51 protein-coding genes and 3 pseudogenes (2 of these 54 only partly in view) are annotated in these 57,271 nt (G+C 59.5%); 37 read left to right on the top strand and 17 right to left on the bottom strand.

The genetic code is table 11. From position 1 onward, the window contains the following. The 3 genes from ACW9IR_RS00510 to ACW9IR_RS00500 form a co-directional block, all read left to right on the top strand. On the top strand, nucleotides 1-1,159 hold the 3' portion of the coding sequence (locus ACW9IR_RS00510) for an MmgE/PrpD family protein (protein WP_457461105.1). The gene continues 203 nt to the left of window position 1, outside the view; 1,159 of the gene's 1,362 nt are visible here — the last part of the coding sequence; the start codon falls outside the window, past its left edge; its stop codon occupies nucleotides 1,157-1,159. 94 nt (nucleotides 1,160-1,253) lie between these two features. Continuing rightward, complete coding sequence (locus tag ACW9IR_RS00505) at nucleotides 1,254-2,489, top strand: aromatic ring-hydroxylating oxygenase subunit alpha (protein ID WP_110718344.1); 1,236 nt, start codon at nucleotides 1,254-1,256, stop codon at nucleotides 2,487-2,489. Nucleotides 2,490-2,628: 139 nt separating this feature from the next. Further along, entirely contained in the window at nucleotides 2,629-3,780 is a 1,152-nt protein-coding gene (locus ACW9IR_RS00500; protein ID WP_457461103.1) for an MFS transporter, read from the top strand. Between the two features lie 8 nt (nucleotides 3,781-3,788). Here the strand turns inward: ACW9IR_RS00500 and ACW9IR_RS00495 are convergent, their stop codons facing one another. The 3 genes from ACW9IR_RS00495 to yddG all read right to left on the bottom strand — a co-directional run bounded on the left by ACW9IR_RS00495 (nucleotide 3,789) and on the right by yddG (nucleotide 6,333). Then, nucleotides 3,789-4,352 (bottom strand): hypothetical protein, encoded by a 564-nt coding sequence (locus ACW9IR_RS00495; protein WP_110718342.1) that lies wholly within the window; start codon nucleotides 4,350-4,352, stop codon nucleotides 3,789-3,791. An 18-nt stretch (nucleotides 4,353-4,370) separates the two neighbouring features. Then, complete coding sequence (locus ACW9IR_RS00490) at nucleotides 4,371-5,303, bottom strand: hypothetical protein (protein WP_457461101.1); 933 nt, start codon at nucleotides 5,301-5,303, stop codon at nucleotides 4,371-4,373. A gap of 91 nt (nucleotides 5,304-5,394) precedes the next feature. Then, a complete protein-coding gene (gene yddG / locus ACW9IR_RS00485) occupies nucleotides 5,395-6,333 on the bottom strand; it encodes an aromatic amino acid DMT transporter YddG (RefSeq protein ID WP_457461099.1) in 939 nt (312 codons plus the stop codon). A gap of 279 nt (nucleotides 6,334-6,612) precedes the next feature. Between yddG and ACW9IR_RS00480 the strand changes: the two genes are divergently transcribed. After that, nucleotides 6,613-7,956 carry an MFS transporter gene (locus ACW9IR_RS00480; protein ID WP_457461097.1) on the top strand — a complete coding sequence of 448 codons (1,344 nt, stop codon included), beginning with the start codon at nucleotides 6,613-6,615 and terminating at the stop codon, nucleotides 7,954-7,956. Between the two features lie 42 nt (nucleotides 7,957-7,998). Here the strand turns inward: ACW9IR_RS00480 and ACW9IR_RS00475 are convergent, their stop codons facing one another. Next, nucleotides 7,999-9,114: an aromatic ring-hydroxylating dioxygenase subunit alpha gene (locus ACW9IR_RS00475; RefSeq protein WP_457461095.1), complete on the bottom strand. Its 1,116-nt coding sequence runs from the start codon at nucleotides 9,112-9,114 to the stop codon at nucleotides 7,999-8,001. Between the two features lie 85 nt (nucleotides 9,115-9,199). Further along, nucleotides 9,200-9,811, bottom strand: coding sequence for a dTMP kinase (locus tag ACW9IR_RS00470; RefSeq protein ID WP_457461093.1), 612 nt, complete (start codon nucleotides 9,809-9,811; stop codon nucleotides 9,200-9,202). A 126-nt stretch (nucleotides 9,812-9,937) separates the two neighbouring features. Here ACW9IR_RS00470 and ACW9IR_RS00465 point away from each other — a divergent pair, with 126 nt between their 5' ends. Then, nucleotides 9,938-11,071, top strand: a complete 1,134-nt coding sequence (locus ACW9IR_RS00465; protein WP_457461091.1) for an alanine--glyoxylate aminotransferase family protein — start codon at nucleotides 9,938-9,940, stop codon at nucleotides 11,069-11,071. Between the two features lie 165 nt (nucleotides 11,072-11,236). After that, entirely contained in the window at nucleotides 11,237-12,358 is a 1,122-nt protein-coding gene (locus ACW9IR_RS00460) for an SMP-30/gluconolactonase/LRE family protein (protein ID WP_457461089.1), read from the top strand. A 114-nt stretch (nucleotides 12,359-12,472) separates the two neighbouring features. Here the strand turns inward: ACW9IR_RS00460 and ACW9IR_RS00455 are convergent, their stop codons facing one another. Both ACW9IR_RS00455 and ACW9IR_RS00450 read right to left on the bottom strand, forming a co-directional pair. Further along, nucleotides 12,473-12,982: a nucleoside deaminase gene (locus ACW9IR_RS00455; RefSeq protein ID WP_122598305.1), complete on the bottom strand. Its 510-nt coding sequence runs from the start codon at nucleotides 12,980-12,982 to the stop codon at nucleotides 12,473-12,475. A 30-nt stretch (nucleotides 12,983-13,012) separates the two neighbouring features. Continuing rightward, entirely contained in the window at nucleotides 13,013-14,344 is a 1,332-nt protein-coding gene (locus ACW9IR_RS00450; protein WP_457461087.1) for a nucleobase:cation symporter-2 family protein, read from the bottom strand. 215 nt (nucleotides 14,345-14,559) lie between these two features. Between ACW9IR_RS00450 and ACW9IR_RS00445 the strand changes: the two genes are divergently transcribed. Continuing rightward, a complete protein-coding gene (locus tag ACW9IR_RS00445; RefSeq protein WP_457461085.1) occupies nucleotides 14,560-15,474 on the top strand; it encodes a LysR family transcriptional regulator in 915 nt (304 codons plus the stop codon). A gap of 103 nt (nucleotides 15,475-15,577) precedes the next feature. On the opposite strand, the gene ACW9IR_RS00440 is transcribed toward ACW9IR_RS00445, so the two are convergent. Beyond that, nucleotides 15,578-16,744: an MFS transporter gene (locus ACW9IR_RS00440; protein WP_110718331.1), complete on the bottom strand. Its 1,167-nt coding sequence runs from the start codon at nucleotides 16,742-16,744 to the stop codon at nucleotides 15,578-15,580. Nucleotides 16,745-16,838: 94 nt separating this feature from the next. On the opposite strand from ACW9IR_RS00440, the gene ACW9IR_RS00435 reads away from it, so the two are divergent. The 6 genes and pseudogenes from ACW9IR_RS00435 (at nucleotide 16,839) to ACW9IR_RS00410 (ending at nucleotide 19,937) form a co-directional block, all read left to right on the top strand. Then, nucleotides 16,839-17,744, top strand: coding sequence for a LysR family transcriptional regulator (locus tag ACW9IR_RS00435; protein ID WP_457461082.1), 906 nt, complete (start codon nucleotides 16,839-16,841; stop codon nucleotides 17,742-17,744). A 147-nt stretch (nucleotides 17,745-17,891) separates the two neighbouring features. After that, a pseudogene (locus ACW9IR_RS00430) lies at nucleotides 17,892-18,134 on the top strand (AraC family ligand binding domain-containing protein); the annotation flags it as partial. A 35-nt stretch (nucleotides 18,135-18,169) separates the two neighbouring features. After that, a complete protein-coding gene (locus tag ACW9IR_RS00425; RefSeq protein WP_102899749.1) occupies nucleotides 18,170-18,391 on the top strand; it encodes a hypothetical protein in 222 nt (73 codons plus the stop codon). A 96-nt stretch (nucleotides 18,392-18,487) separates the two neighbouring features. Next, on the top strand, nucleotides 18,488-19,006 hold the full coding sequence (locus ACW9IR_RS00420) for a GNAT family N-acetyltransferase (protein ID WP_110718329.1): 519 nt from the start codon (nucleotides 18,488-18,490) through the stop codon (nucleotides 19,004-19,006). Further along, nucleotides 19,006-19,509, top strand: a complete 504-nt coding sequence (locus ACW9IR_RS00415) for a cupin domain-containing protein (RefSeq protein WP_110718328.1) — start codon at nucleotides 19,006-19,008, stop codon at nucleotides 19,507-19,509. The genes ACW9IR_RS00420 and ACW9IR_RS00415 overlap by 1 nt, the downstream gene beginning before the upstream one ends. A 158-nt stretch (nucleotides 19,510-19,667) precedes the next feature. Next, nucleotides 19,668-19,937, top strand: coding sequence for a hypothetical protein (locus ACW9IR_RS00410; protein WP_457461079.1), 270 nt, complete (start codon nucleotides 19,668-19,670; stop codon nucleotides 19,935-19,937). Between the two features lie 173 nt (nucleotides 19,938-20,110). Here ACW9IR_RS00410 and ACW9IR_RS00405 read toward each other — a convergent pair whose 3' ends face one another. From ACW9IR_RS00405 to galB, 3 genes are read right to left on the bottom strand one after another with little or no spacing between them, the layout of a single operon-like run. Beyond that, the gene (locus ACW9IR_RS00405) at nucleotides 20,111-21,238 is read right to left on the bottom strand and encodes a 4-oxalomesaconate tautomerase (protein ID WP_457461077.1); all 1,128 of its coding nucleotides are present in this window, start codon (nucleotides 21,236-21,238) and stop codon (nucleotides 20,111-20,113) included. A gap of 2 nt (nucleotides 21,239-21,240) precedes the next feature. Continuing rightward, on the bottom strand, nucleotides 21,241-21,957 hold the full coding sequence (locus ACW9IR_RS00400) for a 4-carboxy-4-hydroxy-2-oxoadipate aldolase/oxaloacetate decarboxylase (RefSeq protein WP_102899744.1): 717 nt from the start codon (nucleotides 21,955-21,957) through the stop codon (nucleotides 21,241-21,243). Continuing rightward, nucleotides 21,954-22,688, bottom strand: a complete 735-nt coding sequence (galB, locus tag ACW9IR_RS00395; protein WP_102899743.1) for a 4-oxalmesaconate hydratase — start codon at nucleotides 22,686-22,688, stop codon at nucleotides 21,954-21,956. The genes ACW9IR_RS00400 and galB overlap by 4 nt, the downstream gene beginning before the upstream one ends. A 156-nt stretch (nucleotides 22,689-22,844) precedes the next feature. On the opposite strand from galB, the gene ACW9IR_RS00390 reads away from it, so the two are divergent. Continuing rightward, nucleotides 22,845-24,080 (top strand): LysR family transcriptional regulator, encoded by a 1,236-nt coding sequence (locus ACW9IR_RS00390; RefSeq protein WP_102899742.1) that lies wholly within the window; start codon nucleotides 22,845-22,847, stop codon nucleotides 24,078-24,080. Here the strand turns inward: ACW9IR_RS00390 and ACW9IR_RS00385 are convergent. The 4 genes and pseudogenes from ACW9IR_RS00385 to ACW9IR_RS00370 all read right to left on the bottom strand — a co-directional run. Beyond that, nucleotides 24,055-24,198, bottom strand: a pseudogene (locus ACW9IR_RS00385) (OprD family outer membrane porin); the annotation flags it as partial. The gene ACW9IR_RS00390 and the pseudogene ACW9IR_RS00385 sit on opposite strands and share 26 nt — an antisense overlap. Before the next feature lie 38 nt (nucleotides 24,199-24,236). Further along, nucleotides 24,237-24,323: pseudogene (locus ACW9IR_RS00380) on the bottom strand (OprD family outer membrane porin); the annotation flags it as partial. A gap of 85 nt (nucleotides 24,324-24,408) precedes the next feature. Then, complete coding sequence (locus tag ACW9IR_RS00375) at nucleotides 24,409-25,671, bottom strand: gallate dioxygenase (protein WP_102899740.1); 1,263 nt, start codon at nucleotides 25,669-25,671, stop codon at nucleotides 24,409-24,411. A 24-nt stretch (nucleotides 25,672-25,695) separates the two neighbouring features. Next, the gene (locus ACW9IR_RS00370; protein ID WP_102899739.1) at nucleotides 25,696-27,033 is read right to left on the bottom strand and encodes an MFS transporter; all 1,338 of its coding nucleotides are present in this window, start codon (nucleotides 27,031-27,033) and stop codon (nucleotides 25,696-25,698) included. Between the two features lie 328 nt (nucleotides 27,034-27,361). Here ACW9IR_RS00370 and ACW9IR_RS00365 point away from each other — a divergent pair, with 328 nt between their 5' ends. From ACW9IR_RS00365 to ACW9IR_RS00350, 4 genes are all read left to right on the top strand, one after another. Further along, complete coding sequence (locus ACW9IR_RS00365) at nucleotides 27,362-27,823, top strand: hypothetical protein (RefSeq protein WP_102899738.1); 462 nt, start codon at nucleotides 27,362-27,364, stop codon at nucleotides 27,821-27,823. Nucleotides 27,824-28,033: 210 nt separating this feature from the next. After that, entirely contained in the window at nucleotides 28,034-28,549 is a 516-nt protein-coding gene (locus tag ACW9IR_RS00360) for a sigma-70 family RNA polymerase sigma factor (RefSeq protein WP_102899737.1), read from the top strand. Then, the gene (locus ACW9IR_RS00355) at nucleotides 28,536-29,516 is read left to right on the top strand and encodes a FecR domain-containing protein (protein WP_457461073.1); all 981 of its coding nucleotides are present in this window, start codon (nucleotides 28,536-28,538) and stop codon (nucleotides 29,514-29,516) included. Before ACW9IR_RS00360 ends, ACW9IR_RS00355 begins: the two co-directional genes overlap by 14 nt. A 118-nt stretch (nucleotides 29,517-29,634) precedes the next feature. Continuing rightward, the gene (locus tag ACW9IR_RS00350; protein WP_102899735.1) at nucleotides 29,635-32,025 is read left to right on the top strand and encodes a TonB-dependent siderophore receptor; all 2,391 of its coding nucleotides are present in this window, start codon (nucleotides 29,635-29,637) and stop codon (nucleotides 32,023-32,025) included. A gap of 171 nt (nucleotides 32,026-32,196) precedes the next feature. Here the strand turns inward: ACW9IR_RS00350 and ACW9IR_RS00345 are convergent, their stop codons facing one another. Then, complete coding sequence (locus tag ACW9IR_RS00345) at nucleotides 32,197-33,411, bottom strand: MFS transporter (RefSeq protein ID WP_457461071.1); 1,215 nt, start codon at nucleotides 33,409-33,411, stop codon at nucleotides 32,197-32,199. A 229-nt stretch (nucleotides 33,412-33,640) separates the two neighbouring features. Here ACW9IR_RS00345 and ACW9IR_RS00340 point away from each other — a divergent pair, with 229 nt between their 5' ends. From ACW9IR_RS00340 to ACW9IR_RS00315, 6 genes are all read left to right on the top strand, one after another. Further along, a complete protein-coding gene (locus ACW9IR_RS00340) occupies nucleotides 33,641-34,573 on the top strand; it encodes an AraC family transcriptional regulator (protein WP_134175519.1) in 933 nt (310 codons plus the stop codon). Between the two features lie 77 nt (nucleotides 34,574-34,650). After that, complete coding sequence (locus ACW9IR_RS00335; RefSeq protein ID WP_038361490.1) at nucleotides 34,651-35,106, top strand: (2Fe-2S)-binding protein; 456 nt, start codon at nucleotides 34,651-34,653, stop codon at nucleotides 35,104-35,106. After that, entirely contained in the window at nucleotides 35,106-37,358 is a 2,253-nt protein-coding gene (locus ACW9IR_RS00330; RefSeq protein WP_457461068.1) for a molybdopterin cofactor-binding domain-containing protein, read from the top strand. The genes ACW9IR_RS00335 and ACW9IR_RS00330 overlap by 1 nt, the downstream gene beginning before the upstream one ends. A 17-nt stretch (nucleotides 37,359-37,375) precedes the next feature. Further along, on the top strand, nucleotides 37,376-38,728 hold the full coding sequence (locus tag ACW9IR_RS00325; RefSeq protein WP_457461066.1) for a c-type cytochrome: 1,353 nt from the start codon (nucleotides 37,376-37,378) through the stop codon (nucleotides 38,726-38,728). Nucleotides 38,729-38,740: 12 nt separating this feature from the next. Beyond that, a complete protein-coding gene (locus ACW9IR_RS00320) occupies nucleotides 38,741-39,745 on the top strand; it encodes an XdhC family protein (protein WP_457461064.1) in 1,005 nt (334 codons plus the stop codon). Nucleotides 39,746-39,912: 167 nt separating this feature from the next. Further along, nucleotides 39,913-40,725, top strand: coding sequence for a DUF1206 domain-containing protein (locus ACW9IR_RS00315; protein ID WP_102899729.1), 813 nt, complete (start codon nucleotides 39,913-39,915; stop codon nucleotides 40,723-40,725). 59 nt (nucleotides 40,726-40,784) lie between these two features. On the opposite strand, the gene ACW9IR_RS00310 is transcribed toward ACW9IR_RS00315, so the two are convergent. Beyond that, the gene (locus ACW9IR_RS00310) at nucleotides 40,785-41,762 is read right to left on the bottom strand and encodes an NAD-dependent epimerase (RefSeq protein WP_457461248.1); all 978 of its coding nucleotides are present in this window, start codon (nucleotides 41,760-41,762) and stop codon (nucleotides 40,785-40,787) included. Nucleotides 41,763-42,365: 603 nt separating this feature from the next. Here ACW9IR_RS00310 and rfaH point away from each other — a divergent pair. The 13 genes from rfaH to galE form a co-directional block, all read left to right on the top strand. Beyond that, on the top strand, nucleotides 42,366-42,902 hold the full coding sequence (gene rfaH / locus ACW9IR_RS00305; RefSeq protein ID WP_457461062.1) for a transcription/translation regulatory transformer protein RfaH: 537 nt from the start codon (nucleotides 42,366-42,368) through the stop codon (nucleotides 42,900-42,902). A gap of 37 nt (nucleotides 42,903-42,939) precedes the next feature. After that, nucleotides 42,940-44,100: an outer membrane beta-barrel protein gene (locus ACW9IR_RS00300; RefSeq protein ID WP_457461060.1), complete on the top strand. Its 1,161-nt coding sequence runs from the start codon at nucleotides 42,940-42,942 to the stop codon at nucleotides 44,098-44,100. A 12-nt stretch (nucleotides 44,101-44,112) separates the two neighbouring features. After that, nucleotides 44,113-44,646: a polysaccharide biosynthesis/export family protein gene (locus ACW9IR_RS00295; RefSeq protein ID WP_095118956.1), complete on the top strand. Its 534-nt coding sequence runs from the start codon at nucleotides 44,113-44,115 to the stop codon at nucleotides 44,644-44,646. Nucleotides 44,647-44,648: 2 nt separating this feature from the next. After that, nucleotides 44,649-46,964, top strand: coding sequence for a GumC family protein (locus tag ACW9IR_RS00290; RefSeq protein ID WP_457461057.1), 2,316 nt, complete (start codon nucleotides 44,649-44,651; stop codon nucleotides 46,962-46,964). Between the two features lie 149 nt (nucleotides 46,965-47,113). After that, nucleotides 47,114-48,505, top strand: a complete 1,392-nt coding sequence (locus ACW9IR_RS00285; RefSeq protein WP_457461055.1) for an undecaprenyl-phosphate glucose phosphotransferase — start codon at nucleotides 47,114-47,116, stop codon at nucleotides 48,503-48,505. Nucleotides 48,506-48,576: 71 nt separating this feature from the next. After that, nucleotides 48,577-49,917, top strand: a complete 1,341-nt coding sequence (locus ACW9IR_RS00280) for a UDP-glucose dehydrogenase family protein (protein WP_457461053.1) — start codon at nucleotides 48,577-48,579, stop codon at nucleotides 49,915-49,917. 12 nt (nucleotides 49,918-49,929) lie between these two features. Beyond that, a complete protein-coding gene (locus tag ACW9IR_RS00275) occupies nucleotides 49,930-50,634 on the top strand; it encodes a WecB/TagA/CpsF family glycosyltransferase (RefSeq protein ID WP_457461051.1) in 705 nt (234 codons plus the stop codon). Between the two features lie 2 nt (nucleotides 50,635-50,636). After that, the gene (locus tag ACW9IR_RS00270) at nucleotides 50,637-51,716 is read left to right on the top strand and encodes a glycosyltransferase (RefSeq protein WP_457461049.1); all 1,080 of its coding nucleotides are present in this window, start codon (nucleotides 50,637-50,639) and stop codon (nucleotides 51,714-51,716) included. Beyond that, the gene (locus ACW9IR_RS00265) at nucleotides 51,713-52,825 is read left to right on the top strand and encodes a glycosyltransferase (protein WP_457461048.1); all 1,113 of its coding nucleotides are present in this window, start codon (nucleotides 51,713-51,715) and stop codon (nucleotides 52,823-52,825) included. Before ACW9IR_RS00270 ends, ACW9IR_RS00265 begins: the two co-directional genes overlap by 4 nt. Beyond that, entirely contained in the window at nucleotides 52,822-54,135 is a 1,314-nt protein-coding gene (locus tag ACW9IR_RS00260; RefSeq protein ID WP_457461046.1) for an O-antigen ligase family protein, read from the top strand. The genes ACW9IR_RS00265 and ACW9IR_RS00260 overlap by 4 nt, the downstream gene beginning before the upstream one ends. Before the next feature lie 17 nt (nucleotides 54,136-54,152). After that, a complete protein-coding gene (locus tag ACW9IR_RS00255; RefSeq protein WP_457461044.1) occupies nucleotides 54,153-55,106 on the top strand; it encodes a glycosyltransferase family 2 protein in 954 nt (317 codons plus the stop codon). Between the two features lie 13 nt (nucleotides 55,107-55,119). Continuing rightward, nucleotides 55,120-56,538, top strand: a complete 1,419-nt coding sequence (locus tag ACW9IR_RS00250; protein ID WP_457461042.1) for an oligosaccharide flippase family protein — start codon at nucleotides 55,120-55,122, stop codon at nucleotides 56,536-56,538. Nucleotides 56,539-56,567: 29 nt separating this feature from the next. Next, nucleotides 56,568-57,271 carry the 5' portion of a UDP-glucose 4-epimerase GalE gene (galE, locus tag ACW9IR_RS00245; RefSeq protein ID WP_457461040.1) on the top strand. It continues 352 nt past the right edge of the window, so 704 of the gene's 1,056 nt are visible here — the first part of the coding sequence; the start codon lies at nucleotides 56,568-56,570; its stop codon lies off the right edge, out of view.

Here is a 57,271-nt window from a genome sequence, read left to right as displayed (position 1 = left end):
ACGTGTCAACGTGCTCGGCGCAGCGTGGGCCGGAGGGTTCAGCGCTGACAGCCTCGACGCCCACGAAGGCCACTTCAAATCCAAGGGGCACGCCGGAGCGACCGTTGTTCCCGCCGTGCTTGCCCTCGCCGATGCGCTGCATCATCAAGGCCAGTCGATTAGCGGTCATGAGCTACTGACCGCCCTGTGCATCGGTTATGAAACGGCGCTGCGGGCCGGTTCCGCCTTGATGGCGACCTCGCCGACTTATCACGCATCCGGCGGTTTTTCCGCGCTGGGTGTGGTCTGTGCCGGAGCACGTTTGCTGGGTTTTGATGAGCCGACGTTTCGCCATTCCTTGGGCATCGCCGAGTACTTCAGCGCACGCTGCCCGATGATGCGCGTGGTGCAAGCGCCGACGATGCTGCGCGATGCCCACGGTGCAGGCGCATTTGCAGGTTTGAACGCCCTGCTCATGGCTCGGGAAGGCATCACCGGTGCACCGGCAGAATCGGTTGAAGACATCACCGTCGCCGAATACTGGAACGACATCGGTGCACGCTGGGAGATCGACAGTCAGTACTTCAAACCCTGGCCGGTCTGCCGTTGGGCGCAACCGGCACTGACCGCCATGCTCGAACTGCAGCGGGAAAACCCTCAGCTCGATGCCGACTCGATTGAAACCGTTCGCGTGGAAACGTTCTACGAGTCGATGTGCTTACAGGGTCATACGCCGAGTGATGCTGACCAGGCGCAGTACGCCCTCGCCTTTCCGTTGGCCGCATTGATTGTGCGGGGCAAGGTCGGTCCGGAAGAAGTCACCGGGGCAGCGATTTTTGCTGAAGATATTCTGGCGTTGAGCCGCCGTATCGAAATCGTCGAAGCCGCCGATATCTCGGCCAGATTCCCCGCCGAAATCCTCTCGCGATTGACCATCACCTTGAAAAACGGTGCCGTGCTGGTCAGTCCGGTCACAGCCGCACGTGGCGATCCCGAAACGGCCCTCAGCGCTGAAGAGCTGAGTCAGAAATTTGATTTGTTCGCCAGCGGTCTCGGTGTAGAACGCAGCGCCGCGGTGAAAACAGCGATCAAACACATTGCACAATCCAGTTGCGCCATTACTGCCCTGGAAGCGATTTTTCAGGCAGTTCCACCACAACCGTCAGGCCCTCATCGATAACGTCAACGCATGAATTGCCCACAGCAAATGTCGTTTGTGACGTCTGTCTTCGGCCATATAGGCTGAGACCCATGTCGCCTATGGGAGGATAACAATGAACAATAAAGAAAGCGTTTTTGACCTGATTGCACAGCGTAAAGCCTGGCACTCGCTGCCAGGCGCTCTTTACAGCAGTGAAAGCGTTTACCGTCAGGACCTTGAGCAGATCTGGCACAAGGACTGGATCTTCGCCGGCCACACCTTTGAAATCACCAAGCCAGGGCAATATTTCACCCTGCAGATCGGTGACTACCCCGTTGCCGTCGTCCGTGGCAAAGACGGCGAGGTTCGGGCGTTCCATAACGCCTGCCGTCACCGTGGCGCAAAAATCTGCGAGGCCGATCACGGCAAAGTGGCGAAGATGGTTTGCCCGTATCACAAGTGGACGTACGAGCTGGATGGCAACCTGTTGTTCGCCGGCAACATGGGCCAGGATTTCGACAAATCCCAATACAGTCTGAAAAGCGTTCACTGCGAGATCGTCGATACCTACATTTATGTCTGCGTGGCCGCCAAGGCTCCTGATTTCGAAGGTTTCCGCAAAGCCGTCAGCCCTTTCATCGCGCCGCACTATCTTGAAAACTGCAAAGTAGCGTTCGAGTCGAACATCATCGAGAAAGGCAACTGGAAACTGGTCTTCGAAAACAATCGCGAGTGCTATCACTGCGACGGGTCGCACCCGGAGTTGCTGCATTCGTTCGTCGATAACCTGTCGGTGGGCGGCGTCAGTGGCGAAGATGATCCAGAGCTGTCGGCTTACTGGTCCAAGTGCGAGAGCGCCGGACTGCCAAGCCGTTTGGTGATGGATATCAATGGTCAGTTCCGCATGACCCGTATTCCGCTGTCATCCGGCGCCGTCAGCTACACCATGGATGGCAAACCTGCCGTTGCCGGGCGTCTGGACAAGACAACTGAAGCGGACATCGGCGCGCTGCTGTACTTCCACTACCCCTCCACCTGGAATCACTTCCTCGGTGACCACGCGTTGAGCTTCCGGGTGCTGCCGATCAGCGCCACTGAAACCCTGGTCACCACCAAATGGCTGGTACCCGACAGCGCAGTGGAAGGCGTGGATTACGATCTCGAACGGCTGACCAAAGTCTGGATTGCCACCAACGATCAGGACCGCACGCTGGTCGAAGGCACCCAGCGCGGTGTGACCTCGCCGTCGTACGAGCCGGGGCCTTATTCGGAAACCGCCGAGACTGGCGTTTGTCAGTTCGATGACTGGTATTGCGCGACCATGATGGATCGGCTCAAAGGCCCCATCCCTTTGAAGTCTGTTGGCTGATCCGTTCTCCTCACCAGTTCCATCCCTCTTCCCTTCAGCATCCCGACGGATGCTGGAAGGGACTCTTGTGTCTCGAAAAGCTGTTGTTCCGGTTCGTCGCCAAAAAAGCCGGGAGACACCGATAAGGATATCCGCATCAATGAACGCCTCGACATCATCCCTGGCAGCTTATGCAAACTACGGCGAGCGCGTGTCGACGCGCATCGTATTTTTGATCACCGGCATTGTCATGTCGGCTTGGGCGCCACTCGTTCCGTTGGTGAAAGCCCGTACCGGACTGGACGACGGCGGACTGGGCCTGTTGTTGCTGGGATTCGGTATCGGTTCGATCGTCGCCATGCCGTTTGCCGGTTATCTGACTGCACGTTTTGGCTGCAAACCGGTGATCATCTGCTCGACTGTCGCGTTGTGTTCGGTGCTGCCGATGCTGAGCCATCTGACGTGGCTGCCGGGGCTGGCGCTTGCCGTACTGGGGTTCGGCGCCAGCATGGGCATGCTCGATTGCGCGATCAATATCCAGTCGATCATTGTTGAAAAGCACAGCGGCGAAACCCTGCAATCCGGGTTCCACGGGCTTTACAGCGTCGGCGGTATCGCCGGGGCCGGGGCCATGACGGCGATGCTCAGCCTGGGACTGAATCCACTGCTGTCCGTGCTTTGCCTAGTGGCGATTATCCTCGCCGCGCTGTACAAGGCTGCGCCAAGTTTGTTGCCCTATGGCACCGAGAGAGACGGTCCGTTGTTGGCGATGCCACGGGGGATCGTGCTGCTATTGGGCGTCCTGTGCTTCATTGTTTTCCTGACGGAAGGCGCCATGCTCGACTGGAGCGCGGTTTTTCTCGCCTCGCAACGCGCAATGGAACCCAGCTACGCCGGTTTGGGTTATGCGAGCTTCGCGGCGGCGATGACGCTCGGGCGCCTGACCGGAGACGCCATCGTCAGCCGACTGGGTGGTGTTCGCGTGGTGGCGCTGGGCGGGATCTGCGCCGCGGCGGGCATGCTGGTTTCGCTTGTGTTCGAGAGCTGGCAGGCGGCATTGCTGGGCTATGCCTTGGTCGGCATCGGCTGCTCGAACATTGTCCCGGTGCTGTTTACGGCGGCGGGTCGGCAACAGCGCATGCCGCAGCGCACCGCGATTCCGGCGATCATTTCCATGGGCTACGCTGGCATTCTCATGGGTCCGGCGTTTATCGGCATGGTTGCGCATCTCAGTACGCTGGTGGTCGCGTTGGGTGGCTTGGTTTTTCTGTTGTTGTTTGTCAGTTACGCCGCGAGATTTTTGAAAGCCTGATGCGCTGGTCACAAGCCTTTGGAACATTGATCTGCTTGAAGGAAATCTTTTAGCGAAGCCTGATAAAGGGTCAGTGGTCGATTGTCGGGCTGCGACAGTGCAAATGGAATCACCACGAGATGTGAAACCGTTGTGGCGTTTACTGAATAGGTTTTGTGCCTGCAAACGCCGTTTTCTTTATTCAGAATGAAATCAAACTTGAACAGGTCTGGCCTCGTACACCAGCTCGGAATCAAACCAAAACTCAACCCCGTCAAATACTCTTGTGTGCAAGCGCCACCCAATGAAAATTCCGAGACTTTGATTTCCAATGCAGGGAGGCTCGAGGCTACAGGGCTGGAGCTGTGATCCTGTGCATTTGGAAACATGCTTTTTGTCAGCGCGTAGGCGTCTTTGCCAAGGCGACTGTTTTTCCAGGGAGAGTCTATTTCGTAGCTGAAGCTGGAGATGATTTCCTGGGTTGCGGTTCCAGCGTGTTCGTTGATTGTCGGCACGGTCGCATAGGAGGTACATCCTGAACACAGCATCGCAACACTGACGACAACACATCCATGAGTTATTAAGCGGCGCATTCTAAATTTCAGTCCCCACTATTGATCAGCCATTGCACTGGCGTTTTTCTGGCCTGCTTCGGCCAGCTTCTTTTGCACATAAAAGAGCATCAGCACCGAGTTTCTCTGAGCCTGCCGAGACTGTTGTTCGAACAACGCCACAAGCTCTTCTTCACGCTTGCACCCAGCATTGACATTGCCCTTTGCAAATTCGCAGGTACCGTATTGGCCCCAGCCTTTGCGGGCCTCATCGGTATCTCGGGCGGGATACACCCAATATGATTTCCATGCGCCGTCGACGACAGGTTTACCGGCCGCGTCTATCTGCTCTATCGCTTGCAAGGTTGCTGTGGCAGCGGCGTCCAGAAAACGTCGAGGGTTGGCATCGGCTTTATCCGCCTCATCACGAAGCGCCTGACACTGCACGTCAGACAAGTCGAACACCGGCAGGGCTTCAATGCTCTCGAACTCATCAAACGGATCGGCAGGATTGCCCGGTAACTTTGCGTGGTAGGCCGGCACTACATGGCCGGGGACGCTCATGTCCTGTATGTAATGCAAAACCCTTCCTGCTTGCTCGTAGACCGCAACCGGGTCGGCATCAGGTTTCACCAGCAGCTCGTTCAGCTTCTTGATGCGTTTGTTGAAAATCGCGTCCAGATTGCGCTGGACCAACCAGAGTGGCTCAAGCTTTTCGTTGCGGTTGTAGAAATGCCAGTGGGTGGCGCGCTGAAGGATCGTCAGCGGGCTTGAGTCTTCTGCATCCGTTCCTTTAGCCAACGCCTCGCCCAACTGCACAGGTAGCTTTACTCCGGGGCAGCGCTGAAACGCCTGCGCTGCTTTTAGCGCGTAGGCCGAATGCAGCTCGGGGGTAAAGGCCATGGCCGGGGTTGAGGGGTTGAACAGCAGTGACAAGCCCAGTACTGCCCAGTAACGGATCGGGGCTGAACGGTCTACCGGGGTGGCTTCCATGCTGTTGCTCTCCATAAACCCGCGTGATTGCGGGAGACTTGCGTTGCGACGCTAATTTAGCATCCGTTAAGGCAGGCCGCTAAGGCCTGTTTCAGTGAGGGTTTTCGCCCACGCTGACCTTGATCGGAGTTGCTTGGGAAACCTTGTGCTGCCGGGTCGCCTGCCAACACAGTAGCGAGCCCACCGTCACCAGCACGGCGCCCTGCCAGAACTGCATCTGCAAACTGACGCCCAGCCACAGCGCGGCGAACGCCGACGACAGCACGGGCGCGGAGTAGGACGCGGTCGCCAGCAAGGTCAGGTTTCCGCGCAGAATGCCGATGTTCCACAGCGCGTAACCGCCGGCCATGGCGATTCCGGCTGCCAGCAGCTCTAGGGAGTTTTCCCAAGTGAATGGCGGAATCTGTTCCTGGCTCACGTACCACTTCACCCACAGCACGACGGACGTCAATACGAAAAACAGCACCACCAGATTCTGCCCGCCGGCATAGCGACGCGTGACATTGCAATACAGCGCAAAGGTGATCGCACAGGTCAATGCCAGGCTGTAGCTCAGCGGGTTGGACTGAACATTGCGCACAATCCCCGGCAACGATAACCCCTCACCACTGACCACCCACAAGATGCCGAAAATCGCCAGCGCGGAGCCCGGAATGATGAACCACCGGGTTTTCTGCCCGTTCATGACGATCGCCAGCACCACGGTCAGGCATGGCCACAGATAATTGACCACACCCAGTTCGATGGCTTGATGGCGATCACTGGCGAAACCCAATGCCAACGACAGGCACACCTCATAAGCGACGAACAATGCGCTGCCGAGCAGCAGATAGAGCCTGGAAGTCGAGCGAATCCGCGGGCGGCCGTGGAACACCAGCAACAGCATGGCGCCCAGCGAATAGATCAACGCAGCGCCCCCCAACGGGCCGAAGTGCTCGCTGACGCCTCTGATCAATCCGGCAGCGGTACTCCACAAAACGATCGCCACCAAACCACACACCGTGGCGGCCCGCTCACCTTTGATCAGCATCATGACTCCTGGCACAAAATGGCAACTCGACCGCACAGGCTAAACAGCGCAAGAGGATCAATAAAGGAACATTTTTGCCGTGCAAAGGATGAGCTGTCGTTATGACTCAGCCTTGATTGACCTGCGTCCAACTGTCGCAGCAAACAGCCATTGGAAAATTCCGCACAAGCCTTAGAATCCGCGCGCTCTTGCAGTCGCCGGATCTGGTGACCGAAACGTATCCAACCGCCCTGCCCGTCTGGCGGGCGCCTGCACCACACACCCCGGCTTGGCAATCGCATGCGCAGAGGCGCACGTTGCGCTGTTCGATCTTTAGAGGTTTTTATGTCTCCGCGTTTGCTGGCCATGGCGCTGGCGCCCCTGCTCGGGCTGTTCATTGTTGCGCTGGGCAACGGTTTCATGTCGTCGCTGACCACCCTTCGCCTGGACGCTGCCGGTGCATCGACCACGATGATCGGTATCGTTTCATCGGCCTACTTCATCGGCCTGACCCTGGGTGCCGTGTTCAATGATCGCTTGATTCTGCGCATCGGCCATATCCGCGCCTATGGCAGCTTCGCCTCGCTGATCGCCGTGACCATCCTGTTGCAGGGCTTGTTCTATGACACCTGGGGCTGGTTCGCCCTGCGCCTGATCAACGGCTGGGCCACGGTCGGCGTGTTTCTGGTGATCGAAAGCTGGCTGCTGCTGGCGGGTGACGCGAAGATTCGCGGGCGCTTGCTCGCGTTGTACATGATCGTCTTGTACGGCGCCGGTGTGCTGGGCCAGGCAACGCTGGGCAAAATCACCGGGTTGAGCGACAGCGCACCGTTCATGGTCGCCGGCATGCTCGCCTCGTTGTCGGTGCTGCCGATCGTGATCCTGCCGCGCGTTTCGCCATTACTCGATCAGGTTGAACCGCTCAAACCCCGGCAACTGTTGGGCGTGACGCCGACCGGGCTGGTCGGCTGTTTCGGTTCAGGTGTGACCATCGCGGCGATTTACACCTTGCTGCCGCTGTATCTGCAGCGCAGCGGACTGAATGTCGGTGAAGTCGGCAGCATGATGGCCTGGACGATTCTTGGTGCGATGCTCCTGCAATACCCGGTCGGGCGTTGGTCCGATCGCAAGGATCGTTTGCAGGTGCTGACCATTCTGACGGTGGCATGCACGGTGTTGTCGCTGCTGATCGTATTGCTGCCGTTGTCCTCGACGATGCTCGCGGTGATGTTGTTTCTGCTCGGTGGCGGCGTATTCGCGCTGTACCCGGTTGCCGTCAGCCATGCCGCCGACCGTGCCCCGGCCGAAGCCTTGGTGCCGATGATTCAGGGCTTGCTGCTGATCAACTCGCTGGGCTCGGCGATCAGCCCGATGATGATCTCGCCGGTGATGAATTCGTTCGGTGCCAATGGTCTGTTCTGGGTGTTTGCGCTGGTCAATCTGTGCATGGTCACCTTCTTCCTGTGGCGCCGTGGCAAACGCCCGGTTCCGGCCAATCCCGCGCCGTTTGCAGCGGCAGCAACCTTCTCGCCGACAGGTGCGGAACTGCGGGTGACCGAAGACTTGCGTCAGGCGGTGCAGGAGCATCCGCCGATGGTGGATGCATTGAGCGGTGAGCCTTCGCCTCAGTGCGAGACGCGCTAAGAGTTGCGCCAGTCTGCGTCAAGCGCAGGCTGGCTCGCACCACTATTGGGATTCGTAGGTGATGTCCACGAGCGGAATCGGCTCAATGGCCCACGCGCGAATCTGACGACGTTCGGGGCTGGGTATTGCGCAGGCCTTGCGTCCGGTGAAGGTTCGCGCAAGACGCTCTTCATCGATGCGCCAGCCGCGCTGCTCCAGTGCCTGTACGTCTCGGCGAAAGGCAATCTGCAGCGCATCGGATTTCAACGAAACCTCCTGCTGAAAAGAGTCCGGCACACGTTCGGGCCGCACATTTTTCAGCACAGCGTGATCTTGTTCGAAGATACGGATATTGCTCGCAATGAACCTGCGATCCAGCAGTCGCGAGCGCAGGAACGTTCTGCCCATCATCCACCAGGTGCGCGTGCGATTGGCGTCAATCGGGACATGCGCCGAGACGATGTAGATCCGCCAGCCGTTCGGTAATTCAAGTTCCAGCGTTGTGCATGGGCCGGACAAATGGAAACCTGGAACGGTGACCACGCTGACAAACTCAGTGGAGGATTTACGCCGCAGCAGCCCTTTGCGTGCCGGCCTGCGCATGAGCATTTGCGCGCTGCCGCTCCACGCATCGCTGTCGACTTCGAATGATTCAATCTCGGGATGATCCGGATCGCCGAAGGATGAACCATGCACAAACGGTGCGTGGGCGAAGTCCAGACCGTTTTCGATGATCCGGTCCCAACTGGCCTGCCAGTCAAAGTGGCCCGAGACCACGCGGATGGCGGGATCGTCAACCCAGTCGAGCGTCGGCAACGGCGGACGCTCAGGCTCCGGCAGATCACCTAAAAATGCCCAGATCCAACCATAGCGTTCAAGCGTCGGGTACGCATCGACGCGGGCCTTGGCGGGAATCCGCAGGTCGGGCTGCGCCGGTATCTGCGTGCAAACGCCGTCACCGCCAAACCGCCAGCCGTGATAGGGACACTGCACGCTGTTGCCGACCTTGCTGCCGGCCGACAGTGAGCCGCCGCGATGAACGCAGATATCCGACAGCACGTGAGCGACACCCGCGTCATCGCGGAACGCCACGAACGGTTGTCCGAGCAATTGAACCGGCATCAATCCATCAGTCAGCTGTGACGATGGGAGAACGACATACCAGAGGTTTGTGAGCATGGGGGGCGTGTGATCCGTCAGTACGGTGAGTTCATGTCAGAGAAACCTGACATTCAAACTAGATCAGGCGGCGCTGATTCGACAATCAGCCAAGCACTTTATAGATCTCTGCAACTACCTGAGTCGTTGCGGCTTCGATGGTTCCTTCGTTACGGCACAGCACCCAGCCGTTATCGACAACCGCCTGCTCGAACATCTCGCTACAGGTGACGTGCTCTGCGTGTTTCTGGATTACTGTGCCGCCTAGTCCACGCGATCGTGCCGTCGCCCTCGCCCATGAAATATCCGGCGCAGTGACGACGCCGACATGCAGATCCGGCACGCGCACGCCTCGCTCGATGTTCAACTGCAGAATCTCGGCAAACGGCACGCTATGGCGAAATGCGGCATCTGACGGATACCAGCGGTCGATCAGGATGATGCTGTCCAAAGGCTGTTTGGGCAGTACCTCCCGGGAAATCCAGCGACGGCTATCCGCAAGGCGCTGACACACCGCCCACTCCAGATCCCGCGAGGGATGTCTGGCGAGTTGGTTGACCAGGGCCATGGTTTCGCCGCGATACGGATCACTTTTTCTCTCGCACAGCCGAACGACTTTCTGGTTGTTTGCCCGCAGCGCGGCGGTAACGGCCTCCAGCAGTGTGGTCTTGCCGGTGCCCTTGGGCCCATCCAGAGAAATAAACAGCGGCAGCTTCATGGTTCACGCAACGATTGAGACATTGCCGAGCACTCTAACCTCATTTGCGTAATTCAATGAGCTGATCCCTGCCCTTTGCCTACACTTGCTTGCCAATGATGTTAGCCCTCTGCCAAAGGAGTCACCATGTCCAAGCTCTATCCGAGCATCGATCCCGAGGGATTGGTCGAGTATTCCGTGGTCTACACCGACCGCTCGCTGAACCACATGTCGCAGTCCTTTCAAGGCGTGATGAAGAACATTTCCACGACCCTGAAACAGGTCTACAACGCCGAAGCGGTGGCGGTGGTCCCGGGCAGCGGCACCTTCGGCATGGAAGCGGTGGCGCGGCAGTTCGCTACCAACCAGCAATGTCTGGTGATACGCAACGGCTGGTTCAGTTATCGCTGGAGCCAGATTCTGGAGATGGGCAACATCCCGGCGGCCACCACGGTGTTAAAAGCCCGGCCGATCGAGACGGGTCGCCAGGCAGCCTACGCCCCGCCACCTCTGGACGAAGTGCTGGCAGCCATTGCGGCGCAGAAGCCGAAAGTGGTCTTCGCCCCCCACGTTGAAACTTCATCCGGGATCCTCCTGCCCGACGAGTACCTGCGAGCGGTCGGCGACGCTGTGCATGCAGTGGGTGGCCTATTCGTGCTGGACTGCATCGCCTCCGGCACGATCTGGGTGGATATGCACCAATGCGCCGTCGACCTGCTGATCAGCGCACCACAGAAAGGCTGGAGCGCCTCCCCTTGCTGCGCCCTGGTGATGTTCAGTGCTGCGGCGCTCGAGCGTATCGAACACACGCAAAGCAGCAGCTTCGCCTGCGACCTGAAAAAGTGGCTGCAAATCATGCAGGCCTACGAACAAGGCGGACATGCCTATCACGCGACCATGCCCAGCGATTCCCTCGCACGCTTCAATGACGTGATGACAGAGACGCAAGCGTACGGGTTCGACAAGGTTCGCGATGAACAACAGGCGCTGGGCGATCGGGTTCGTGCGTTGTTGACCGGCAGAGGTTTCAAAAGCGTGGCCGCTGCGGGCTTTCAGGCACCCGGCGTGGTGGTGAGCTACACCGATGATGCCGACATCAAGAGCGGCAAGAAATTTGCTCATCACGGCCTGCAGATCGCTGCCGGAGTACCGCTGCAATGCGATGAGCCGGCCGACTTCCAGACCTTCCGCCTCGGCCTGTTCGGGCTGGAGAAGCTACAGAATATCGAGCGCACGGTCAGCCTGCTTGAGCAGGCACTGGATGAGGTGATGGCTGGCTAAGATCTGTTCGTTCCCGCATGCCAAATTTACGGTGGAGGTCATGCTCACTGGCTTCCGCCGCTACCTGCGCGCTATGGCCGCCTACAACGAACAACTTGTACGATGTCCTATCACAAGGTATTACTACGTCTCCCAAAAGAAAAATAAAACCACGGAGATCGCTACATGGACTCACGCCTGTCCGCCAAACCTGAAAGCCTCGACCCAGCGCAAGGCAATACCCGCCGCAGCTTCCTGAAAAAATCCCTCGCCGTTTCCGCCACGCTCGCCACCGTTGGCAGCACCGCACTGACGCGGATCGCCGAGGCCGCCGACCCCTTGAGTCAGCGCTACCCTGATCCGCTGATTCACATCCTTGACGACAGCTTCCTCGAACTACGTGTTTTCAACGCCAGTGTTGAAAAACTCGCCACCGGTATGCGCTGGGCCGAAGGACCGGTTTGGATCGGTGATGGCCGCTATTTGTTGGTCAGCGACATCCCCAATAATCGCATCATGCGCTGGGACGAAATCACCGACACCTTCAGCGTGTACCGCGAACACTCCAATTTCTCCAACGGCATGTGCCGGGATCGCCAAGGGCGTCTGATCGTCTGCGAAGGCTCCACCACCACCAGCGAAGGACGGCGCATCACGCGCACCGAAGCCAATGGCACGATCACCGTGCTGGCCGACAGTTTCGACAGCAAGCCCTTCAACTCGCCCAACGACATCGTCTGTAAAAGCGACGGATCGATCTGGTTCACCGACCCGCCATTCCAGACCAGCAATAACTACGAAGGCCACAAAATCACCCCGAGCCAACCCCACGCCGTGTACCGCATCGACGGCGAGAGCAAAAAAGTCACGCGGGTCATCGATGACCTCAACGGTCCAAACGGCCTGTGCTTCTCGCCCGATGAAAAAACCCTTTACGTCGTCGAAGGACGCGCCAAGCCCAATCGCCTGATCTGGGCGATTGCCGTAAAAGACGACGGCACACTGGGCGAACGCCGCAAGCACATCGAAGGGCTGGAATATGCAGCTATCGACGGCATCAAATGCGACGAAGCCGGCAACCTGTGGTGCGGCTGGGGCGGCAATGGTGACCCCAAGGCCGACCTGGAAAAACTCGACGGCGTGCGCGTGTTCAATTCGCAAGGCAAGGCCATCGGGCACATTTCGCTGCCTGAGCGCTGCCCGAATTTGTGCTTTGGGGGACGCGAAGGGAATCGATTGTTCATGGCCAGCAGTCACTCGATCTATTCGCTGTTTGTGAATACCCGTGGGACTACGTTTGCGTTGTAAAAGCCAGGTTCGTCTCGCGATAGTTTCGTGAGAATTGCCGCGCATCCGAGGATGCGCGGCATTCAAGCCCTTTACTGCTTCCGCTTCGCTGGACCTGGTGAAGCGGACAGCAGTTTACGACCAGAAGCCTTTATGCGGCTCAGCCGCCTCCCCCTCCAGCATCGGCCCGAACACACTGACCTTGCGCTGCCCCTTGGCGAACACCTCGCGGCACGGCAGAGAGAACGTCGGGTTCTCCGGATGATCCCCCGTCAATCCCAGCAAGGCATGCTCCGACAAGGCATAAACCACCCGCCCGATCCCGGTCCAATACACCGCGCCAGCGCACATGCAGCAAGGTTCGGCGCTGGTGTACAGCGTGCACAGTTCCAGCTCTTGCGGTGACAGAAGCTTGGCCGCTGCCGCTGCTGCCACCAACTCCGCGTGCTGAGTCGGATCGCCTTCCGGCGGCATCGAGTTATTCCCCGCTTCGACAATCACCTTGCCGTTGCGGTCGGCCACCAATGCCGCGAACGGATGGCGACCGCGTTGCTTCGATGCCTCGGACAAGGCGATGGTCTGGCGCAGCAATGTCAGATCAAGCTCGCTGACGCCGGCCGGGATGAGCTGAGTGAATTGATTCATGGGTAACTCCAGGGCAGTGGAAAAAAACAGTCAGTCGGCCAGTTCAGCGCCGATGGTTTCGGTCGATTTTTTTTCGTTGTTGAGCAGGATGTTGAGGGCGATGGCGGTGATCGCTCCGAGGAAAATCCCGCTGTCGAGCACCAGTTTCAACGTCGGAGCGACGTGTTCGAACAGCGCCGGAAAGGACATCGGCAGCACCCCGACACTCACCGAAACCGCAACGATGATGCCGTTGCGCGTCCCCTCGAATTGCACCCGTGACAGTTCTTGAATGCCCGCCACCGTGGTCATGCCGAACATCACGATCGCGCAGCCACCGAGCACTGGCGTCGGCACGGCGGCGATCAACGCGCCGAGTTTGGGGAACAGGCCCATCAGCACCATGATTGCCCCGGCGGCGGCCACGACGAAGCGGCTTTTCACGTTGGAAAGCGCGATCAAACCGGTGTTCTGAGTGAAGGCGTTGTAGGGAAAGCTGTTGAACAAACCGCCGAGCATGGTCGACAAGCCGTCGGCGCGGAACGCGTTGCCGAGAGTCTGTTGCGTGGTCGGTTTGCCGGTCAGTTTGCCGATCGCCAAGCAGTTGCCGGTGGTCTCGGCCATGATCACCAGCATCGCCAGGGTCATGATCAGAATGGGCACCGGCGCGAATTCCGGCGCGCCGAAGGCCATCGGCGCACTCAGCTCAAACCACGCGGCTTCGCTGACCCGATTGAAGTGAGTCATGCCGCAAGCCGCTGCGATCAGACTGCCGACGAACAGGCCGATCAACACGCTGAGGTTGCCGAGGAAGCCCTTGCATTTGGCATAGATCACCAGTGTCACGCTGACCGTGGCCAGACCCAGCAACAAGTTCGCCGGATTGCCGAAATCCGCCGAGTCGGGATTGCCGCCGCCCAGCCAGATCGCCGCCGCCGGCATCAGCGAGATGCCGATAATGGTGATCAGACTGCCAATCACCACCGGCGGAAAAAACCGCAGCAAGCGACTGAACACCGGTGCCAGGGCAATGGTGATAAAGCCGGCGGCGATCACCGCACCGAAAATCTGACTGAGGCCGAATTCCTTGCCGATCATGATCATCGGCGCCAGAGCAATGAACGAGCAGCCCTGAATCAGCGGCAGCCGTGCGCCGAATTTCCAGAAGCCGAGAGTTTGAATCAGCGTCGCCACGCCAGAGGTCAACAGGTTGGCGTTGATCAGCAACACCACCTGCGCCGAGGTCAGGCCCATCGCACTGCCGAGAATCAGCGGCACCGCCACCGCTCCCGCGTACATCACCAGCACATGCTGCAAGCCAAACGTGAACAACTGTCGCAGTGGCAAAATTTCGTCCACCGGATGAATGCGTTGTGTGGTCATTTCACACGCTCCTGAAGGTGCGGCATCTGTTGAGATCGCGGGCATGCTCAGGGGCGTTTGAAAGTCAGATCCGCCCCGGAGATCGTTTGACGCGGGGCCATGGTTGAACGTTTATTGCGATGAACCAAATTAGCAACCATCGTTTTTTTCGATGGCACGAATCTGGCATTGGTGATCTGCTTTAACCCCCCATCCTCGACCCGGGAGTTCACCGCTTGCGCTTCTCACTCGATCAACTGTTGATGTTTGTCCAAGTGGTCAAAAGCGGATCGTTCTCCGCCGCCGGGCGCAAACTGGGCAAGACTCAATCGACCATCAGCGCGGCGATTGCCAACCTCGAAACCGACCTTGGCGTCGACCTGTTCGATCGCAGCAACCGCAGCCCTGCCCTCACCGCCAGCGGCCACAAACTCCTGGTGCAGGCCGAAGCCGTGCTCGAACGCTGCATGACCTTCGAAGCCCACGCCGATTGTCTTTCGGACAACGTCGAAACCAGCCTGACGCTCGCCATTGAAACGCCGTACGGGCCGATCATGCCGGTGCTCAAAGCCTTCGAAGCCGCGTTCCCCTTTGTCGACCTGATCATCCGCCATCCGGTTTACGGCGACGTCAGCGAACTGGTCAGCAGCGGCGAAGCGGTGCTCGGTGTGGCGTTCTCACAGCCCGGCTATCCCAAGGAGCTGGCGTTCCAGCAACTGGGCAAACTGATCATGCTGCACGTCTGCCATCCCGAGCACCCATTGGCGCAACTCGACAACGTCACCTTCGACGACCTGCACGTTCACCGGCGCCTGGCCTTCAGCGCCCACGCGAGCAAACTGCCGAGCAGTGAATACCTGCGTTCGACCCAGTTGTGGCAGGCGGAAAGTTATCTGGCGTTATTGGAAATGGTCCGCGCCGGGCTCGGTTGGGCCACCCTGCCCCGCCAGCTTGTTCAGCGTGAACTGGCCAAGGGTGAGCTGGTGGAGCTACAGCTCTCGGCGTATCCGCATACCGACTGGCAGATTGGTGTGGATTTGCTCTGGGCGCGGCAGCGGCCGCTGGGCAAGGCGGAGCGGTGGCTGAAGGAGAGATTGCAGGGGAATAAGGTGTATGAACTGGATCGCAATGGGCAGATCACCACGCTTTGATTAGGCTGTTCTCGGCGGTGAAAAAGAGGCCCGCCAAAGCGGGCCTCGATCAAGGGCTTTTGTAACTACGCCAGCTCAGCTGTTTCAGGCTGACCGGAGCTTGTCACACCGTTGCCGCTTCAACCGTTCTGGAACGCCACGCAAACCCCAACACCATCAGCAACCCCAAGCCCGCCATTGCCGCGCCAGCCAGGGAGATCGCCGGATAACCCAGGCCACTGCTGATCACCGCGCCGCCCAGCGCCGCGCCAATCGCATTGCCGAAGTTGAAGGCGCCGATGTTCACCGCCGAGGCCAGATTGGGCGCGTCCTTGGCCGCTTCCATGACGCGCATCTGTAGCGGCGGCACCAAGGCGAAGCTGGCAATACCCCAGATCAGAATGGCCACGGCGGCCGGCAGCGGCCAACGCATCAGTACGGTGAACGCCAACAACACGACAATCAGCACGCTCAGCGAGACGATCAGGGTGCGATCGATCGAGCGATCAGCGGCCTTGCCGCCCCACATGTTGCCCAGCGTCAAACCGACACCGTAAAGCATCAGCATGGCGGTGATGAAGGCGGTGGACGCATGGGTCTCGCTGCTGAGGATCGGCGCGATGTAGGTGAAGACGGTGAACATCGCGCTCGAGCCGACGACGGTCAGGGCCAGTGCGGCCAGCACCGGGCCGCGCCCCAATACCCGGATTTCCGCCATGACACCGACGCTTTGCGGCGCCCGCACGTTGGGCAAGGCGAACCACAACGCGGCCATGGTCAGCACGCCCAGGCCGGTAATGCCCCAGAACGCGGTGCGCCAACCGAACAGTTCGCCAAACCAGGCGGCCAGCGGCACACCGCCGATGGTCGCCAGAGTCAGGCCCATGAACATCGCCGCAACTGCGCCGGCACGTTTTTCCGGGGCGACCAGGGTGGCGGCAACGACGGAGCCAACGCCAAAGAAGGCACCGTGGTTCAGTGAGGTCACGACCCTGGCAACCATGAGGCTGTAGTAATCGGTGGCCAGGGCTGACATCAGATTACCCACGGTGAAAATCGCCATAAGCCCAATCAGCAGAGAGCGCCGGGGAATCTTGCCGGTGGTCAGGGTCATCAGCGGTGCGCCGAGCAATACGCCCAGCGCATAAGCACTGACCAGCAAACCGGCAGCGGGAATGGAAACGCCCAGATCCGCAGCGATCCCCGGCAACATGCCCATGGGGGCGAATTCTGTGACGCCGATGCCGAAGGCACCGATGGCGAGTGCAACGAGTGGTGGATTGATACGCATGGAAAACTCCTTATCTATGCCGCCAATGCTACGATCTCGTCTTTTAAGGCGGTAGATAGCATTTTTGGCAATCACCTTTGCGTAGGAGGCACAAGTGGATTTCAACGGCAGGTCAGGTGAAATGAGCGTGTTCACCACCGTCGCGCAGGAAGGCAGCCTCTCGGCCGCCGCGCGTGCGCTGGGCCTGACACCCTCGGCAGTCAGCCGGATCATTGCGCGCACCGAGCAACGGCTTGGCACTCGCCTGCTATTGCGCACCACCCGAGCGATCACCTTCACGGCCGAGGGCGAAGCGTTCCTGCGCGGCGCCCGGCGGATCCTCGCCGACATGGATGAGGTCGAAGAAGCCATTGCCGACCAAGGCGTGCCCAGAGGAAGATTGCGGGTCAGTGCCGCCCTTGGCCATGGACGCCTGGCCATCGTTCCGTTGGTCGCAGCCTTCAGCGCCCGTTACCCGAACATCGTCGTCGACCTCACCCTCGGCGATGAAGTGGTCGACATTCTTGCTGGACAAGCCGACGTCGCGGTGCGCTTCGGCCATCTGCCCGACAGCCCGCTGAGCGCACGCAGGATCGGCACCACCGGCCAGGTCGTGGTGGCGTCGCCCGAGTATCTGCAGCGCCACGGCGTCCCGCAAGAACCGGAAGACCTGCTCCAGCACAACTGCCTGCGCTTCAACTTCCGGCGTGCCGAACCCAACTGGCCGTTCATCCGCGATGGCAAAGCGTTTACCCTGAAGGTCAGCGGCAACATCGAATGCAGCAGCGGTGAAGCGCTGGCACAATTCGCGCGAATGGGCGCCGGCATTGCCCGTATCGGGGCGTTCAGCGTGAGCGAGGATCTGCAGCGCGGCGACCTGATTGCGCTATTGGAAGCCTGGAACCCTGGGGATCAGGAACCGATTCATGCGGTGTTCATCGGCGGCGCGGCGATGCCGGCGCGGGTGCGGTTGTTTGTGGACTTCTTGCTGGAGAATCATCGGATGTCAGCGCAGGCATAAGCTGATATTTGCGGATACTCGTGATGGTGGATGGCCGCCGTTAGAGACCGCTTTCGGGCAGGAGCAGACATCTGAATACCCGCACTTGTATATTTCCGACAGACCAATCTTCACCACCAACGCGCAGAATCGGGAAGGTACACATTCATGGATCAGAAAAATGGCCAGGCCGGCACTGCCGACTGGGTCATCCGCAGTGTTCAACCTGGAGGCATCGAGCGTATCGAAGCGTGGTTCGGCAGCCATGGCTACGATCCTCATCGACACGACACCTACTCGATCGGACGTACGTTGGCGGGCGTCCAGAGCTTTCACTACGTGGGCTCGTTGCGCCACGGTCTCCCCGGCAATACGCTCGTACTTCACCCAGACGAACTCCATGATGGCATGGAAGATGAATTCACGATCTTGCGGGAGAAGTAACAGTGCTATCCGATCCAGAGGCGCGCGTAGCGCTTAAAGAACTGATTGAAAAACACCTCAAGGACAGAGATCCCGATTACGACCGTCTGATCGAAATTGTTCAGGATCCTTCGCGGCAAGTTCCGATCAGGGGTGTGCTTGAGGGCATGAGACGCTACAGCAAGGTCCAGTACACGCAGCAGGACCTAGGGCTGATCGACGACCTTTTGTACATGTATGGCTGAGACAGAACATGCTGGTAGCGGGCATGGGCCGGCGTGACTGGTTATGCCACTCACGCTCTCTATAATGAGTCACCGGCCATGCCTGGAGCGCTTGTTATGTCACCTTTCCCTGATCAAAAATCTGCTGTCGTTTTACGCCGTGCTTCAAACTGCGATCTGGAAGATCTGATAGCCATTCGGATTGAGGCCATGCGCGAAAGCCTAGAGCGGCTTGGGCGATTTGATCCTGATCGCGCGCGCGAACGATTTCATAGTGGTTTCGACGCTAGCAGCACGCGCCGCATAGAAGTATCAGGTGATATGGTCGGTTTTGTCGTTCTCAAAGACCATCAGAGCGAGCTTCTGCTCGACCACTTGTATGTGATACCTAGCGCTCAAGGAGCAGGGATAGGCACCGAAGTTCTCACTCGGATTTTCAGAGAGGCGGATGAGATCGGACGCCCTATTAAAGTTGGCGCTCTCAAAGAAAGCGCTTCAAATCGCTTTTATATTCGCCATGGTTTCGTATTTGTCGAAAGCGGTGAATTTGATAATTATTATGTCCGCGCCAACAGTAATACCGTTCGTTTGGGCGACAGGCGGGATGCCCGTACAGATACTTTCGGGAGTGATTAATGAGCAATGCCCCCTGTGCTTTAGCTGCGCGCATGATTCGCAATTTCAATGATGTGCCGCTGCAATACGAGCGCCGCGACCCTCTTTACGAGAGCCATGGCGCGCGCCTCGGCACTGACACCGTCGCGCAGAAACTCGGTGCGTCGGTGGACATCGTCGCGCCAGGCAAGCGTTCTTGCCCCTACCACTTTCATTATGCTCAGGAAGAGATGTTCGTCATCCTGGAAGGGTTTGGCACCCTGCGCGTGGCGGGTGAAATGTTGCCGATCCGAAGCGGCGACGTCATCTTCATTCCGGCCGGCCCCGAATATCCGCATCAGATCATCAACACCTCGGATGCACCGCTGAAGTATCTGTCCATTGGCACCCGAGAAACCCCCGAAGTCTGCCAATACCCGGACTCCGGCAAATATCAGGCGATGGTCACAATCAATGGAGCGCGCGCGTTCACCGCTGTGCAGCGGCCCGGGACTACGCTTGATTATTGGGACGACGAACCATGAGGGCGCCGTGTTGATGAAGCTTGCCTGAGAAATGAATCAGGGAAGTCTAGTGACACTACATCTGGTTGGAGCGGTCATTTGCTTTTGCCTATCCAACGTTTTGTATAACCTCGGGAAATTCGTTTCGTACTCCGCATTGCAATATCCAGGTTCCCGATATGCAGACTGACCAAAACAGACTACTCGCCCTCGCATTCCTAGAGATCAAGACTTTACTTGTTGATTATCTGGGTAGCGTTGTAGACGCTCCGACGAATGTTCGCGTGGCGGCGCATATTGCCTATGCACTTCATAACGAGGCGGAGGCTGTTTACAACAATGCTGACTTTGCGCTCGATGGCGCATCCCAAAAAATCGCTGCGATCGATCAAATTTTAGGTGTCACTAACGGCGCCGCGCTATTGGGCAGATTTGATATCGAAACCTAAGTCATTCCAGATAATGCCAAGCCAAGATGACTGCTATTGGCCGATAGCAGCCAATCACGAATGGCAGATTTCGCCCCAGCTTTTAAAACAAACGGAAGCAAGTATTCAGCTTACTGTCTGTGAGGTGCAACCCGCAGCAGTCGGCCGCATGGGTGGATCGCTTGCGCGTTTTTTCAGCTCTTTACGTGTACTTGCGAGAAGCACTCTCCTGATTGACTAACGGCCTTGCCACTCCAGACCGCTGATGGAATGCAGACGAGGCCATCCAACAGCAACCGAGCCGTGCGCATCAGCCCGTACCCGAGCAATCGCTCGTCCTGCCAGCGCAACGCCACAGTGAACTCGCCCGTCGGATGTTCGATCGACAGGCGTTTCACGTCGCCCTCCTCCACAACCGCCATGTCCGCCGCCACACTGCCTTTGATCAGGCAGGCTGCAGCCACGCTGACCGCGCCGAACACGCCAATGCTGCTGTGGCAGCGATGGGGAATGAAACTGCGTGTGGTGATGGCCCCACCCACCTGCGGCGGTGCAATCAGGCACATCTTCGGCACGTTGCGCTGACTCACATCACCCAGATTCATGCGCTGCCCCGCTTGCAGGCGGATAGACTCCAGACGCTGTTTCAGTGAAGCATTGACGTCGAGTTGCGCGGGACTCTCATAGCCACTGCAACCAAGCTCTTGCGCGTTGATCAGCACCACGGGCATGCCGTTATCGATGCAGGTCACTTCGACGCCGTCGATCACGTCCCGGGCGTTACCAGTCGGCAACATGGCACCGCAACTGGCGCCAGCGACATCCTCGAATTCGACAATCAACGGCGCGGCCTGCCCCGGCACGCCGTCGATACGCGCGTCGCCGTCGTAGCACACCTCACCATCAGACGTTGGCACATGGGCGATGGCGATCTGTCCGGTGTTTTCCATGTAGATCCGCACTGGGGTGACGTCGGCTGTCGCCGCCACCAACCCGCGCTCGATGGCGAACGGACCGACACCGGCGAGGATGTTTCCGCAGTTCTGACCGTAATCGACACGCGGCTCATCCACCAGCACCTGGCCGAAAAGGTAATCGACATCGGCACCCGCGCGGCTCGACGGTCTGATGATCGCCACTTTGCTGGTCAGCGAATCAGCGCCGCCAATGCCGTCAATCTGCCGCGCATCCGGCGAGCCCATCACCGCCAGCAGCACGCGGTCTCGCAGCGCAGGTTGTTGCGGTAAATCCTCGGCCAGAAAGTAAGCGCCTTTCGACGTACCGCCGCGCATCAGCAGACAGGGAATGCGGGTCTGCGCCATGCTCAGTCTCCCAGTTCTTCAAGGCTGTCGACGTAACGCAAACCCTTTTCCGCCAGGCGCGCGCGCATGTTGTAGATGTCCAGACCCAGTTCGCCCTTGGCCAGGCGCAGGGCCTTCTGTTCCTCCAGATCGGCGCGGGCACGACTGGCTTCGACGACTTGCAGCAGCTGGGTGCGTCGCACGACCACCACACCATCGTCATCAGCAACCACCACGTCACCCGGATGGACCAGTTGCCCACCGCACACCAGCGGCAGGTTGACCGAGCCCAGGGTTTCTTTGATTGTGCCTTGGGCGCTGATGGCGCGGGACCAGACCGGGAAGCCCATTTCGCGCAGGGTGTGGGTGTCGCGCACGCCCGCATCAATTACCAGCGCCCTAACGCCGTGGGCTTTGAGCGAGGTGGCCAGCAGGTCGCCGAAGTAGCCGTCGGTGCACGGCGAACTCGGCGCGACCACCAGAATATCGCCGGGCCGGCATTGTTCGACGGCCACATGGAACATCCAGTTGTCACCCGGCGCAACCAGCACCGTGACGGCTGAACCACTGATCACCGTGCCCTGCTGAATGGGTCTGATCGAAGTCGCGAACAGGCCTTTGCGACCCTGCGCTTCATGAATGGTCGCCACGCCGAAGCGTTTCAACTCATCGATTAGCGCTGCTTCGGCGCGCTGAATATTGCGCACGACAACGCCAGTCTTACCGATATGTTCGCTCATCCCAGATTCTCCGTGACACGCGGGAAAATACTCTGGTAACCCTCGCCATAGACGATGTTGCGGGTTGAGGTGATCCCGACATTACGTTTGGCTTGCACACCACGTTGCTGGGCAACGCGCGTGTAGTACTCCCACAAATGCTCCTGCCCGGCCATGCACTGGATGGCCGCGTACTTCTGGTCCCAGACATCAGTGATGTCGAGCAGCACATCGGGGCGCCATTCGCATTGTTCGGGCTGGTGCGGCTCGAAACTGTAAACCGGCGGTGCGCCGACGATTTTCTCACCCGGTTTATAGCCTTCGGCCTGGGCGATGATGCGCGCCTCCTGCGTGAGGTTCATGGCCAGCGGGTGATCGTAGTTGTACGGGTCCTTGAGCGAGTGGCTGAGAACGAACTCCGGTTGCACCCGGCGAAAAACATCGGCTAGACGGAACAAGGTTTCCTTGTCGGCGCGCATCGGGTAATCGCCGATATCGAAGAACTCGACACTGGCCCCGAGAATGTCGGCGGCGGCCTGAGCCTCTTCGCGACGTGCGGCTTTGACCTTGTCTTCGCTCATCTCGCCCTTGCGCCACAACTTGGCGGATTCGCCGCGCTCACCGAACGACAGGCAGACGATGTGAACGTGGTAACCCTGCTGTGCATGCAGAGCGATGGCGCCACCGGCACGCCAGACAAAATCGGCTGAGTGGGCGCTGACAACCAGCGCGTTTTTGGTTGAATCGATCATTGCGGATTCTCCTCTTGCGTTGCGAAAGAGCATCGCATCGCCCCCCGCCGACGGAGTAATGCGTTCGAGTGTTCGAGGTATGCGTTTTTTTTATTGCCACTCAAACATGCCGGCGGCATAGTCGCCTGAACCGCCGATCCGCAGAGTCCTCGCCCGATGGAAAACCCCGAACTGCCAAATCTGATGCACGTGCGTGCCTTCGTCCGCGTAGCTGATCACGGCAGCGTCTCCAAAGCATCAGTCGCGCTGTACCGAGCGCAATCAGTGGTCACCCGCTCCATATCGGAATTTGAAGCCCGCCTGGGCGTGACGCTGTTCGAGCGCCACGCCAACGGTATGCGCCTGACCGATTTCGGTGAACGCTTGCTACCCCGTGCGCGGAGGGTATTGGCGGAGCTTGGGAGCGTGCCGACATTGCTCGGCCAAGGTGAGAAAGCCGCGATTGAACCGCTTTATCTGTTCCAGGCACGACGCCTGCAAGTGTTCGTCAAACTCTGTGAAACCCAGCATATGCAGACAGTGGCCAACCTGCTGGGGCTGAGTCAGCCTGCGGTCAGTTCGACGCTGAAAGTGCTGGAAAACGGCTGCGGCCAATCGCTGTTCGAGCGCACGCCACGCGGCTTGCAGCCGACCCGCGCCAGTCATGACATCCTGTTTGCAATCCGCCGTGCGTTGAACGAGTTGCGCCATATCGACAGCGACATCACCGCCCTTCGCGGTGCCTTGCACGGTGTTGTGCACGTCGGCGCCCTGCCCCTCGGCCGCACGCGCATCCTGCCCGAGGCCATCGTGCGCCTGATGGCAGAGCATCCCGGCATTCAAGTGATCACCAATGAGAGTCCCTTCGACCTGCTGGCGACCGAGTTGCGTGCCGGCGATGTGGATTTCATTTTGGGTGCGCTGCGCTCATCGACCTATGCCAGCGACCTGGTCGGCGAGTCACTGCTGACGGAAGAAATGGTCGTGCTTGCGCGGCGTGATCATCCGCTCTGCGGCAACGGCGATTTGCAGAATCATCTGGGCAACGCGCGCTGGGTATTGCCTCGCGCCGGCTCACCGGCGCGGACGATGCTCGAGGAATGCTTCGCCAGTTTCGGCATTCCTGCGCCTTCCCCGGTGGTGGAAAGCGCCGACATGGCGATCATTCGCGGACTGTTGTTACGCTCGGACATGCTCGCGGCCGTTTCAGCGCATCAACTGGAACAGGAAATCGCTAGCGGCGAGTTGTGCATTTTGCCGCTGGAGTTGAAACAGACCGCCAGAGCCATTGGCCTGACCTACCGCAGCGGCTGCCTGCACTCACCGGTGGCGCAGGCGTTGATGGAAATGATCCGCCGGGTGATCCAGGCACAGGCCGCTGAGGCGCTTAAAGCAGGCTCAACGGATAGCTGATGATCAAGCGATTCTCGTCGAACTCATTGCTGCTGTAATCGCGGCGAATGCTCGAATTGCGCCAGCGCAGGTTGAGGTTCTTCAACGCACCGCTTTGCAGTGTGTAGCCACGATTGGAGCCCAGCGTCCAGTCACCCAGTGGTTGGCAATGAACCAAGTAATCTGACCGCCACGAAAGGTTTGTGGCAACCAGCGACCGTCGTCGGAACGCAATATCGGCAACACTGGCATCCACTCGCCGAGCTACGCCCGCATGAGCCGGGCGCAGTGAAGTCATTCAAGGGTGTTGCGAAGCGGCCCGGAGCGAGCCGTCGATGACGCCGTGACGTTAGCGCGGGGCCTTGCCCGCTACCGAATAGAGCACCTGCTGATTACGGGTTTTCATGAATTCCTCGAGGCTTTGTCCGCGCATTGCCGCGTATATCTGCAGATTCGGCACCCCGACCACGGCAGCGAGTTTTTCCAGCACGAAAAAAATCGCCCCGTAGTGAATCAATCCGCGCCAGTCGCGGCGGCGCAGCAGATCCCGCTCTTCATCGCTCAGCCCTGCTTCATCGAACAGCGCTTCGGGTTGGTCGAGGAAACGCTGACGCCAATGCGGCTCGATCATGCGGTGCAAAAACTTGTTCAACCGATAACCCTTGGCGCTGCGTTCCAGGGTGAATGGATAGGTGCCTTCGAGCTTCTCGATGCCTGCCAACTGATGCTGCATGTGCTGCAAATGCCGCGCAATGACGTCGACGGGAACGGGCCGATCCTGATTTTCCAGCAGCAGTGTGGCAATGCCGGTCATCGACGGCAGGTAGTAATCCTGGTGCAGGTTTTTCACCGTGGCCGACAGCGCGCCGCGCATGATCAGCCAGGTGATCACTTCCGAACCTTCCATGCCTCCCAGCGCGGCGTACTCGGCATGGGTCATTTCGGTCAGGCGCTCGGGATCGTTGACCAACAGATCAATGAACTGCTGGTCCCACTCCGGGTTGTTGAAACCACAGCGTTCGCCGTGCACCTGGTGGGAAACGCCGCCGGTCGCGACGATGGCCACTTTCAAGTCCTCGGGGTAGCTTTCGATCGCCCGGCGCAGCGCCTGGCCCAACTTGTAGCAGCGCCGCGCACTCGGCACCGGGAACTGCAACACGCCAACCTGCAGCGGCACGATCTCCACCGGCCAGTCCGGCTCGCACGGCAACAGTGCCGACATCGGCGAGAAGAAGCCATGATCGAGCGGCTTGTCACGGAAGAAACTCATGTCGAACTCATCCGCTACCAGGCTCTCGCCGATGTGCCGCGACAGCGCCGCATGGCCAGCGATCCCCGGCAACTCGCGTGGATTACCGCCCTCATCGGCGACTTCGTAACGCTCATCGACACCGAGGGAAAATGCACCATAGTGATCAAAGAAAAACGACGTCACGTGGTCATTGAAGATATAGAACAGCACATCCGGCTGCTGCTCCTTCAGCCACACCTTGATCGGCTCGAAGCCACGGAAGATCGGCGCCCAGGCGGCCTCATGCTGCTTGTCGTGATCGACCGCAAAGCCGATGGTCGGGGTGTGAGATACAGCAAGGCCACCAATGATGCGTGCCATAACGAGTTCCTTTGTCGAAAAAGATTAATGCGTCAGCAAGGCCCGATTGACTCGGCGCCGTGCATGACCGTTGGCCATGATCGCCAGTGCAGCGATAAAGGCAGGCACGCTCAACAGGGCAAACAGCAGCGGCAACCCCTGCCCGAGGCTGAGCACCGCGCCACCGATGAGTGAACCAAAGATAGCCCCGAAGCGGCCGATACCCAGCATCCAGCTGACGCCCGTGGCGCGGCAATCTGTCGGGTAGTACCCCGGCGCGAAAGCATTGAGGCCGGTTTGCGCCCCACTCATGCAGAAACCTGCCGCCACCACGCCGAACGCCAGCAGACTGGATTCGAGGCTGAAGGCGCCCAGCAGCAGAATGAAAGCGCCACCCAGTGCGTAGGACGTGGCAATTACCGCGTTCGGATTGCGCCGGTCCATCGCCCAGCCGACGACGATGGCGCCGACGGTACCGCCAATCTGAAACAGGCCGGTGATGGTCGCGGCGCGTTCGATGGACAGCCCACCTTCACGCAGCAGGGTCGGCATCCAGCCCATGGTCAGGTAGATCACCAGCAACCCCATGAAGTAAGTCGCCCACAAAGCGAGCGTGCCGAAGCGATAGCTTTCGGTGAACAACAAGCGCAGCGGTGCTTTTTGCTGAGCCTGCGGTTCGGCGATGACAAATTTCGTCGCTGCGCTAAACGTGCCGCCCAGCTTGTTCAGCACCTTGGCGATCTGGCTGGCGGGCGCGTTGCGTGCGGCGAGAAAGCGCGCCGACTCAGGCAGCAACAGCCACATCAAGGGCAGCAGCAACATCGGCAGAATCCCTCCGGCAAGCAACACCGACTGCCAGCCGTGGTGGGGAATCAACCACGCGGCGAGAAATCCGCCCAACCCCGACCCCATATTGAATCCGGTGAACATGATCGTGATGAACAGTGACCGATTGCGTTCCGGCAAATACTCGGACAGCAGTGTGGTGGTGTTGGGCAACGCTGCGCCCAGCGCCACACCGGTCAGCAGACGCAAGGCAGCCAGCTCGTAGGGATTACGTGCAAAGGCGCATGCCAGGCTCAGCACGCTGAAGCCAGTCACTGCCGTCAGTAGTACCTTTTTGCGGCCGATTCGGTCGGCGTAAGGGCCAGCGGTCAGCGCGCCGATCGCCAGCCCAATCATGCCCGCGCTCATCACCGGGCCAAACGCCGCTTTCGAAAGCCCCCACTCTTGAATCAGCGAGGGGGCAATAAACCCCATCACCGCGACGTCGAAGCCATCGAAAAGCACTATGAAAAAACATAAACCCATAATCAGCCACTGGTACGGCACCACTTTTCGGTTGTCGATCCACGCTTTGATATCGACCGTTTCACTCGTCATGCTCTCACCTTCTTATTTTTGTAGAAGTCCCGACGGACAAGGCCTGTAAGTAGACCGTCCACGCTGAACGCTGACGGTGACTGTAAAGCCGCAGGTATACCGCCCGCCTCTGGGAAATCCTTAAGCAGGTATCGGTTTTTCTTATCGCGGGATCAACAGAGATAAGCTGAGCTTGGCAGAGCGAGGGTTGATGACCGTGGCGCGAGCGGCCGCTAGAGGGTGACAAAATGCCAACAGCCCTTATGTAACCCGAAAACACGCCGATACCGTGCTGCAGCACGGAAGCACCGCAGCAGCACTTACTTCATGGACGGCAGGAACCCGAACAATGTTGGAATACCTCTGGCGCAGCATCCATTCCCCGGACTACTTGCCCAACGTACTGGACTGGATGCTCCATATTCTCCTCAGCCCGTTCATGGTGATCATGTGCCTGATGGTCGGCGCGCTGGCCGGTAAATGGTGGAGAGCACTGCCCTACGGCAGTCTGACTTGCTATGTGGTCTTTCTGAGCCGGTCTTCTTTCTATCGGTGGGAAAGCATTTTCCCCATAGCCGGCCTGCCTGCGCTCGCCATAGATGGCGCACTGCTTGCGCTCCTCGGCTTCTATTTGAAAGGCGTACTAAGAACCCGCGCAGAAGCAAAACCCGAAGGCCATTGGCTGCGCAGGCTTTCTCAAGGCCTTAAGGTCGTCGTGCGGACAGTCATGGTGATGTTCTGGGGAGTCGTCGTGCTGTTTGTCGTGGTCTTCACTGTCTCGGTCGCGACCCAACCGTCATTGGTGCACTGAGCAGCCTTCCGCTGGCCAGGGTCTGTACGAAAAAGTGCCCGGTGGTTAGCGTTCAAATCGTCCAGACGCTGGATGCATTCTTTTACTCGCAGCCCCTACAGAGTGATGCCATTCGCGCCAATGCGAACGCTGAACGCCTCGTATTTGCCTAAGGCCTGTCGCCTGAGTAGAATGCGATTAATTATCAATCATGTACTTTCCGGGGATTCGATGCGCAGCGATGAAACGCTAGGTACTGCAGATCTAGGGCTGCTCTATCGCACCCACCACTCGTGGTTACACGGCTGGCTGATCCGACGCATTGGATGTCGCGATAACGCAGCAGATTTGGCGCAGGACACCTTCGTACGTCTGCTCAAATCCCGTCAGACCAGCCCCTTGCGCGAACCACGTGCCTATTTGAGCAGTATCGCCCGCGGACTGATGATTGATCAGTATCGTCGTCGCGAACTCGAGCGTGCCTACCTGGAAAGCGTCACGTTGCTGCCTCAACACGAGGTTCCCTCGGAAGAAAGCCGGCTGCTGATTCTTGATGCGCTGGAGCGCATAGACCGCATGCTCAGCATGCTTAAACCAAGGGTTCGCCAGGCGTTTTTATTTGCCCGACTCGACGGTCTGACATGCGCGCAAATAGCCGAAAAGCTCGGTGTTTCCCGGGCGACGATTGAGCGCGACCTGGCCACGGCCCTGCAACACTGCTATCGCTTGCGTTATGTCGAGGCCTGAGCCGCAGGCGCTCGATCCGGCCATTGTTGAACAGGCGATCCAATGGCTGGTGCGCCTGCGCTTCAATCAAGCCGATGAACAAACACAGCACTCTTTTGAGCGCTGGCTGCAGCAGCGCCCAGAGCATGTGTTGGCGTGGCAGCGTGTGGAATCGCTTGGGGATGAATTTGCCGGCGTACCCGCTCAACTGGCGCGACAAACCCTTGATGGCAGCCATCAGGGAATGCGGCGGCGGGACAGCCTGAAGCTACTGGGCATATTGGCCACCGTTGGCACGGCAGCCTGGCTCGGCCGGGATTACACACCCGTACCTGCCATGCTTGCGCAGCAACGCAGCAGCACCGGCGAGCAACGTCGCTTCCAACTCGATGATGGCAGCCTTATCCAGCTCAATAGCGATAGCGCCGTCGACAGCGATTTCGACGCCCAGCGACGCCTGATCATCCTGCGACGGGGTGAAATCATCGTGAATGTCGGCCCGGATCAACACTCGCCGCAAGCGCGACCGTTCTGGGTGCAATCACGTGACGGGATCATGCGCGCTCACAGTTCCCGCTTTCTGGCACGCGAGCTTGACGAAGGCACGCTGGTCGCGGCTAAGGAAGGATCAGTCACGGTGTTCCCCGGCTCCAGTCAAAGTCCTGCGAGCCGTAGCGTTCAGGCAGGCAATCAACTGCTGTTTACCTCAAGTAGCGCCCGAACGTTCAGCGACAACGGCCTCGATCTGTGGAGCTGGGGTGACGGCGTGATCAGTGCGCGCAATATGCGCCTCAAGGATTTCATCGTGGAGTTGTCGCGCTATCGCCCCGGGGTATTGCGCTGCGCCGAAGAGGTCGCTGATCGCCGGGTTTCCGGCACCTTCCAGCTCGCCGACAACGATCAGGTCCTGGCATTGATCGCGCAGTCACTGCGCTTGCACATTGATTACCGAACCCGTTACTGGGTAACCGTGACCGCTGCTACCTGAGTCCATCAATTTTTTGTGCCGCGCGAAAAATAATGAGGTGGTTTCTCATTATCGTTCGACCTCTAAGGAAGGCCGGAATACAGGCCAGTCTGTCGATGTCCTTTCTTGGAGCGAGAAAATGAGTTCGTCCCCGGTTTCACAGCGCCATCCATTAAATCGTGCCTTGCAGGGTGCGATGCTGGGTTTGATCGTCAGCAGCTACGCATTGCCATCACTGGCGCAAACGTCGAGCGCTGACCACAGCAATCAAATCAAGCAGTGGAACATCGCTGCCGGCCCACTGGCGCCGGCGCTTGATCGCTTTGCGCGCGAGGCCGGCATCAGTCTTTCCTTCGACGCGTCGAGTGTTGCGAACCGCACCACCGCTGGCGTGAATGGCTCGCTCGATACGTCGGCAGCGCTGTCATCGTTGCTGCAGGGGAGCCAATTGCAGATCGAACAGCAAGGCCCGAATGCTTACTTGCTGATCCCTCAAGCCAAAACCGCCGGCCCGCTGGAACTCGACGCAACGGATGTAGAGGACTACCGCCTTGCCCCCCTCATCATCAATGCCAAGGTCAGGGTCAGTGCCGACGACGACGCCAACTCGGTGGTCGCCAAGGAACTCTGGGTTGGCGGAAAAGTGGCAACCAGCATTCTCAACACACCGGCATCGGTATCAGTTGTTACCAACAAGGAAATGGAGCAACGTAGCGTCAGCACCACGGAAGAGGCGCTGCAATACACGCCCGGCGTGATCACTGACTTCTACGGTACGGATGACCGCAATGACTATTTCCAGATCCGCGGCTTCCAGGCCACCACTTACCGTGACGGCTTGACCCTGAGTTCGATGCGCGGCGTACGCGAAGATCCATTCGCTTATGAGCGCATCGAGATTCTGCGTGGTGCCAACTCCACCCTGTTTGGCCCGGCGGACCCTGGCGGCTCGGTAAACTTCGTGAGCAAACAGCCGCGCTTCGAGCAGTTTGGCCAAGGCTATGTGACCTACGGTTCGTTTGACCATGTCGAGACAGGCATCGATGTCGGGGATGCACTGAACGACGAGAAAACCCTGGCCGGCCGTTTTACTGCCAAAGGCCAAAACAGCGACCGCGAGTACGATCACTCGCAGGACGATAACCAGTTGTTTATGGGTGGCCTGACCTGGGCACCGACGGATTACACGTCGGCGACGATGATTCTGGACTACCTGAAAACCGAAAGTTCGCCCAACAGTGGCGGTTATCCGCTGGACAAGGAATACGACCGCAGCAAGTTTTATGGCGAGCCCAGCTACAACTTTCACGATGTCGAGCGCACCAGTCTCAGCGGTAACGTCACCCATGACTTCGACAACGGCTTCGTACTGCGCAGCAATCTGCGTTACAGCAAGTTGACCGATGATTTTGGCTACGTTTACCTCAGCGACAGCGCCGCACGTGTCGGTACTACCGTTGACCGCTATCAGTTTGGAACGGACACCGAAGCCGACCAGTTCAACGGCAATCTGATGCTGCAATACGATGCCCGCTTCGAGAACATCGACAGCAGCAGCCTGGTGGGCGTGGAGTACCTCGATTCGACCACCAAGGAAAGCTCGGTCTACGCCCCGACGACCTCGATTGACATTGCCAACCCCGTGTTTACTGGCGTTTCACGCTCAATCGCGCCATATGCCGTCAACAAGCGAGACGCGACCACCAAGGCCGTATTCCTTCAGCAGAACCTGTCGTTCTACGAGCGTTTCATCGTCACCGGGGGTGTGCGCAACGACTCGATGGACCTGACCAGTAAAGGCTTGCAATCCACTGAGAAAGACACCTTCTCCGAAACCTCCTACCGAGGTGCGTTGACCTATATCGTCAACGACGAGGTGTCCACTTATATCAGCATGGTGGAATCGGTCTCGCCGCCGCAGGTTGGCGTCACACCGCAGACGGGCCGGCAGTACGAAGTGGGCGTGAAGTATGCGCCGATGGGGATGGACGCCCTGTTCTCCGCAGCCGTTTATGACCTGACCCAGGAAAACGTCACCATCGCCGTGGTCCTGCCGAGCGGCATCATTGAGCAACAGACGGTAGGCGAATCGCGTGCGCGCGGTCTCGACCTGGAAGCCAAGGCGCAGGTGACGCAGAACCTCAGCCTGATCGGTGGTTATTCCTATATGGAGTCCGAGGTACAGCGCGGTTCGTTGTACGACGGCAGCTCCCTGAAGGGTAATGAGTTCGCCACGGCACCCAAGCATTCCGCTTCGCTCTGGAGTTACTACGACGTGCCAAGCACTGATGTCAGCGTTGGCTTGGGGGCGCGCTACGTCGGCTCTTATTACTTCGATGCCGCCAACTCCGGCAAAAGCGATGGCACCACGCTGTTCGACGCCGCGTTCAACTACAAGATCGCCAAGGGCACCGACCTTGCGGTGAACGTCAGCAACCTGCTGGATGAGCAGCACGTGGTCGGTTCCGGCACAGCGAACTTCTACAACCCGGGTCGCGAGATTACCGCCAAAGTGAGTTACAAGTGGTAAGCAGGCGTGTAGGCCTTTTTCCCATATAGAAAGCAGTGCCCGCTTAACCGCGGGCACTGTCAATTTTCGCGATCGAAGACTCGGTCAAGTCTGGCTTCATTGGGTCAACGAGCTGCGCCAGTACAGATGCTGAAAACTGACGTTCTACACTCGCCCAATTTCAGATGGGCATCAAGCTCCCGCTGGCGCATTCGCCTCAACAAGATGAACCTCCGTGGCATTGCGCCCCGCCAACCAGGCCAGCACTGACGCAACAACCAACACCGCGGCACTAAGCTCGAACGTAGCTTTATAACCACTCAAATCAAAAGCCAGACCACCAACGATCGCGCCTCCCGCGATCGCCAGTTGAACAATCGCCACCAGCAAGCCGCCTCCGGCTTCCGCATCATCCGGCAGCGTCTGCGCCAGCCATGTCCACCAGCCGACCGGCGCGGCCGTGGCGACCAGTCCCCAGAGGCCGAGCAACACGGCGGTCAGCACCGGTGACTTGCCGAAGCTAACCAACGCCAGTGCGATGGCCGCCATGATCAGCGGGATGACGGTCAACGTGCGGTAGAGGCCGCGGCCCATAAACCGTTCGATCAAAAAAGTGCCGATAAAACCGGCCAGTCCCAACCCCAGCAGCATCAAGGACAACGTTGAGACACTGACGCCCGTCACGCCTTCAAGAAAGGGTCGCAGATAGGTGAACAGCATGAACTGGCCCATGAAAAACACGCTGACGGCGACCATGCCCAAGGCCACTGGCAATTGCTTCATCAACCGCAGAACGTTGCCGCTTCCGGCCTGGCGCTCAGCCTTGAACGATGGCAGGCTGATCATCAGCCACACGGCGGCAAGCACCGCGACCGGAACCACACAGAAGAATGCGCCACGCCAGCCAATCAGCGAGCCAAGAAAGCTGCCCGCCGGAGCGGCGATTACGGTGGCCAGCGCGTTACCGCCATTGACGATGGCCAGCGCTCGCGAAACCTGTTCAGGCTTCACCAGACGTATTGCGGTCGCCGCCGACAGCGACCAGAAACCGCCAATCGCGATCCCGATCAAGGCCCGCCCAACCATGAATGACGGATAACCCGGCGCGACTGCGACGACCGTACCGGAGACGATCATCAGTAAGGTCAGGCCCAGCAGCAATTTCTTGCGTTCGACGCGAGCAGCGACCGAGGCAATCAGCAGGCTGGTGATCAAGGCAAAGGCACCGGACACGGAAATGCCCTGCCCGGCCTGGCCTTCGGTGATGTGCAGGTCGGCTGCAATCGGTGTCAGCAGGCTGACCGGCATGAATTCTGAAGCGACCAAGGCGAATGCGGCCAGCGACATGGCCAGCACAGCGCTCCAGCCGCCGGTTCTTTTAGAAGGATCTGTAGAAGGAAACGTCATGGGAACTACCTGTGGTGCGAAAAACCTGTGGATGTGATGCGCAGGGGCAAGCAGCTTGAAACCCATTCGGGCACTGCCCCTGTAACAGATAGACACATTCTCCCGGTCAATCCGGCCCTTCCCTAGCGCATTCCTCTTGAATGCTTGCCTGATCCTCTGGCGATGCAGGGTGATGGATAGGAAACGTCTCGCGCGCGGATTAGAGTTCGGTCAACAGGAGTGACCCGACATGATCCCTACCCCTCTGCCCCAGGACTCGCCTTTGGCGTTGCACATCGACCCGCGCGTGAGTGCACCGGGTGACTTCGCCACGGCCATACCCGGCTTGTCGCTGTTTCGTCGCGACCAGCCAGCGCCGCCCGTGGTGTGCATGATCGAACCGAGCCTGATTCTCGTCGGTCGCGGTGAAAAGCGTTTGTGGGTCGGTGGCGAGGGTTACAGCTACGACCCTTCGCGGTTTCTGGTGACCTCACTGGACCTGCCCGCCAACTCCGAAGTGATGCTTGCCAGTCCCCAGCAGCCCTGTGTCGGCCTCGTGTTGAAACTGGATGTCAGCATGCTCGCCGAGGTCATCACCAAAAGCGGCCTGCCTGCCAAACGGCAGCCAGCAACGGGCACGGGCGCCGCGATTGGCAGCCTGTCGTCTGCGCTGGAGGGCGCACTTGATCGCCTGCTGGCATTGCTCGATGAACCCGAGGCGATCCCGGTGCTGGCGCCGCTGATTCTGCGCGAAATCCACTATCGGCTGCTGCACACCGACCAAGGCGCACGGCTGCGGCAGATCACGGCCGTCGATGGTCAGGGTTATCGCATCGCCAAGGCGATTGACTGGCTCAAGGTCAACTACACCGATGCCCTGCGCATCGACGATCTCGCCGCGCGGGTGCAGATGAGCGCGCCGACCTTTCACCATCATTTCCGTCAGCTCACCGGCATGAGCCCACTTCAGTATCAGAAGTGGCTGCGGCTCAACGAAGCGCGGCGGCTGATGCTGGTCGAGCGCCTGGACGTTTCGCGGGCGGCGTTTGCGGTCGGCTATGAAAGTCCTTCGCAGTTCAGCCGCGAATATGGCCGGCTGTTCGGCACCGCGCCGAGTCGTGACATCGCCCTTCTGCGCGGTCAGCCATTTGAAGCAGAAGCCCTCGGCACAGTAGCGAATTGAACGAAAAACGGTGATGCGCCTCGCCGCGTGTCACCGCTCATAACAATGCACGTCAACCGATGATCAGCGGGTGAATCATGGAACTACGAATCAACCAGAAGACCTATCAGGTCGATGCCGACGCCGATACACCCTTGCTGTGGGTGATCCGCGATGATCTGGGCATGACCGGGACCAAGTACGGCTGCGGCCTGGCGCAATGCGGCGCCTGTTCGGTGCTGGTGGACGGCAATGTGGTGCGCTCGTGCGTCACGCCGGTGGCGGGTGTCGTCGGCCGCGAGGTCACCACGATTGAGGCCATCGAAAGCGATGACGTGGGCAAACGGGTGGTGTCGACTTGGGTCGATCTGCAAGTCGCGCAGTGCGGTTACTGCCAGTCCGGGCAAGTGATGGCCGCCACCGCGTTGCTCAAACAGAACCCCAAGCCGAGTGATGCGCAGATCGAGGCGGCGATGGTCAATCTGTGCCGCTGCGGCACTTACAACGCCATTCATGCCGCCATGCATGAGCTGGCCGGCAAGGGAGACGCGTGATGACCGTTCGAATCGACCCTTCACTGCAAGCCTCAGCACTGGACCTGCGCGAACCGATCAATGTATCGCGCAGGCGTTTTCTGACCGGAACTGCCGTCGGCGCGCTGGTCCTCGGTTTTGGTCTGCCGCTCGGTACAACGCGCGTGCAAGCTGCCGTTGCAGCGGCGACGGCCGAACGCGGCACGCAGGTGCCGGCGTTTCTCGAAATCCGCCCGGACAACCGCGTGCGTCTGCTCTGCCCGTTCATGGAAGGCGGACAAGGCACGTTCACGGCGATGGCGCAAATCGTCGGTGAAGAGCTGGATGCCGACCCGGCGACCTTTCTGGTAGAAGCCGCACCGCCCGGCGAAGCCTATGTAGTGTTGGAAAACGGCATGCGCATCACCGGCGGCAGTATGTCGGTGCGCATGAGCTACCCGGTCATGCGCCGCCTCGGCGCCCTCGCCCGCGCCATGTTATTGCAGGCGGGCGCGCAGCAACTTGGCGTGCCGGTGAGCGAGTTGAGCACCGAGCCGGGCAAAGTCGTGCATGCCAAGTCGGGCCGCTCGCTGGCCTACGGTGAACTGGCTGAGCGGGCGATGGATCTGCCGGTTCCTGATCCGGCCTCTGTGAAGCTGCGCGATCCGAGCCAGTTCCGCTGGATCGGCAAACCGGTGAAGCGCCTCGATGCCTACGACAAGTCCACCGGCAAGGCGCTGTACAGCATCGACCTGAAGGTCGACAACATGCTCCACGCTGCCGTGCAACACGCCCCGCGTCTGGGCATGACCGTGGGCAACCTGCGCAACGAAGAGCAGGTCAAGGCAATGAAAGGCGTGCATTCCGTGCATCGTCTGCCGGGTGCCGTGGCGGTAGTCGCCGAGCGCTGGTGGCACGCCAAACGTGCGGTCGAGGCGATCCAGGTCGACTGGCAAGAACCAACGGCCGAGAGCAAAGTGCGGCCGATGCCCGCCGACTTTTCCAGCGATGCCTGGTTCAAGCGCCTTGCTGAAGATAAAGGCCCGGCCAAAGATGATGAAAACCAAGGCGACGTGGCTGCGATGCTCAAGGGAAGCAAAACCCTGATCGATGCCACTTACCACAACCAGTATTTGAACCACGGCCAACTGGAACCGCCTTCGGCACTGGCCCGATTCAACCCGGACGGTTCGCTGGAAGTCTGGCTGCCGAATCAGGCGCCGGACATGTTCCGCGCCGACATCGCCAAACGCACAGGCCTCGATATTTCGCGCATCACCTTGCATTCGCCGCTGCTGGGCGGGTTCTTCGGCCGGCATTTTCTCTACGACTCGGCCAGCCCCTACCCTCAGGCAATCGCGCTGGCGAAAGCGGTTGGCCGCCCGGTCAAACTGATCTGGAGTCGCGAGGAAGAGTTCCTGCGTGACGTGCTGCGCCCGGTTGCCGCAGTGAATTTCCGCGGCGCGCTGGACGCCGACGGTTGGCCGCTGGCAATCGAAGCGATCAGTGCCACCGAAGGCCCGACCGAAGCCCTCGCCGGTAAACAGGGTGAAAAACTCGACCCCACAGCGCTTGAAGGCTTGTCGGGCAAGTCCTACGCGATCCCCAACAAACGCATCGCGCAGATCTACGTCAAAGGCCCGGCGATGCTCGGTTACTGGCGTTCGGTGGGCAATTCGCTCAACGACTTCTTCTATGAATCGTTCCTCGATGAACTGGCTGACAAGGGCGGCAAAGACCCGTTCGACCTGCGCCTGCATTTGCTGCGTGACAACAAACGCCTGACCACGCTGCTGCAAGCGGTGGGTGAACTGTCGGGCGGCTGGAAGCGTGGGCCGTTTACCGCCGAGGATGGCAGCAAACGTGCGCGCGGCGTGGCCATGGCTTCGCCGTTCGGTACGGAGACGGCGGTGATCGCCGAGGTGTCCATCGAGAACGGCCAGGTCAAGGTGCACGACATCTGGCAGGCGATTGACCCGGGCAGCATCGTCAACCCGGCGATTGTCGAAGCTCAGGTCAATGGCGCCGTGGCGTTGGGACTGTCGCAAACCCTGGTGGAAGAAGCTGTGTGGATTGATGGCAAACCCCGGGCGCGTAACTACGACTTGTATCCGATCCTGCCGCCTGCGCGGATGGCTCGGGTCCATGTGCGTGTGGTCGAGAGCGGGGAAAAAATGGGTGGCATCGGTGAACCGCCGTTGCCAGCGGTCGCGCCTGCCGTCGCCAACGCAGTGGCTAGGCTAACCGGTCAGCGGGTGCGCAGCCTGCCCATGAGCCGACACACCTTCACTTGATCAGCGCCGGAGCGTCCATGAATAACAGCCGATTCGCAAGAACCGCAGGCTGGCTGGCAGTGCCGTGCCTGGTCGCGGCAGGCCTGCTGGCCTGGTATGTCACCCGCGAGCCCGTCTCGCGCCTTGAAACCCATCAGATCGCCGTGGCCGACATCGACCCGGCACTGGTCGCGCGTGGCGAATACGTCGCCCGGCTCAGCGATTGCGTGGCCTGTCACAGCGTGCCGGGCGGTGCGCCGTTCGCTGGCGGCCTGGAAATGGCCACGCCGCTGGGCTCAATCCATGCGACCAATATCACCCCGGACACGGAAACCGGCATTGGCCACTACAGCCTGGCGGACTTCGACCGAGCGGTGCGCCACGGCGTGGCGCCCGACAGTCGCCGTCTGTATCCGGCGATGCCCTACCCGTCCTACGCCAAGCTCAGTGACGATGATGTGCGTGCGCTGTATGCGTTCTTCATGAAAGGCGTGGCGCCGGTTAAGCAGGCGAACATCCCCAGTGCCATTCCGTTTCCGCTGAACCTGCGCTGGCCGATTGCACTGTGGAACGGTGTGTTTGTCGATGCCGAGCCCTACGTGGCCAAACCGTCGCAAGACGAACAATGGAACCGTGGTGCTTACCTCGTTCAGGGCGCCGGGCACTGCGGCAGTTGCCACACGCCGCGCGGCCTGGCGTTCAACGAGAAGGCACTGGATGAGTCCGGTAAACCGTACCTCGCTGGCGCCTTGCTCGATGGCTGGTACGCGCCGAGCCTGCGTGATGACCACAACACCGGTCTGGGCCGCTGGAGTGAGGCGGAAATCGTGCAGTTCCTCAAGACCGGTCGCAATAAACACGCGGTGGTCTACGGCTCGATGACCGAAGCGTTCAACAACTCCACGCAGTTCATGAGCGATGATGATTTGACCGCGATTGCCCACTACCTGAAGTCACTTCCCGGGGATCGCGAACGGGATGGCGCGCCGTGGCAGTATCAAGCGGTTTCGGCAGCGCAACGTCTGGACTCGCCCGGTGCTCTTACCTACGTGGCGCGCTGTGCTTCCTGCCACGGTCTCGACGGCAAGGGTCAACCTGAATGGATACCGCCGCTGGCCGGCGCCACCTCGGCACTGGCCAAGGAAAGCGCCTCGGCGATCAACATCACCCTGAATGGTTCGCAGCGTGTCGTTGCGGCTGGCGTGCCGGATGCCTATCGCATGCCGGCCTTCCGTGAGCACTTGTCGGATCAGCAGATCGCCGAAGTGCTGACCTTTATGCGCAGCACCTGGGGCAATCAGGGCACGGCGGTCGATGCGCAGGCGGTGGGCAAACTGCGTGAACATACTGATCCGGCCAGCAGCAGCCCGATCATCCTGCAAATGCGCTAAGAGGAGGCACTGATGGAAAGCATCGACTTGCTGGTCCTGCGCACGGCGCGGGACTGGCTTGCCGCCGGCGAACGTGTGTTGTTCGCTACGGTGGCGCGCACTTGGGGTTCTTCACCGCGTCCGACGGGGTCGATGATGGCTTTGCGTGACGACGGTCGCGTGGTGGGCAGCGTGTCCGGTGGCTGCATCGAGGACGATCTGATCCATCGCTTCACCACGGCGCATGGCGGCAGCGCTTTTAGCGACAGTGCACCGCAAGTGGTGCGCTATGGCGTCAGTGCCGATGAGGCGCATCGCTTCGGCCTGCCCTGCGGTGGCACGCTGGAACTGATCCTTGAGTTCAACCCTTCGTGGCAGTCGCTTGACGAGTTGCTGGCGCAACTGGACGCCGGGCAACTGGTTCGCCGTCGTCTGGCGTTGGAGTCCGGCCTGGTCATACTCGAGCCGACTGCGACACCGGAACAGTTCAGCTTCGATGGCGTGCAGATGCTCAACACCTTGGGCCCGGGCTATCGGATGCTGATGATCGGTGCCGGCGCGCTGGCCGAGTATCTGGCGACCATGGCCTTGTTCAACGGTTTCAAGGTGGCGGTGTGCGATCCGCGTCCCGAGTACATCGAGACCTGGGCGGTGGATGGCGTGGAGCGCATCGTCGGCATGCCGGACGACGTGGTTCGCGACTTCGCGGTCGATCTGCGCACCTGCATCGTCGCCTTGAGTCATGACCCCAAACTCGACGATCTGGCCCTGCTCGAAGCGCTCCACGGCCCGGCGTTCTACATCGGTGCGATCGGCTCGCGGCGTAATAGCCAGCTGCGCCGCGAACGCCTGATCGAACATTTTGGTGAAACCGAGGCGTCGCTTGAGCGCCTGCACGGACCGATCGGCCTGTACATTGGCAGCAAGACGCCTGCGGAAATCGCCGTAAGCGTGATGGCTGAGATTCTTGCGGCGAAGAATGGTGCCAGCCTGCCGAAAGCGTTTTCAATTGCCAGGGCCAAAGCGCTCGCAGAATGAGCCGCGCGGCTACTCTGCGTCGGCTTTATTGGCCGGCAACGAAACGACGTGGTGTGAACAGCCTCGGCACCGATGTCCTGGAGAAGACACTGCATTCCTCGACAGGTCATAGAACCCCTTCCGGCAAGAAGGGTCTGCTCTCCTATGACCTCTCAGGAATACGTCCCATGTCCGCGCAACGCAACCTTGTCATCCTCGCTCGGGGAGGCTACGCCGCCCGGGGAATGCTGTATCTGATCATCGGCATCTTTGCGTTGCTGGCAGCGCAGGATTCGACGAAACCGAAGGACAGTCACAAGAGTCTGGAAGCCTTGCTGGGCCAGCCATTCGGCTATTTTCTGGTTGGACTTGTCGTGGCGGGACTGCTCGCATTTGCCGCCTGGCGCGTCCTGCAGGCAACGCGTGATGTCGATCATCACGGCAAACAACTCAAAGGGCTGGTGATTCGCACAGGGCTGTTTGTCGGAGGTTTGGTCAACGCTGCTCTGGCGTTTTTTGCATTGGGTCTACTCATCAGCGGGATTAAAAGCTCGGGCGATTCCGCAGGAAAAACCAAAGACTGGCTGGCGCATCTTCTGTCCTGGGAACACTCGAACTGGCTGGTGTACCTGATCGCCCTCATTCCGCTGGGGGTCGGCATTGCTCACATCTTCAAGGGCTGGAAAGCGACGTTCGAGAAGTATTTCGAGGCCGACGAGGACGTCATGCGCTACGTCCGACCGGTCTCCCGGTTTGGTCTGATAGCGCGCGGAGTCGTGTTTATCGAGATTGCATTGCTTCTGGCGGTCAGCGGTTCCACTTATCAAGCCATGGATCCACCTGGAATGAAGGAAGCGCTCGATGCGCTGCAGAATCTACCCGCTGGCTGGCTGATTTTGATGGTGATGGCGTTGGGGCTGATTGCCTTCTCGGTTTACAGTCTGGCGGAAGCTTTCTGGCGCAAGATCAATATGGATGTGCCGGGAGTCGCGAGAACGTAGGCTGTAATCCAGTCCCCATGGCGCTCGTCACTCAGTCAGCGGAGACGCTACTGTTTCGATCACACCCGATAATACTCGCGATACCACCGTACAAACTCCGCCACACCCACCTCAACCTCGACCTGCGGCGAAAACCCGATCCAGTCTGCCAGCGTCGAAATATCAGCCCAGGTCTTGATGACATCGCCTGCCTGCATCGGCAGCAAATTGCGTTGGGCTTTTATGCCCAATGCCGTCTCCAGGCAGTCGACAAAGTCCAGCAGCGCGATCGGCCTGCCACGCCCCAGGTTGAAAATCCGATGACTGCCTTGCGCGTCCTTCTCCGGCACCGGCGGCTTTGGACACAGCCGGACGATGCTTTCGACAACGTCATCGACGTAGGTAAAGTCTCGCGCCATCTGGCCCTGGTTATAAATATCGATCGGCCGCCCATTGAGGATCGCCTCGGTGAACTTGAACAGCGCCATGTCCGGTCGACCCCATGGCCCATAGACGGTAAAAAACCGCAGCCCGCTGGCCTGCAGGCCGTAGAGATGGCAGTAGCTGTCGGCAAGCAATTCATTGGCGCGCTTGGTGGCGGCATACAGCGACATCGGGTGCTCGACGGCGTCATCGACGCTGTATGGCAGCTTGCTGTTGGCCCCATACACCGAACTGCTCGACGCGTAGATCAGATGCGCAGGTGGATAGTGGCGGCAGGCTTCCAGCACATTGAGAAAGCCCAACAGATTCGATTGTGCATAGGCATCCGGGTTGTCGAGCGAATAACGGACACCCGCTTGAGCGGCCAAATGCACGACTTCGGTGAACCCCTGCTCTTCGAAAAGTGCCATCAAGGCTGGCTTATCAACAATGTCCATGGTCTGGAAACGGAAACCTTTTAGCTCGCTCAACTGCTTGAGGCGCGCCTGTTTGAGTTCCACGCTGTAATAATCGTTGAGGTTGTCGATGCCGATTACTTGATGGCCTTGCAATATCAATCGTCTGACCGTGTGATATCCGATAAAGCCTGCAGCACCTGTAACAAGAACGGACATATTCGTCACTCCAGCCAAGTCGCCAGGCGATTAGTTATAGCGTTGGTCGAGTTGCGCAGTCCAGACTTTATAACTTCCCCAACTATGGGGATTAACGTCCGATCTAAATAGCGAGCAACGACTCTGAAGTGACAGTAAAGTTTCTTGCCTTCCGACAAAAGGATGACGCCTTAAAAAACAATAACCTGCGCACGAGTGCCATCATTAGCGGATAAATGGCGTGTTTTTTGACTGCGAACGTTTGACAGACCGCAAAGACTGGCCGATAACTACCAAGGTTCATTTTCACAGGGCGCGAGCAATCTTCTACTCGCGCCCTGTCGTTTCAGAGACAACTACTTAGTTACCTATCGTTAAAACTGCATGAGCAGACCGTGCGGTAGCTTTGTCTTCAGAAAAGTTAAACCGCGGCTTATTCCCCATGCGCCGCACAATATAGCGTCACGCCTCAGTTGGACGCACCTTAATGAAACGCTGTGTGATTCAAGATTGAAACACCTCAGTGTTAATAAAATAAGAACAGACTTTTATCCTTCGCCCTTACTTAGCCCTCGATAGAGCTTCTGCCTGCATAAACTTTCGATCATTACAGAGTTTACCAGCATGCCAGTTATCAGCTCCGAACGTCCCTTTTGGTACCTTTTGCAATGCAAGCCACGTCAGGATGAGCGCGCTCACCTCAACCTGCTCCAACAGGATTACGTGGTATTCCATCCGCAACTCCTCAGTGAGCGAATCATCCGTGGGAAACGACAGCGAGTGCGCGAGTCGCTATTCCCCGGGTATTTGTTTATCCAACTCAGTCGTAACGACAATTGGGGGCCACTGCGTTCCACACGCGGGGTCAGTCGTATCGTCGAATTCAATCACGGTCCTGCGACGGTGGCAGAGCATGTCATCGAGCACCTGCGTGTGCGCTGTATCGAATCATCGCTGGCGGAGCCGGATCAGGCGCTGAAACCGGGGCAGAATCTGCAGATTGTCAGCGGCCCGCTGGCACCCTTGGAGGGCGTGTTTCTCGGCTTGCACGGCAACGACCGGGTGATGGTCCTCTTGCAGTTTCTGAATCGCGAACAATCCGTTTGCTTGCCACGCAGCGTGATCGAACGTCAACAACCCAACTTTCAAACCTATAACTAACCCCTTTCCTTATATGCCTTTGCTCAGGAGCTATAACATGACCTTGAAGTCACGATGCCCTGTCGCACTGCTGATGGCCTCTCTCTATCCTGGAATGGCCTGGAGTATCGATCCGCAAGCCATTAATGTTTACGGATTCGATTTCACGCCATCCTTTTTGTTTTCAGAAAGTTATGACGATAACTTTCGCGAAGTGGAAAACAGTAAACAGTCATCGATGGTCACCAAACTGGCGCCGACCTTCGAGCTCAAGGCGGAAGATCGCAACAGCGCGACTCGACTGATCTGGCAGCCCACGCGTTATATCTATCACGACGATTCCGATGCCTCGAACACCGCCCAGCGCGTGCGTGCCGACAGCATCATGGAGTTCACCGACCGCCATCGTCTCAAGCTCGACGCTGAATACCGTAAATGGGAGCGCACCGAGTCGACGGCGGTCGAGGGCATCAACGACAAGCTCAACAATAAACGCGTGGGGGGGCTCTACACCTTCGGCGCTAAAAGTGCCGACAACCAGATCGATGTCGGCGCTAGTTACGCGCAACTTCGCTACGACAATGCCGACGGCATCAACGACGACAAGGAACGCAATACCACCGCCCTCACCAGCACCTGGTATCACCGCATCGGCAGTAACACTCGCGGCCTGCTGGAATATGACCACACCGACTTTGATTACCAGCAAGCCAACAGCCCGCGCAGCAGTAAATCCGATGCGGTACTGGCCGGTGCCGTGTGGGATTTCACCGCACGTACGACGGGCAAAGTGCGCCTCGGTTATGAGCGCAAGAACTTCGACAACAGCGAATCCAAAGACCTCAACAACCCGACCTGGCAAGTGGACTTGCAATGGAAACCGCGAACCTATTCGACGTTTACCTTTGTCGCTCGTCAGGCCCTCGCCGAAGGCGACGATGGCGCGGATGCCGTGAAGTCGACGTTCACTCAGGTCGGTTGGCGCCACGGCTGGACCGAACGCATCACCACGGTGGCACAAGCCGGTTTTGGCCGTTATGTCTACGAAGGTCAAAGCCGTACCGACGATCTCCAGGACTACAACCTGGCCGTGGTGTACGCGATGCGCCGCTGGCTGGATATCGAACTGGGTTATCGGTATCGCGACAACGATTCCGATGCCGACGATGAAAGCTTCACCCGCAACGTGTTCCAGATCAGTTTCAACGTCAGCCTTTAAGAGGGTTTCGACATGAACACACGCACACTCGTCTTGTTGTTCGCCCTGTGTTTTGTACCTCATACCTTCGCTGCAGACCCCAGCACGCAATACAAACTGGCCGCAGGCGATGTCTTGCGCATCATCGTCTTCGGTGAGCCGGAGTTGAGCCTGAAAAAGATCCGCCTCAGTGATGCCGGCACTTTTTCCTACCCTTTTCTCGGTGAGATCTCCGCCAAGGGACTGACCCCCGGCCAAGTCGAAAAAATCATCGTCGACGGGCTGAAACAGGGTTACCTGATCGACCCGAAAGTCAGCCTCAGCCAGATTGAATACCGCTCTTTCTACATCAATGGCGAAGTCAAGAAACCCGGCAGCTACCCGTTCGTGCCCGGCCTGACTCTGGAGAAAGCCATCGCCTTGGGCGGTGGCCTGACCGAGCGTGCCTCGATCAAGCGCGTGACCATTTTGCGCGGCGATGGTGGCGCAACCCTCACCGATGACGTGACGCGCAACACCACGATTGCCCCCGGCGACACCATTTCCATTGCACAAGGCTTTTTCTAATCATGGACAACAGCCCTAGCACCTACGTCGAACGTCCTCTGCAAGCGCATCTGCATCAGCAGTACAGCGAAGACAAGGATACCCTTGACCTGTTAAAGCTCTGGAGAGTGATCTGGCGCGCCAAATGGAGCATCGCCTGGCTGGTGCTGGCGAGCGCTGCGCTGGCCGCGATTGTGGTCTCGAACATCACGCCGCAATACATCGGCAGTACCACCTTACTGTTCAACGATAAAACCCCGCCGCTGATGTCGTTTCAGCAAGTCAAGGATTCGGGCGGCAACGCCACGGATTACTTGCAGACCCAGCAGGCGCTTCTGCAATCGCGCGACCTTGCCGAACGCGCAGTGAAAAAACTCGGCCTGACCACGCACCCGGTCACCGACCCGCGCCAGCAATCAAAGCCCTGGTTTACACCGCGCCAGTGGCTGGCGGATCTCGACCTTGATCAATGGATCCCGGGCCTGAGCCGCTTGATGCCGCTGAGCAAAAAAGACCAGCCCACTGAAGAAGATGTTTTCAATCAGGTCACGCAGAACCTCATGCTGCACACCAGCGTCAAGTTCGTCGGCAAGAGCCAGTTGCTCGAGATCGAGGTCGAGTTGCCTGATCCGGTTCTGGCAGCTGCGGCGGCCAATGCTTTGGCGCAAGGCTTCACCGACAGCCAGCTCGACACCAGCGAGAAGTCCTCGCAAACCACCACAGCCTGGATGAACACACGGCTGGTCAAGCTGCGCGACAACTTGCGTGTCGCTGAGAAAAAGCTTCAGGGCTACCGCGAAGAGCAAGGTCTGGTAGACGTTGGCGGCGTTGCCACCATCAGTGCCAACGAACTGGAAATGACCGGCAATCGCATGGTCGACGCTCGGCGCAACCGCGCTGAAGCCGAGAGCGAGTACCGCCAGGCGAAGGCCTTGGGCAACGGTGATCTGAGCCGGCTCTCCAGCGTGCCTGCGGTGCTGAGCAATCCTTTGGTGCAGAAATTCCAGGCCGACCGCGCTGTGGCGCAAGCCAAGGTGGATGAACTGGCGGGCCGTTATGGGCCAAAACACCCCAGCCTGCTTTCTGCGCAGACCGAATTGCGCACCGCCACCACCAGCCTGCAATTGCAGGTGCAACAAGTGGTCGCCGGTATCGAGCGGCAATACCAGCTCGCCACTGCCAGTGAAGCCTCGCTACGGCAGTCGTTCAACAGCAACAAGGCGCAAATCCAGGACATTGCGCGCAAAGAATTTCAGTTGCGCGAGTTCCAGCGTGAGGTCGACAGCTCCCGCGCGCTGTATGAAACCTTCGTCACCCGCTTGAAAGAAACCACCGCCACCGCCGACATGGACTCGACAAAGGTGCGCATCGTCGACCCGGCCATTGTCCCGGTTGACGCGAGCAAACCGCGTAAAACCTTGATTGTCGCGGTCGTCGGGTTGATCGCTGCGGTGATCGGCGTTGCCTTGGCGCTGCTCTTCGAGAGCCTGAGCAATACCTTCAAAACCGATGAGTCGATCGAAAACGCGCTGAACATTCCGTTGCTCAGCGTCGTGCCACTGGTGACGAAGAAAACCCGTCGGCAACTGGCGCGTCTGTTCGAAGATAACGACAACCCGCGCTTTTCCGAGACCATTCGCAACCTGCGCACCTGGTTGATGCTGCAAAGCAGCGAAATGCCCTCGCAGGTGGTGCTGGTGACGTCGACGGTGGCCGGTGAAGGTAAAAGCACCATTGCCAACAATCTGGCCAGCTCGCTGACATCACTCGAGCGTGTGCTTTTGATCGATGCCGACATGCGTCAGCCAACCTTGTCGCTGAACTTCGATTTCCCGCCGGATAGCCCCGGACTGGCGAATGTCATTGCCGGCACCGCCCGGCTTGAAGACTGCATTGTCTCGGTGGGCAATCTGGACATGTTGCCGGCCGGCAAAGTCCTGCCGGCACCGCTGGACATATTCGCCGCCCCGCGCCTGCCGTCCCCGGCCGATTCGCTCAATCCATTACAGCCGCCGCCGCAGGATCTGCTCAGCTCACCGCGCATGGCGCGCATGCTTGAGGCACTGAGGTCGCGTTACCGCCACATCATTATCGATTCACCCCCAGCCGAGATGATCAGCGACGCACTGTTGCTGGCGCGGCATTCGGATGCCGTGATCTACGTGGTCAAGGCCGACAGCACACCGATCAGCCAGGTGCAGCGCGGCCTGGCCATGTTGCAGCAGAGCCATGTGCCGGTGTTTGGCACCGTGCTCAACCAGGTCGACCTGCGCAAGGCGCGCAAGTACGGCCATCACCACTCCCGGGCGTTCTATAACTACGATTTCGCGCCCAGGTAACACCTCAGGCGAATACGCCAGCCGCTACGCCCCCTTCTGCCAACGCACAACCCGCTTCACCTCTGCCGAGCTACGGAATAGCCATCGGGCGACACGTCCTGTCCGTTCGATTAGCGCTGATGCATGACTGCTGCCTTGAGGTTAAGCCCATGACGCCGCTCTATACCGCTCACCTGACGCACCGCCGAGGCCTGACCTTCTGGGGCCAGTGGCTGTGCGCACTGTCGCTGACCACCGTGTTGCTGATGTTGCTCGTGCATTGGCGCGTCGGCAGTCTGAACAGCGAATACCGCATCCTGATCATTCTCGCGGTGCTCGGTTCGGTGCCGATTTACAGCGTGATGCAGGTCTACCACAAGCGCCATGGTCTGCTGGTCGGCCTCGGCCGATTGCTGGCCGGCTGGCTGATTCTGCTGGCCGTGCTCGCGGCCATCGCCTTCATCACCCAGACCAGCGCGATCTATTCACGCCAGGTGATTATTGTCTGGGCCGTGTTGGGTTTCGTGGTGCAGGCGGCGAGTTTTCTGCCCCTGCATTACTTCGCCCGATTGCACTCGCGCAGGGTTTGCAAAGAGCGCCGTTCGGTCATCATCGGCACCTGCCCGACGGCCCATGAGCTGGCGAAAAAACTCTCGCGACCGAACCGTGCGCTGGTGCTCGGTTTCATCGCTGCCGCCGACAACAGCGGCCCGGCCCCGAGCATTCTGCCGCTGCTCGGCAACGTTGCCGCGATCCGCGAGATCATCACGCGTCTGGAAGTGCGCCGCGTCTACATCGTGCTGACCATGGCGCATGCCGCGACCATCGAAGCGCTGTACATCGACCTCTTGGACATGAATGTCGACGTGGTGTGGATTCCGGATTTCGGCAGCATGGTGTTGCTCAACCATTCGATCTCGGAAATCGAGCGAATGCCGGCAATCTACCTCAATGAAAGCCTGATCAGCTCGCACCCGGCGAGTCTGTTTTGCAAGGACCTGTTCGAACGCAGCCTGGCCGGCGCGGCGATTATTCTGCTCAGTCCCTTGCTGCTGACGGTGGCTGTCGCCGTCAAGCTGACCTCCGCAGGCCCGGTGCTGTTCAAGCAGGCTCGCCACGGTTGCAACGGTGAAGTGATCAAGGTCTGGAAGTTTCGTTCGATGCATGTCCACGACGATCGCGAGGTGCGCCAGGCCACCCGTGACGATGCCCGCCTCACCCCGATCGGCGGCTTCCTGCGCCGCAGTTCCATCGACGAATTGCCGCAGTTGTTCAATGTCGTGTCCGGGCAGATGGCCCTGGTCGGCCCGCGCCCGCATGCCGTCACTCACAACATTTATTACACCGGCAAGGTGCGCGCCTACATGGCCCGCCATCGCCTCAAGCCGGGCATCACCGGCCTCGCCCAGATCACCGGCCATCGCGGCGAAACCGAGACGGTGGAAAAGATGCAGCTGCGCGTCGCCCAGGACCTCAACTACATCAACCAATGGTCGCTGTGGCTCGACATCAAAATCCTCATCAAGACGCCCTTCACCCTGTTCTCGAAAAACATCTACTGACCCCTGCCCGACCGCTTGATCCCCGCCCTGCCCCTGCATTGACAACCTTCACCACGATCTGAGGTTTGACCATGAATGTGAGCGTATTCGGTATTGGTTACGTGGGCCTGGTCCAGGGCGCCGCACTGGCCGAGGTCGGGCACAACGTGCTCTGCGTCGATGTCGACGCGGCCCGGGTCGAGGCGCTGAAACAAGGCACGCTGCCGATCTACGAACCGGGCCTGAAAAGCCTTGTGCGTGACAATTATCAAAGTGGCCGTCTGCGCTTCGGCACCGATCTGGCGGAGGCCGTTCAGCATGGCGATGTGCTGTTGATCGCCGTCGGCACACCGCCCGACGAAGACGGTTCGGCCGATCTGCAATACGTGTTGAGCGTGGCGCAGACCATCGCGCTGAACATGGATCGGCATCAGATCATCGTCGACAAATCCACGGTGCCGGTCGGCACGGGCGATCAGGTGCGTGCGTGTATCGAGCAGGTGCTGGCTGACAGCGATCGCAGTCACCTGACGTTCGATGTGGTGTCAAACCCGGAATTTCTCAAGGAAGGCTGTGCGGTCGAAGACTGCATGCGCCCGGACCGGATCATCATCGGCACCGACAGCGCGCATGCCGAAGCGGTGATGCGCGAACTGTATGAGCCGTTCAATCGCAGCCGCGACAAAATTATTGTCATGGACCTTCGCAGCGCTGAGCTGAGCAAGTACGCCGCCAACTGCATGCTGGCGACCAAGATCAGCTTTATGAACGAGATGGCCTGCCTCGCGGAAAAACTCGGTGCCGACATCGAAAAAGTCCGCCACGGCATCGGCGCCGACCCGCGCATCGGTTACCAGTTTATCTACCCGGGCGTGGGTTACGGCGGCTCGTGCTTTCCCAAAGACGTCAAGGCGCTGATCCACGCCGCGACCGCTGTCGATATCGACGCCCGACTGCTCAAGGCTGTAGAGGCGCGCAACCAGGACCAGAAGGCCAGTCTTTACAGCAAGATTTTCAATCACTTCGACGGCCACCTGCGCGGCAAGACGTTTGCCCTCTGGGGTTTGAGTTTCAAACCCAATACCGACGACATGCGCGAAGCCCCCAGCCGCGTATTGATGGAGGCCTTGTGGCACGCCGGCGCCAGCGTTCAGGCGTTTGATCCCAAAGCCATGGAAGAGGCCCAGCGCCTGTATGGCGCGCGCGATGACCTGACGCTGGCGGGGACCAAGGAAGCGGCGCTGAAAAATGCCGACGCATTGATCATCGTCACTGAGTGGCAAGCCTTTCGCGCTCCAGACTTTGACTTGCTCAGCCGGCAGCTCAAACAGCCGTTGATTTTCGACGGGCGCAATCTGTTCGATCCGCAGCGTTTGAGCAAACGCGGCTTCACCTACATCTCCGTGGGGCGGCCAACCCCTTCAGTCATTTGAAGGAGTCGCGCCATGTTGAAGCTGGAACTGGTCGGGCATTACTCGGCGAAATTACTGGAGGCCAACCAGGCCTATTCCTTTATCAACTTTGCCTCCATCGGCAGCGTTTTCCAGCAGACCCCGGGCAGCGTCGCCTATTTCTGCGACGGAATGCTGATGTCGACCTTCATGTCGCGGGTGACCGGCAGGACCATTGGCCGGGTCAGCTTCGACTTCACCTCGATCGCTGCCCTTGTCCTCGGCAGTGCCGAGCAACTGGGCAAGCGCGTGTACTTCGTCGGCGCCCGGCAGGCCGAACTGGAGCTGTTCATCGTCAAGATCAGGGCGCTGTATCCGCAGTTGACCATCGCCGGTTATCACAACGGCTATTTCGACGCCGCCGAAGCCGAAGATATTCGCGCTGACATCTGTCGCAGCGCCGCCGACATCCTCATTGTTGGCCTCGGCGCTGGGCTGCAAGAACAGTTCGAACAGGATGCCCTGAGTGCGGGCTTTCGCGGCGTTGCCTTCACCTGTGGCGGGTTCATCCGCCAGGAAGCCCTGGCCACGCGGCAATACTACCCGGCGCTGATCAACCGCCTGCACCTGCGCGCGTTCTATCGAATGTACCGCGAGCCGCACACGATCAAACGCTACCTAGTCGACTACCCCAGCAACTTCTTGCACCTGCTGACGATGCTCGCCCGGCACAAAGTCGCCATCAGTGTGGGGGAATGACCATGCACATCCTGTTTATCCTCAAGGATTTCAAGCTGGGCGGCGGCGTCGAGCGCGTTCAGCAACGGCTGTCCGAGCAGTTCCTCAAGGACGGTCGCCGGGTGAGTTTTTTCGTTATCAACGCAGACCTGGCCGACGCGCCGGGGGTGCAGCGCTTCAACGGTGGCGGCAGCGGTCTCGTCGGTTTGCTCAAGTCCATCGTTTTGTTGCGCCGGCTCATTCAGCGTGAAGGCGTCACCCACCTGATTGCCGCCAAGGAGCAGGCCAACCTCTGCACCTGGTTCGCCACCTTGGGCCGTTTGTGCAAAGTCATCTATTGCCGCCACGCGACCCTCGATTGCAGTGAACAGAACACCGGTCCCGCCAGCCTGCGCGTGCTCTACAGCTTGTACCTGTGTGGCAGCGGCAAGGTCGTCACCGTCTCCAATGCCTTGCGCCAGACGCTCATCGAAATGCTGCCTTGGGGTCAGCAGCGCATCCGTTATTGCCCCAATGCGGTGGTCACCGAGCAACTGTTTCAAGCCTCGCAGGCACCGCTACCCGGCGGATTGCCCAGTGCGTACTGGCTAGGCCTGGGCCGTTTGGTCGAACCGAAAGGTTTTCAGCTGTTGCTCGAGGCCTACGCGCTGGCGTTGCGCAGTGCAGTGCTACCAGATCTGGTGATCGCCGGCGATGGCCCGTTGCGCGAGGCACTGACGGCTCAAGCCCGTCGTCTGGGCATCGCCCCGCGAGTGCATTTCACCGGGTTCCTGAGCAACCCCTATCCGCTGCTCCGGCACGCGCAACTGTTCATTTTGAGTTCCGTGCAAGAAGGCATGCCGACGGTATTGATCGAGGCGCTGGCACTGGGCACGCCGGTGCTGGCCAGCGATTGCGAGACCGGCCCCCGAGAACTGCTCGACAACGGCCGACTTGGCCAACTGGTGAGGGTAAACGACGTACCGGCGCTGGCCGACGGCATGCTGCGCAGCCTGGCACCACGCGATGACGTCACCTTCAGCGAAACCAGACTCACCGACACCCTGCGTCAGTACACCAGCCAGTACGCGGCGCAGGCGTATTACCAGGTATGGAATCAATGAAAAAGTTGCTGATTATCCTGCATGACCTCAGCGCCGGCGGGGCTGAGAAAATGATGGCGCGTCTGGCCGGAGCGCTGGCGGACGCGGGCAATGACGTGACCTTGCTGATGCTCACCGGCGGCGGAATTCACGCCGCGCACCTCGACCCACGCGTGAAAAAGGTTGAGTTGAATAGTCCGCGCAGCGTCCGTGCAGTGCCGGCACTCACGCGTTTTTTGCGGGCCAATCGCTTTGACGCACAACTGGCGGCCCTCACCCACGTCAACGTGGTGGCGATCGCTGCGTCGGTGTTGTCCGGCACGCTGGCACGCCTGCACGTCAGCGAGCGCAATGCCTTTTCCCATGACAAGCACGTCAACCCGGACTTCATGGTGCGCGTCGCGTATCTGCTGGCGCCGCTGCTGTATCGGCTGATTCCCAACCCGGTGATCTGTGTTTCGCGGGGTGTCGCCCAGGACCTGGTCGACACCACCGTCGCCCGCCGCCAGGACGTGACCATTGCCGACAACCCGGTGCTCGACAACGACTTTCGCGAGAAAACACCGGGGCTGCCCAGCCACCGCTGGCTGCAGGAAAAATCCGGCCCGGTGATTGTCGCCGTGGGCCGACTGGCCCCGCAAAAAGGCTTCGACACCTTGATCACCGCGTTCGCGGCATTGCCGGACAGCCGCGCCCGCCTGATCATTTTTGGCGAGGGTGCACTCAGGCCGAATCTGCTGGAACAGGCGCGCGCACTGGGCGTGGCGGACCGCTTCGATCTGCCGGGCTATGCCAATGCCCCTTTGGCCGAGGTCGCCGCCGCCGATTGCTTCGTGCTGTCGTCGCGCTTCGAGGGCAGCCCCAACGCCTTGGTAGAGGCGTTATCCACGGGCACGCCGGTGGTGGCAACCCGTTGCCCCCATGGCCCGCAAGACATTCTCGTTGGCGGTCTGGTCGCGCCACTGGTCGACGTCGACGATCCGCTCGCCCTGGCGCAGGCGATTGCCCTGCAACTCGCCACACCGCGCAATCTGCAACGTGAATTGCGCCTGGAGGCCGCCGCCCGGTTCATCAATGCCAGCGCGGTGCAGACCTACCTCAAAGCGTTGATCGGGAGTCCGTCATCATGAGCGCACTGGCGATCAGGTATTCGACGTTACGCGACGGCTTCACCTTGTTCGGCATCCTGTTCTACATCCAAGTGATTACGTTTGTCCTCGGTCTGGGCGGGGCCGCCAGCTTCGGCGACATCAATAAAGACCTCGAAGGCAACGTGGCCAATCAGATTTGCGGGCTGATCACACTGTTGGTGCCGTTATTCTTCTTCATCCGCAACAAGGTGTTCCTCAGCAAGACCTTTTATCGCAGCAACTTTTTCATGCTGCTGTTCTTGCTCTGTGTCATCGCCTCGATCGGTTGGTCCCACGACCCGATGCTGAGTTTCAAGCGCTTTATCGCGATGCTCAGCATGGTGTTTTTCGCCGGTTTCATTGCCTACAACTATTCGCTGGAAAAAATCACCTTCATGCTCGGCTGTGCCATCGGCGGAGCGGCGCTGATCGGCTTGATCCTCGCCGTGGTGATGCCTGACGTCGCGTTCCTGTCCGGGGGGATTCGCGACGGCGCCTTCAAAGGGATTTTTGCCGAAAAGAATGCCGGTGCGCGGCTCAACGCGATCGCCATCCTGTTGTTGCTACCGATGATTCGCCGCCGCAATCACTGGGCGCTGTTCTGTGCGTTCTTTTCGCTGGTGGCGATCCTGCTTGCGCAGTCGGCAACCGGGGTGGCGCTGATTGTTTCCGGCGCGATCAGCTACTGGTACTTCCTGACCTTGATCCGTTTGCGCGTCAACCATTCGCCGCTGATGTTCCTCGGCTGCACCCTCCTTTACCTGCTGGTGTGCCTGTTCCTCTACAGCAACTTCGCGGTGCTGCTCGAAATGGCCGGTCGCGACCCGTCCTTGACCGACCGCACCTTGATCTGGGAACTGCTCGGACCCTTTATCGACGGGCAGTTCCTCAAGGGTTATGGCTTCGGCGCCTTCTGGTCCAGCCCCGATGCCGATGGCTTCATTACCCGCTGGGGCTACATCGGTAACGCCCACAGCGGCTATGTCGAAACCCTGCTCAACGGCGGTGTCATCCAACTGACGGCGCTGGCCCTGATGTTCGGCGAAGCCCTGCTCAAGCAATACCGCGCCGTTACCGCGAACCAGACGGCGCAGTTTCGCGCCAGTGCGCTGGTGATCATCGGCTTGTTCGCCGTCACCAATTATGTGGCGTACGTGATCCCCAACTATCGCTCCGCCGAGTTTCTGGTGTTCTGCACTCTGGCCCTGTCTTTCCGCCATCACCTCGCGGTCTACCCCGCAACCTCAGCGGCAACGCAGCGTCAGCGTGTGTCTGGCAGAGCACTGCCGCGCGATTCAGCCAACGCGTAACCCAAGGAGAACCACCCGTGCCCAACCAAGCCCCCCCTTCCGTGGATTCAGTGTGTGTCGTCATCCCGATGTACAACGGCGCCGACAGCATTGAGCAGACATTAGCGTCGCTGGTCGGGCAAACCCGCCTGCCGGATCACGTCATCGTTATCGACGATGGCTCCACCGACGACGGACCACAACGGGTCAGGAACTTCGTCGCGCCGTTTCGCCTGACGCTGCTGCAGCAAGCCAACGAAGGCCAGGCCAGCGCGCGTAATCACGGCATGCGCCACTCGCAAGAAACCTTTGTGGCGATGCTCGATGCCGATGACCAGTGGCACCCGCAAAAGCTTGAGCTGCAACTGGCCCTGTACGAAGAACTCAGTCGTCAGGGCCGGCCGGTGGGGTTGATCGACTGCTACGCGCAGGTCAATTACAGCGACGGCCGGCGGCAACTGGACAACCGCCGCAAAAGCGGCAGGCACTTCTACGACTTCATTCACGCCAACGTCGTCAATGGCGTCTCCACCGCGCTGGTCAGGCGCGAAGTGATCATGCAGCTCGGCGGTTTCGATGCGAGTCTGCGTTACTCCGAAGACCGCTACATGTGGACGCGGATCGCCGAACACTGGGAAGTCCACACGGTGCCGCAGGTGCTGCTGGAGCGCACGGTCAACGGCGGCAACATGACCGCGCAACCGAAAAAGTACTACCAGAACAAGATCCATTTCATCGAGGTGTACCTCGCCCGCTACGGCGAGATGCTCAGCCAGCAACAACGGATCAATTTCGTCCTGAGCAACCACACCGATTTTCTCGAAGCGTTTTCCCGCCGCGGCGAGCATGACCAAGTGCTCGGCGCGTACCGGCGAATGCTCGAGTGCTCATGGCAAGCGCTGATCTTCGCCAACGGCAAACCGACCTTGCGCTATCTCTATGCCCGCGCCAGAACATGGCGCAAGGCAACGGCGTCAACTCCAGCTCATTGAATCGGTAACCGCCATGGCCAATCACCGTCTGGTGACATTGAGCTGGATCTTCACCGAGAAATTCGGCCTGATCCTGCTGTCGATGATCACCTTTGTCGTCTACGCGAAGCTGCTGTCGCCGGCCGAGCTGGGTGTGGGCACGATCATCATTGCCATCGTCGAGTTGATTGGTCTGGTGTACTCATCGGTGCTGGAAGATCCGCTGGTACGCCTTGAACGGCTGGAAGACAAACACATTTCCACGGCTTTCTGGGCCGGGGTGCTCGTCAGCCTGGTGTCGATTGTCATCATCTCGCTCGCGGCATTCCTGTACACGCCCGACCCGCTGCTGCAATGGCTGACGGCGGTGGCCTCGGTGAAAATCCTGTTCACCATGATGGCGCGGGTCTATGTGGCGCAAATGCGCCGTAGCGGCAACTTTAAGATGCTCGCGTCGCGCACGTTACTGGGCAAAGTCGCAGGCGGCGTCGGCGGCATCGCGGTGGCGCTGTGCGGATGGGGTGCGTGGGCTGTGATTGCCCAAGCGCTGATCATGGAATGGGTGTCGATCATTGTTCTGATGGGTGCAGACCGGCGACGCATCGCGTTTGCCATCGACCGGACGGTCTTGCGCGAGCTGTTGAAGGCCGGTGCACCGGTTGCCATCAACTCCCTGAGTTCACAAACCTTGCAGCGCGGCGTCAACGTGGTGCTGGGGATGACGGCCGGGGCGAACGCGGTCGGCATGTTCAACATGGCGATGCGCATCATCGAACTGCCGCGCACGGCGATTTATAACGGCCTGCTGAGCTATGCGCTGCCGGCGTTCGCCCGGCGCAGTGCGGAACCCAAGCGACTGCTCGGGATCATCGGTGACTCGACCGCGGTCAGCGGCTTTGTGTTGACGCCGCTGTTCATCGGCCTCGCGCTAACCGCCAACGACCTCATCCTGTTGATCTTCGGCGCCAAGTGGGCTGACGCCATTCCGCTGTTGCAAGTGCTGGCTTGCACCGCGGCCATCGGCAACACCGCCATGTACGCCACCACCGCACTGGTGGCGGTCAACCGCAGCCACCTGACGATCAAGGCGGAAGTGCTGACTACCGTCCTGGCACTGGCGCTGGTCTACAGCCTTGGCAACGTTTATGGCGGCATGGCCGCAGCCGGCGCTCTGCTCGTGCGCATGTTGCTGATCACGCCACTGCAAATTCGCGGCCTCAACCTGGCCATCGGTTACAGCTGGCGGCGGTTTGTCGAGGCCAATTACCGCAGCCTGATTGCCGCGCTGGTCATGGCCGCGACCGTATTGCTGGTGTCACCGCAACTGGGCTTTCAAGGCTACCTGCACCTGATCGGCAACATCGCAGTGGGCGCGTTGAGCTACGCCGTGGCGTACAGCCTCATCCACCCGCACTGGCCGCAGGAATTCAAATCGGTTTTCACCGCCCGCTGATTCAGTCCCTGAGACAGGAAGACCTCACCATGCGCAAAACCACGTTGATTACTGGCGGGGCCGGTTACATCGGCTCGCATACCGCTTTGGCGCTCATCAATGCCGGGCACCGGGTGCTGGTGCTCGATAACCTGTGCAACAGCTGTCAGGAGTGCATCGCGCGCCTTGAGCAACTGACTTTGACCCGGGTCGATTTCATCAAGGGCGACATCCGTGATTCCGATCTGCTGGACGACATCTTCCGACGCTATGACATCGATGCCGTGGTGCATTTTGCCAGCCTCAAATCCGTCGCCGAGAGCGTGCGCAAGCCGCTCGACTACTACGCCAACAACGTCGCCGGTACGCTTGACCTGTGCCGGGCCATGGCGCGCAACAACGTCTTCCGTCTGGTGTTCAGCTCATCGGCCACGGTGTACGGCGAGCCGACCCGTACGCCGATTGCCGAAGACTTCGGCACCGGTAAACCGGTCAATCCCTATGGCCGCACCAAGCTGATGATCGAAGAGTTGCTGACGGATTTGTGCGAGTCCGATCCGCGCTGGAGCATTGGCCTGTTGCGCTACTTCAATCCGATTGGCGCCCACGAAAGCGGGATGATCGGTGAAGACCCGCGCGGCCGCCCCAACAACCTGCTGCCGTGCCTGACCCAGGTCGCCATTGGCCGGATACCTGAACTCACGGTGTACGGCAGCGACTATCCCACCGTCGACGGCACCTGCGTGCGCGACTA

The sequence above is a fragment of the Pseudomonas sp. SDT291_1_S447 genome, assembly GCF_054070155.1.
Note: the sequence above shows the minus strand (reverse complement) of the source record. Positions and strands in the feature narration are given on the sequence as shown.

Coding starts and splice junctions, on each gene's coding strand:
- ACW9IR_RS00370 (WP_102899739.1), bottom strand. CDS start 27,033: ATGACGAGTGAAACGGTCGATATCAAAGCGTGGATCGACAACCGAAAA.
- ACW9IR_RS00270 (WP_457461049.1), top strand. CDS start 50,637: ATGCACATCCTGTTTATCCTCAAGGATTTCAAGCTGGGCGGCGGCGTC.
- ACW9IR_RS00310 (WP_457461248.1), bottom strand. CDS start 41,762: ATGTCCGTTCTTGTTACAGGTGCTGCAGGCTTTATCGGATATCACACG.
- ACW9IR_RS00405 (WP_457461077.1), bottom strand. CDS start 21,238: ATGGCGCAGACCCGCATTCCCTGTCTGCTGATGCGCGGCGGTACGTCG.
- galB (WP_102899743.1), bottom strand. CDS start 22,688: ATGATCGATTCAACCAAAAACGCGCTGGTTGTCAGCGCCCACTCAGCC.
- ACW9IR_RS00335 (WP_038361490.1), top strand. CDS start 34,651: ATGGAACTACGAATCAACCAGAAGACCTATCAGGTCGATGCCGACGCC.
- ACW9IR_RS00420 (WP_110718329.1), top strand. CDS start 18,488: ATGTCACCTTTCCCTGATCAAAAATCTGCTGTCGTTTTACGCCGTGCT.
- ACW9IR_RS00365 (WP_102899738.1), top strand. CDS start 27,362: ATGTTGGAATACCTCTGGCGCAGCATCCATTCCCCGGACTACTTGCCC.
- ACW9IR_RS00280 (WP_457461053.1), top strand. CDS start 48,577: ATGAATGTGAGCGTATTCGGTATTGGTTACGTGGGCCTGGTCCAGGGC.
- ACW9IR_RS00330 (WP_457461068.1), top strand. CDS start 35,106: ATGACCGTTCGAATCGACCCTTCACTGCAAGCCTCAGCACTGGACCTG.
- ACW9IR_RS00355 (WP_457461073.1), top strand. CDS start 28,536: ATGTCGAGGCCTGAGCCGCAGGCGCTCGATCCGGCCATTGTTGAACAG.
- ACW9IR_RS00400 (WP_102899744.1), bottom strand. CDS start 21,957: ATGAGCGAACATATCGGTAAGACTGGCGTTGTCGTGCGCAATATTCAG.
- ACW9IR_RS00490 (WP_457461101.1), bottom strand. CDS start 5,303: ATGGAAGCCACCCCGGTAGACCGTTCAGCCCCGATCCGTTACTGGGCA.
- ACW9IR_RS00290 (WP_457461057.1), top strand. CDS start 44,649: ATGGACAACAGCCCTAGCACCTACGTCGAACGTCCTCTGCAAGCGCAT.
- ACW9IR_RS00285 (WP_457461055.1), top strand. CDS start 47,114: ATGACGCCGCTCTATACCGCTCACCTGACGCACCGCCGAGGCCTGACC.
- ACW9IR_RS00410 (WP_457461079.1), top strand. CDS start 19,668: ATGCAGACTGACCAAAACAGACTACTCGCCCTCGCATTCCTAGAGATC.
- ACW9IR_RS00480 (WP_457461097.1), top strand. CDS start 6,613: ATGCGCAGAGGCGCACGTTGCGCTGTTCGATCTTTAGAGGTTTTTATG.
- ACW9IR_RS00265 (WP_457461048.1), top strand. CDS start 51,713: ATGAAAAAGTTGCTGATTATCCTGCATGACCTCAGCGCCGGCGGGGCT.
- ACW9IR_RS00300 (WP_457461060.1), top strand. CDS start 42,940: ATGACCTTGAAGTCACGATGCCCTGTCGCACTGCTGATGGCCTCTCTC.
- ACW9IR_RS00500 (WP_457461103.1), top strand. CDS start 2,629: ATGAACGCCTCGACATCATCCCTGGCAGCTTATGCAAACTACGGCGAG.
- rfaH (WP_457461062.1), top strand. CDS start 42,366: ATGCCAGTTATCAGCTCCGAACGTCCCTTTTGGTACCTTTTGCAATGC.
- ACW9IR_RS00250 (WP_457461042.1), top strand. CDS start 55,120: ATGGCCAATCACCGTCTGGTGACATTGAGCTGGATCTTCACCGAGAAA.
- ACW9IR_RS00345 (WP_457461071.1), bottom strand. CDS start 33,411: ATGACGTTTCCTTCTACAGATCCTTCTAAAAGAACCGGCGGCTGGAGC.
- ACW9IR_RS00505 (WP_110718344.1), top strand. CDS start 1,254: ATGAACAATAAAGAAAGCGTTTTTGACCTGATTGCACAGCGTAAAGCC.
- ACW9IR_RS00350 (WP_102899735.1), top strand. CDS start 29,635: ATGAGTTCGTCCCCGGTTTCACAGCGCCATCCATTAAATCGTGCCTTG.
- ACW9IR_RS00275 (WP_457461051.1), top strand. CDS start 49,930: ATGTTGAAGCTGGAACTGGTCGGGCATTACTCGGCGAAATTACTGGAG.
- ACW9IR_RS00475 (WP_457461095.1), bottom strand. CDS start 9,114: ATGCTCACAAACCTCTGGTATGTCGTTCTCCCATCGTCACAGCTGACT.
- ACW9IR_RS00415 (WP_110718328.1), top strand. CDS start 19,006: ATGAGCAATGCCCCCTGTGCTTTAGCTGCGCGCATGATTCGCAATTTC.
- ACW9IR_RS00440 (WP_110718331.1), bottom strand. CDS start 16,744: ATGCGTATCAATCCACCACTCGTTGCACTCGCCATCGGTGCCTTCGGC.
- ACW9IR_RS00455 (WP_122598305.1), bottom strand. CDS start 12,982: ATGAATCAATTCACTCAGCTCATCCCGGCCGGCGTCAGCGAGCTTGAT.
- ACW9IR_RS00325 (WP_457461066.1), top strand. CDS start 37,376: ATGAATAACAGCCGATTCGCAAGAACCGCAGGCTGGCTGGCAGTGCCG.
- ACW9IR_RS00465 (WP_457461091.1), top strand. CDS start 9,938: ATGTCCAAGCTCTATCCGAGCATCGATCCCGAGGGATTGGTCGAGTAT.
- ACW9IR_RS00360 (WP_102899737.1), top strand. CDS start 28,034: ATGCGCAGCGATGAAACGCTAGGTACTGCAGATCTAGGGCTGCTCTAT.
- ACW9IR_RS00450 (WP_457461087.1), bottom strand. CDS start 14,344: ATGACCACACAACGCATTCATCCGGTGGACGAAATTTTGCCACTGCGA.
- ACW9IR_RS00495 (WP_110718342.1), bottom strand. CDS start 4,352: ATGCGCCGCTTAATAACTCATGGATGTGTTGTCGTCAGTGTTGCGATG.
- ACW9IR_RS00320 (WP_457461064.1), top strand. CDS start 38,741: ATGGAAAGCATCGACTTGCTGGTCCTGCGCACGGCGCGGGACTGGCTT.
- ACW9IR_RS00375 (WP_102899740.1), bottom strand. CDS start 25,671: ATGGCACGCATCATTGGTGGCCTTGCTGTATCTCACACCCCGACCATC.
- ACW9IR_RS00295 (WP_095118956.1), top strand. CDS start 44,113: ATGAACACACGCACACTCGTCTTGTTGTTCGCCCTGTGTTTTGTACCT.
- ACW9IR_RS00315 (WP_102899729.1), top strand. CDS start 39,913: ATGTCCGCGCAACGCAACCTTGTCATCCTCGCTCGGGGAGGCTACGCC.
- ACW9IR_RS00340 (WP_134175519.1), top strand. CDS start 33,641: ATGATCCCTACCCCTCTGCCCCAGGACTCGCCTTTGGCGTTGCACATC.
- ACW9IR_RS00460 (WP_457461089.1), top strand. CDS start 11,237: ATGGACTCACGCCTGTCCGCCAAACCTGAAAGCCTCGACCCAGCGCAA.
- yddG (WP_457461099.1), bottom strand. CDS start 6,333: ATGCTGATCAAAGGTGAGCGGGCCGCCACGGTGTGTGGTTTGGTGGCG.
- ACW9IR_RS00470 (WP_457461093.1), bottom strand. CDS start 9,811: ATGAAGCTGCCGCTGTTTATTTCTCTGGATGGGCCCAAGGGCACCGGC.
- ACW9IR_RS00390 (WP_102899742.1), top strand. CDS start 22,845: ATGGAAAACCCCGAACTGCCAAATCTGATGCACGTGCGTGCCTTCGTC.
- ACW9IR_RS00260 (WP_457461046.1), top strand. CDS start 52,822: ATGAGCGCACTGGCGATCAGGTATTCGACGTTACGCGACGGCTTCACC.